The 56,244-nt window shown below is 69.4% G+C and carries 52 protein-coding genes (2 of these 52 running past the window's edge); 31 read left to right on the top strand and 21 right to left on the bottom strand.

Going from position 1 to position 56,244, the window contains the following annotated elements:
- A protein-coding gene (locus tag IE302_RS11410) for an ROK family protein (RefSeq protein ID WP_191254762.1) crosses the window boundary here: on the top strand, positions 1-383 show its 3' end. Its footprint begins 577 nt before the window's first position; only the last 383 of its 960 coding nucleotides appear in the window; its start codon lies beyond the left edge, outside the window; the stop codon is at positions 381-383.
- 4 nt (positions 384-387) lie between these two features.
- Positions 388-1,257 carry an NUDIX domain-containing protein gene (locus IE302_RS11405; RefSeq protein WP_191254437.1) on the top strand — a complete coding sequence of 290 codons (870 nt, stop codon included), beginning with the start codon at positions 388-390 and terminating at the stop codon, positions 1,255-1,257.
- A gap of 58 nt (positions 1,258-1,315) precedes the next feature.
- Here the strand turns inward: IE302_RS11405 and IE302_RS11400 are convergent, their stop codons facing one another.
- Genes IE302_RS11400 through IE302_RS11390 form a run of 3 tightly spaced genes read right to left on the bottom strand, consistent with a single transcriptional unit; the run spans position 1,316 to position 3,755 of the window.
- Positions 1,316-2,458 carry a glutamate--cysteine ligase gene (locus IE302_RS11400; RefSeq protein WP_191254436.1) on the bottom strand — a complete coding sequence of 381 codons (1,143 nt, stop codon included), beginning with the start codon at positions 2,456-2,458 and terminating at the stop codon, positions 1,316-1,318.
- Between the two features lie 20 nt (positions 2,459-2,478).
- On the bottom strand, positions 2,479-2,988 hold the full coding sequence (locus IE302_RS11395) for a hypothetical protein (protein WP_191254435.1): 510 nt from the start codon (positions 2,986-2,988) through the stop codon (positions 2,479-2,481).
- Entirely contained in the window at positions 2,985-3,755 is a 771-nt protein-coding gene (locus IE302_RS11390) for an alpha/beta hydrolase (protein WP_191254434.1), read from the bottom strand. Before IE302_RS11390 ends, IE302_RS11395 begins: the two co-directional genes overlap by 4 nt.
- A gap of 214 nt (positions 3,756-3,969) precedes the next feature.
- Between IE302_RS11390 and IE302_RS11385 the strand changes: the two genes are divergently transcribed.
- Complete coding sequence (locus tag IE302_RS11385) at positions 3,970-4,731, top strand: lysophospholipid acyltransferase family protein (protein WP_191254433.1); 762 nt, start codon at positions 3,970-3,972, stop codon at positions 4,729-4,731.
- 20 nt (positions 4,732-4,751) lie between these two features.
- Entirely contained in the window at positions 4,752-5,237 is a 486-nt protein-coding gene (locus tag IE302_RS11380) for a polyadenylate-specific 3'-exoribonuclease AS (protein WP_191254432.1), read from the top strand.
- Between the two features lie 81 nt (positions 5,238-5,318).
- Here the strand turns inward: IE302_RS11380 and IE302_RS11375 are convergent, their stop codons facing one another.
- Positions 5,319-6,395 (bottom strand): 3-deoxy-7-phosphoheptulonate synthase, encoded by a 1,077-nt coding sequence (locus IE302_RS11375; protein WP_191254431.1) that lies wholly within the window; start codon positions 6,393-6,395, stop codon positions 5,319-5,321.
- A 283-nt stretch (positions 6,396-6,678) separates the two neighbouring features.
- Between IE302_RS11375 and IE302_RS11370 the strand changes: the two genes are divergently transcribed.
- Both IE302_RS11370 and IE302_RS11365 read left to right on the top strand, forming a co-directional pair.
- On the top strand, positions 6,679-7,704 hold the full coding sequence (locus IE302_RS11370) for a 6-phosphofructokinase (RefSeq protein ID WP_191254430.1): 1,026 nt from the start codon (positions 6,679-6,681) through the stop codon (positions 7,702-7,704).
- Between the two features lie 135 nt (positions 7,705-7,839).
- Positions 7,840-9,348 (top strand): amidohydrolase family protein, encoded by a 1,509-nt coding sequence (locus tag IE302_RS11365; RefSeq protein WP_191254429.1) that lies wholly within the window; start codon positions 7,840-7,842, stop codon positions 9,346-9,348.
- On the opposite strand, the gene IE302_RS11360 is transcribed toward IE302_RS11365, so the two are convergent.
- From IE302_RS11360 to IE302_RS11345, 4 genes are all read right to left on the bottom strand, one after another.
- Complete coding sequence (locus tag IE302_RS11360) at positions 9,345-9,779, bottom strand: VOC family protein (protein WP_191254428.1); 435 nt, start codon at positions 9,777-9,779, stop codon at positions 9,345-9,347. The genes IE302_RS11365 and IE302_RS11360 overlap by 4 nt on opposite strands.
- A 184-nt stretch (positions 9,780-9,963) precedes the next feature.
- Positions 9,964-11,406, bottom strand: coding sequence for an aromatic amino acid ammonia-lyase (locus IE302_RS11355; RefSeq protein WP_191254427.1), 1,443 nt, complete (start codon positions 11,404-11,406; stop codon positions 9,964-9,966).
- Positions 11,407-11,444: 38 nt separating this feature from the next.
- Positions 11,445-11,915, bottom strand: a complete 471-nt coding sequence (locus IE302_RS11350) for a group II truncated hemoglobin (RefSeq protein ID WP_191254426.1) — start codon at positions 11,913-11,915, stop codon at positions 11,445-11,447.
- Between the two features lie 160 nt (positions 11,916-12,075).
- Entirely contained in the window at positions 12,076-12,384 is a 309-nt protein-coding gene (locus IE302_RS11345) for an ArsR/SmtB family transcription factor (protein WP_191254425.1), read from the bottom strand.
- Between the two features lie 164 nt (positions 12,385-12,548).
- On the opposite strand from IE302_RS11345, the gene IE302_RS11340 reads away from it, so the two are divergent.
- From IE302_RS11340 to IE302_RS11305, 8 genes are all read left to right on the top strand, one after another.
- Positions 12,549-13,769 carry a glycoside hydrolase family 18 protein gene (locus IE302_RS11340; protein WP_191254424.1) on the top strand — a complete coding sequence of 407 codons (1,221 nt, stop codon included), beginning with the start codon at positions 12,549-12,551 and terminating at the stop codon, positions 13,767-13,769.
- A 98-nt stretch (positions 13,770-13,867) separates the two neighbouring features.
- Positions 13,868-14,533 carry a DUF2461 domain-containing protein gene (locus IE302_RS11335; RefSeq protein WP_191254423.1) on the top strand — a complete coding sequence of 222 codons (666 nt, stop codon included), beginning with the start codon at positions 13,868-13,870 and terminating at the stop codon, positions 14,531-14,533.
- A gap of 110 nt (positions 14,534-14,643) precedes the next feature.
- Positions 14,644-16,068 carry a pyruvate kinase gene (gene pyk / locus IE302_RS11330; protein ID WP_007033718.1) on the top strand — a complete coding sequence of 475 codons (1,425 nt, stop codon included), beginning with the start codon at positions 14,644-14,646 and terminating at the stop codon, positions 16,066-16,068.
- A gap of 146 nt (positions 16,069-16,214) precedes the next feature.
- Complete coding sequence (locus IE302_RS11325) at positions 16,215-17,114, top strand: acyl-CoA thioesterase (RefSeq protein ID WP_191254422.1); 900 nt, start codon at positions 16,215-16,217, stop codon at positions 17,112-17,114.
- A 458-nt stretch (positions 17,115-17,572) separates the two neighbouring features.
- A complete protein-coding gene (locus tag IE302_RS11320) occupies positions 17,573-18,460 on the top strand; it encodes a helix-turn-helix domain-containing protein (RefSeq protein ID WP_191254421.1) in 888 nt (295 codons plus the stop codon).
- Between the two features lie 12 nt (positions 18,461-18,472).
- Positions 18,473-18,682, top strand: coding sequence for a DUF397 domain-containing protein (locus IE302_RS11315; protein WP_191254420.1), 210 nt, complete (start codon positions 18,473-18,475; stop codon positions 18,680-18,682).
- A 162-nt stretch (positions 18,683-18,844) separates the two neighbouring features.
- Positions 18,845-19,057, top strand: a complete 213-nt coding sequence (locus IE302_RS11310) for a hypothetical protein (protein ID WP_191254419.1) — start codon at positions 18,845-18,847, stop codon at positions 19,055-19,057.
- A 63-nt stretch (positions 19,058-19,120) separates the two neighbouring features.
- Positions 19,121-22,147 (top strand): helix-turn-helix transcriptional regulator, encoded by a 3,027-nt coding sequence (locus IE302_RS11305; protein WP_191254418.1) that lies wholly within the window; start codon positions 19,121-19,123, stop codon positions 22,145-22,147.
- A 73-nt stretch (positions 22,148-22,220) separates the two neighbouring features.
- Here the strand turns inward: IE302_RS11305 and IE302_RS11300 are convergent, their stop codons facing one another.
- The 4 genes from IE302_RS11300 to IE302_RS11285 all read right to left on the bottom strand — a co-directional run bounded on the left by IE302_RS11300 (position 22,221) and on the right by IE302_RS11285 (position 26,420).
- The gene (locus IE302_RS11300) at positions 22,221-23,831 is read right to left on the bottom strand and encodes a succinic semialdehyde dehydrogenase (protein WP_191254417.1); all 1,611 of its coding nucleotides are present in this window, start codon (positions 23,829-23,831) and stop codon (positions 22,221-22,223) included.
- A 116-nt stretch (positions 23,832-23,947) separates the two neighbouring features.
- Positions 23,948-24,772 carry a hypothetical protein gene (locus tag IE302_RS11295; protein WP_191254416.1) on the bottom strand — a complete coding sequence of 275 codons (825 nt, stop codon included), beginning with the start codon at positions 24,770-24,772 and terminating at the stop codon, positions 23,948-23,950.
- Between the two features lie 103 nt (positions 24,773-24,875).
- Positions 24,876-25,802, bottom strand: coding sequence for a hypothetical protein (locus IE302_RS11290; RefSeq protein WP_191254415.1), 927 nt, complete (start codon positions 25,800-25,802; stop codon positions 24,876-24,878).
- A 9-nt stretch (positions 25,803-25,811) separates the two neighbouring features.
- The gene (locus tag IE302_RS11285; RefSeq protein ID WP_373307965.1) at positions 25,812-26,420 is read right to left on the bottom strand and encodes a TetR/AcrR family transcriptional regulator; all 609 of its coding nucleotides are present in this window, start codon (positions 26,418-26,420) and stop codon (positions 25,812-25,814) included.
- 110 nt (positions 26,421-26,530) lie between these two features.
- Here IE302_RS11285 and IE302_RS11280 point away from each other — a divergent pair, with 110 nt between their 5' ends.
- Both IE302_RS11280 and IE302_RS11275 read left to right on the top strand, forming a co-directional pair.
- Positions 26,531-27,682 (top strand): acyl-CoA dehydrogenase family protein, encoded by a 1,152-nt coding sequence (locus IE302_RS11280; protein ID WP_191254413.1) that lies wholly within the window; start codon positions 26,531-26,533, stop codon positions 27,680-27,682.
- 31 nt (positions 27,683-27,713) lie between these two features.
- Positions 27,714-28,856 carry a CaiB/BaiF CoA transferase family protein gene (locus IE302_RS11275; RefSeq protein ID WP_191254412.1) on the top strand — a complete coding sequence of 381 codons (1,143 nt, stop codon included), beginning with the start codon at positions 27,714-27,716 and terminating at the stop codon, positions 28,854-28,856.
- Here the strand turns inward: IE302_RS11275 and IE302_RS11270 are convergent.
- Together IE302_RS11270 and IE302_RS11265 are read right to left on the bottom strand one after the other, a co-directional pair.
- The gene (locus tag IE302_RS11270) at positions 28,853-29,389 is read right to left on the bottom strand and encodes a GNAT family N-acetyltransferase (protein WP_191254411.1); all 537 of its coding nucleotides are present in this window, start codon (positions 29,387-29,389) and stop codon (positions 28,853-28,855) included. The genes IE302_RS11275 and IE302_RS11270 overlap by 4 nt on opposite strands.
- Positions 29,390-29,399: 10 nt before the next feature.
- Positions 29,400-30,185 carry a crotonase/enoyl-CoA hydratase family protein gene (locus IE302_RS11265; protein WP_191254410.1) on the bottom strand — a complete coding sequence of 262 codons (786 nt, stop codon included), beginning with the start codon at positions 30,183-30,185 and terminating at the stop codon, positions 29,400-29,402.
- Positions 30,186-30,317: 132 nt separating this feature from the next.
- Here IE302_RS11265 and IE302_RS11260 point away from each other — a divergent pair, with 132 nt between their 5' ends.
- The 5 genes from IE302_RS11260 (at position 30,318) to IE302_RS11240 (ending at position 33,287) form a co-directional block, all read left to right on the top strand.
- On the top strand, positions 30,318-30,473 hold the full coding sequence (locus IE302_RS11260; protein WP_191254788.1) for a hypothetical protein: 156 nt from the start codon (positions 30,318-30,320) through the stop codon (positions 30,471-30,473).
- A 351-nt stretch (positions 30,474-30,824) separates the two neighbouring features.
- A complete protein-coding gene (locus IE302_RS11255; protein ID WP_191254409.1) occupies positions 30,825-31,307 on the top strand; it encodes a helix-turn-helix transcriptional regulator in 483 nt (160 codons plus the stop codon).
- A 131-nt stretch (positions 31,308-31,438) separates the two neighbouring features.
- A complete protein-coding gene (locus IE302_RS11250) occupies positions 31,439-32,323 on the top strand; it encodes a lytic transglycosylase domain-containing protein (RefSeq protein WP_191254408.1) in 885 nt (294 codons plus the stop codon).
- 215 nt (positions 32,324-32,538) lie between these two features.
- Complete coding sequence (locus IE302_RS11245; protein WP_005166063.1) at positions 32,539-32,910, top strand: hypothetical protein; 372 nt, start codon at positions 32,539-32,541, stop codon at positions 32,908-32,910.
- 23 nt (positions 32,911-32,933) lie between these two features.
- The gene (locus tag IE302_RS11240; protein ID WP_191254407.1) at positions 32,934-33,287 is read left to right on the top strand and encodes a DUF3817 domain-containing protein; all 354 of its coding nucleotides are present in this window, start codon (positions 32,934-32,936) and stop codon (positions 33,285-33,287) included.
- On the opposite strand, the gene IE302_RS11235 is transcribed toward IE302_RS11240, so the two are convergent.
- Positions 33,284-34,702 carry an MFS transporter gene (locus tag IE302_RS11235; protein WP_229907708.1) on the bottom strand — a complete coding sequence of 473 codons (1,419 nt, stop codon included), beginning with the start codon at positions 34,700-34,702 and terminating at the stop codon, positions 33,284-33,286. The two genes, IE302_RS11240 and IE302_RS11235, sit on opposite strands and share 4 nt — an antisense overlap.
- 137 nt (positions 34,703-34,839) lie before the next feature.
- Here IE302_RS11235 and IE302_RS11230 point away from each other — a divergent pair, with 137 nt between their 5' ends.
- Positions 34,840-35,409, top strand: coding sequence for a TetR/AcrR family transcriptional regulator (locus tag IE302_RS11230; RefSeq protein WP_191254406.1), 570 nt, complete (start codon positions 34,840-34,842; stop codon positions 35,407-35,409).
- Between the two features lie 61 nt (positions 35,410-35,470).
- Here IE302_RS11230 and IE302_RS11225 read toward each other — a convergent pair whose 3' ends face one another.
- Positions 35,471-37,045: a monocarboxylic acid transporter gene (locus tag IE302_RS11225; protein WP_191254405.1), complete on the bottom strand. Its 1,575-nt coding sequence runs from the start codon at positions 37,043-37,045 to the stop codon at positions 35,471-35,473.
- The gene (locus IE302_RS11220; protein ID WP_191254404.1) at positions 37,042-37,464 is read right to left on the bottom strand and encodes a DUF485 domain-containing protein; all 423 of its coding nucleotides are present in this window, start codon (positions 37,462-37,464) and stop codon (positions 37,042-37,044) included. The genes IE302_RS11225 and IE302_RS11220 overlap by 4 nt, the downstream gene beginning before the upstream one ends.
- A gap of 972 nt (positions 37,465-38,436) precedes the next feature.
- Between IE302_RS11220 and IE302_RS11215 the strand changes: the two genes are divergently transcribed.
- From IE302_RS11215 to IE302_RS11200, 4 genes are read left to right on the top strand one after another with little or no spacing between them, the layout of a single operon-like run.
- Complete coding sequence (locus IE302_RS11215) at positions 38,437-41,874, top strand: sensor histidine kinase (RefSeq protein ID WP_191254760.1); 3,438 nt, start codon at positions 38,437-38,439, stop codon at positions 41,872-41,874.
- Positions 41,871-42,323: a roadblock/LC7 domain-containing protein gene (locus IE302_RS11210; RefSeq protein WP_005166055.1), complete on the top strand. Its 453-nt coding sequence runs from the start codon at positions 41,871-41,873 to the stop codon at positions 42,321-42,323. The genes IE302_RS11215 and IE302_RS11210 overlap by 4 nt, the downstream gene beginning before the upstream one ends.
- 7 nt (positions 42,324-42,330) lie before the next feature.
- Complete coding sequence (locus IE302_RS11205) at positions 42,331-43,086, top strand: DUF742 domain-containing protein (protein ID WP_191254403.1); 756 nt, start codon at positions 42,331-42,333, stop codon at positions 43,084-43,086.
- Between the two features lie 28 nt (positions 43,087-43,114).
- Entirely contained in the window at positions 43,115-43,678 is a 564-nt protein-coding gene (locus tag IE302_RS11200) for a GTP-binding protein (protein WP_020637517.1), read from the top strand.
- Positions 43,679-43,715: 37 nt separating this feature from the next.
- Here IE302_RS11200 and IE302_RS11195 read toward each other — a convergent pair whose 3' ends face one another.
- The 3 genes from IE302_RS11195 to IE302_RS11185 form a co-directional block, all read right to left on the bottom strand.
- Positions 43,716-44,273 (bottom strand): dihydrofolate reductase family protein, encoded by a 558-nt coding sequence (locus IE302_RS11195; protein ID WP_191254402.1) that lies wholly within the window; start codon positions 44,271-44,273, stop codon positions 43,716-43,718.
- Between the two features lie 116 nt (positions 44,274-44,389).
- A complete protein-coding gene (locus IE302_RS11190) occupies positions 44,390-45,043 on the bottom strand; it encodes a DUF899 domain-containing protein (protein ID WP_191254401.1) in 654 nt (217 codons plus the stop codon).
- Complete coding sequence (locus tag IE302_RS11185; protein WP_191254400.1) at positions 45,036-45,374, bottom strand: ArsR/SmtB family transcription factor; 339 nt, start codon at positions 45,372-45,374, stop codon at positions 45,036-45,038. The genes IE302_RS11190 and IE302_RS11185 overlap by 8 nt, the downstream gene beginning before the upstream one ends.
- 135 nt (positions 45,375-45,509) lie before the next feature.
- Between IE302_RS11185 and icmF the strand changes: the two genes are divergently transcribed.
- From icmF to IE302_RS11170, 3 genes are read left to right on the top strand one after another with little or no spacing between them, the layout of a single operon-like run.
- A complete protein-coding gene (gene icmF / locus IE302_RS11180; protein ID WP_191254399.1) occupies positions 45,510-48,746 on the top strand; it encodes a fused isobutyryl-CoA mutase/GTPase IcmF in 3,237 nt (1,078 codons plus the stop codon).
- 42 nt (positions 48,747-48,788) lie between these two features.
- Positions 48,789-49,634 carry an LLM class F420-dependent oxidoreductase gene (locus IE302_RS11175; protein ID WP_191254398.1) on the top strand — a complete coding sequence of 282 codons (846 nt, stop codon included), beginning with the start codon at positions 48,789-48,791 and terminating at the stop codon, positions 49,632-49,634.
- Complete coding sequence (locus tag IE302_RS11170) at positions 49,631-50,620, top strand: TIGR03557 family F420-dependent LLM class oxidoreductase (RefSeq protein WP_191254397.1); 990 nt, start codon at positions 49,631-49,633, stop codon at positions 50,618-50,620. The genes IE302_RS11175 and IE302_RS11170 overlap by 4 nt, the downstream gene beginning before the upstream one ends.
- An 82-nt stretch (positions 50,621-50,702) precedes the next feature.
- Here the strand turns inward: IE302_RS11170 and kstR are convergent, their stop codons facing one another.
- Positions 50,703-51,350: a cholesterol catabolism transcriptional regulator KstR gene (gene kstR, locus IE302_RS11165; RefSeq protein WP_093932706.1), complete on the bottom strand. Its 648-nt coding sequence runs from the start codon at positions 51,348-51,350 to the stop codon at positions 50,703-50,705.
- Between the two features lie 156 nt (positions 51,351-51,506).
- On the opposite strand from kstR, the gene IE302_RS11160 reads away from it, so the two are divergent.
- Entirely contained in the window at positions 51,507-53,582 is a 2,076-nt protein-coding gene (locus IE302_RS11160; RefSeq protein ID WP_191254396.1) for an acyl-CoA dehydrogenase family protein, read from the top strand.
- Between the two features lie 129 nt (positions 53,583-53,711).
- Positions 53,712-56,244: the 5' portion of an SCO1167/SCO6262 family helicase gene (locus IE302_RS11155; protein WP_191254395.1), read on the top strand. Its footprint extends 233 nt past the window's final position; 2,533 of the gene's 2,766 nt are visible here — the first part of the coding sequence; its start codon is at positions 53,712-53,714; its stop codon lies beyond the right edge, outside the window.

Here is a 56,244-nt window from a genome sequence, read left to right as displayed (position 1 = left end):
CGACCGTGCTGGCGCGCGAGACCAGGGGAGACCCGGGCTCGGTGACCGGACGCCGGGTGGCGGGCGCGGCCCGCGACGGCGACCCGATCGCCCAGCGCGCGATGACCGAACTCGCGAAATGGCTGGCCGAAGGCCTGGCGCTGGTCGCCGACGTCTTCGACCCCGAGATCATCGTGATCGGCGGCGGCGTGTCCGAATCGGCCCCGCTGTTCCTCGACGAGGCGCGTGAGCGCTACGCGGACAAGATCACCGGAGCCGGGCACCGTCCGCTCGCCCGGATCCGGGCCGCGCACCATGGCGACGATTCGACGATCGTGGGTGCCGCGGCACTCGCCGTCGACGCGGCGAAGGCTCCCGGGGCCGAGGTCGGTGTGACAGGCTGAAGGCGTGACCCGGGAGGACGGCAACGGCTTCGTGAGGTGCCACTTCGGGCATCTTCACTGGGGCTTGAACGGCGCCGCCGGGTTGCTGCTGTCCGATCCCGCGCGCGGTGTCCTGCTGCAGCGCCGGGCGTGGTGGGTCCACCATGGACGCACCTGGGCGTTGCCCGGGGGCGCCGTCGAGGCGGGGGAGAGCGCGCGCGAGGCCGCCACCCGCGAGGCGCACGAGGAAGCCGACATCCCGCCTGCCAGGGTCCGTCCGCTGTCGGCCGCGCACGTCGACCACGGGAACTGGCGCTACACCACGATCCTGGCCGCGCCGATCGGCACGCTCGCGGCCCGGGTGAAGAACGCCGAGAGCGCCGAACTGCGCTGGGTCCACGCGGGACAGGTCGCGGATTTCCGGTTGCACCGGGATTTCGCGGTGGCGTGGCCGGGATTGAGGGAACACTTGGATCGCAGGCTGGTACTGGTGGTCGACGGCGCGAACGTCGTCGGGTCGCGGCCGGACGGCTGGTGGCGCGACCGGCGCGGCGCCGCGGAACGGTTGCGGGACAAGCTCGCGGCCCTGGCGGCGACCGGGCTCGCCGATCCGGCGCTGCCCGGTGGCGACGGATGGTCGTGGTGGCCCGAGATCGTCTTGGTCGTCGAGGGCAAGGCGCGGGGAGTCGCCGCCGTACCCGGCGTCGAGGTCGTCGAGGCGGAGGGGGAAGGCGACGACAAGATCGTCGCCGTCGTCCGGTCCGCTCGTGAGGCCGGTCCGGAGGACCACGTCGTCGTGGTGACCGCCGACCGCGAACTCCGCTCCCGCGTCGAGGCCCTGGGCGCTACCGCTTTCGGCCCCGGCACCCTCCTGGGGCACCTCGACCGCACTTAGTCCTCTGGATGCGGTCCTTGCACGCGCAACTACCGCATTCAGAGGACGAAATGCGAAGTTAGGTGCGCGGGATCGTCCCTTCCCGCATCTCCGAGATGAGCGAAGCGACGACGGCGCGAAGGCTGCCGTTGTACTGCTTCGCCACCGCGCGCTGACGCAGGTAGCTGGGCCCGTGATGCAGGATCTTCTCCACCGACCGCAGTTCGTCGGCGCAGTCCAGGCGCCGGGCCACCGGTTCGAGCCGGTTCAGCAGGTCGTAGGTGTCCTCGGTGACGAGCCGCTCGTTGCCCGCCGCGTCGAGGATGATGATCGCGTCGACGCCGTAGCGCGCCGCCCGCCACTTGTTCTCCTGGACGTGCCACGGCGGCAGCGTCGGCAGGATCTCGCCGTCGTCGAGGCGGCCGCTGAAGTCGTCGACCAGGCATTGGGTCAGCGCGGAGATCGCGCCGACCTCCTCCAGCGTCGGCAGCCCGTCGCAGACGCGCATCTCGATCGTCCCGAAATGCGGGGCGGGCCGGATGTCCCAGCGGATCTCGGAGAAGTGGTCGATCACGCCCGTGGTGAACATGTCGTCGACGTAGCTCTCCAGTTCCTCCCACTTCCGGAACTGGAACGGCAGCCCGGCCGTGGGCAGCTGCTGGAACATCAGCGCGCGGTTCGACGCGTAGCCCGTGTCCTCCGCGCCCCAGTACGGCGACGACGCCGAAAGCGCTTGCAGATGCGGCGCGTAGTTGAGCAGCGCGTCCAGGATCGGCAGGGCCTTGTCGCGGTGGTCGAGGCCGACGTGCACGTGGACGCCGTAGATCAGCATCTGCCGTCCCCACCACTGGGTCCGGTCGATGAGCTTGGCGTACCGCTCCTTGTCGGTGACCTTCTGCTGGTACCACGTCGAGAACGGATGCGACCCGGCCGAGAACAGCTCCACGCCGAGCGGGTCGAGCACCGAATGCACGGCGTCGAGCGAGGTGTTCAGATCGGCCTTGACCTCGGCGATCGTGTCGCAGATCCCGCTGATCACCTCGATGGTGTTGAGCAGCAGCTCCTGTTTGATCTTCGGATGCTCCTCGTCGCCGTCGGGGCGGACGGCGTCGAGCACCTGTTCCGCGACGGACGCGAGTTCACCGGTCCGCCGGTCGACGAGGGCGAGCTCCCATTCCGCGCCGACCGTCGAACGGCGCGAAGGAGTGAAGTCGATCTTCATGGTCGGAATTGTCCGGTAGTTCAGACCTGCGCGCCGTTGTGCGGATCCGCACCGGGCGGCGGCCCCTGGCGCACCCGCAGCAGGAGCAGCGCTATCGCGGTCGCGAGGGCGAGGATGCCGAGCGGCGTGCCGAGCCGCGTGCCCATGCCGATCAGGGTGGGCGCGATCAGGAGCAGCAGGCCGAGCAGGAAGAACAACAGGACGACGAACGCGCCCTTGCGCGGCCGCGGCAGGGGAGGCGGCTCGGGCGGCACGAAGTGACCCTCGTCGTCCGGCCCGGCCGGGTCGTCCTCGAAGAGGGTCTTGTCCCAGCTGGTGCCGCCGCCGCGCCAGCCCGGTTCGGGTTCCGCGTCCGGGGTCTCGGGGCCGGGCGCCTTCTCCGAAGGCTTCTCGGCTTTCTCCGCGGATTTCCCGGCCGGTTTCTCCAGGTCCTCGTCGGGGAACAGCCCCACGCCCTCCGCACGGAGGTCGGCCACGATCTCGGCGAACGTCGCGTCGACGTCCTCCGGCCCGTCCTTGCCTCTGTTCATCCGGCGTCCACCTGTCCCGCCCGGTGCACGGACCGGGCGAAGTCCACCGTACGCGTGAAGATCAGGCCCGCGTCGTGGTCTTGGGTGGCGACGTGGAAACTGTTCTCCAGCACCACCTCGGTGACGTCTTCGCTGCCGACCCCGTCGAGGATCACCTGGGAGTTGACCGGTTCCACGATGTGGTCGACGGCCGAGTGCAGCAGGAGCACGGGCTGGGTCACCTTGGCCAGCTCCGCGCGGGTGACCTTCCACAGTTTCGCCAGGCTCGCCGCCGCGCGCACGGGCGTGCGCGAGTAGGCCACCTCCGTCTCGCCCGGTTTCGCGATGTCGTTGGCCACGCCCGGCACCGAGGGCAGGATCCTCGACAGGACGGGCAGCAGTTTGGCGTCCCACCGCAGCGTCAGGACCGACGGGTTCACCAGGACGATCCCGGCGATCCGGTCGCCGAACTCCTCGGCGAGCCGCAGCGTCAGCGTCCCGCCCATCGACATCCCGGCCACGAACACCGACTCGCAGGTCGAGAAGAGCGCCAGCAGCTCCTCGCGGACCGTGCCGTACCAGTCCTCCCAGCCTGTCCGGTTCATGTCCTGCCACCGGGTCCCGTGCCCGGGGAGCAGCGGGCAGCGCACCGTGTAACCGGCCTCGGCCAGATGGTCGCCCCAGGGCCGCATACTCGCGGGCGTGCCGGTGAACCCGTGGCACAGCAGGAAACCTGCTTCGGTCGAACCGGTGTGAGCGAACGGTTCCGCGCCGGCGAGGACGGCCATGCGATCGCCTTCCGTGAGAGCTGGGTAGGTCTACTATGTTCGCACGACCGGAGCGGCTTGTGGGCCCCCGGCCACCGCCGGAATCCGGCCGGATCGGGTGTGAGATCCGTCGCTGGGTGCGGGTAACCGGGTGGACTTCGTTGTGCCGGGGGTGCCCGGTTCGTAGTCTTGACCATCGGGCACAGGGGTTGAGCTGCTAGGAGGAGTTTTCGCAGTGCTGTACTGGCTCATGAAACACGTGTTTATCGGGCCACTGCTCAAGGCGCTGTGGCCCACCAAAGTCGTCGGCGCGGAGAACATCCCCGACGACGGTGGCGTGATCCTCGCGGGCAACCATCTCGCGGTCGCGGACTCCTTCTTCATGCCGCTGCGGGTCAAGCGCAAGGTGACCTTCCCGGCGAAATCGGAGTACTTCACCGAGAAGGGCCTCAAAGGCCTGCTGAAGAAGTGGTTCTTCACCGGCGTCGGCCAGTTCCCGATCGACCGCTCCGGCGGCAACGCGGCGCAGGCCGCGCTCGACACCGCGACCCGGCTGGTCCGCGAAGGGCACCTCCTCGGCATCTACCCCGAGGGAACCCGCTCCCCGGACGGCCGCCTGTACAAGGGCAAGACCGGCGTCGCGCGGATCGCGCTCGAGTCCGGCGGCCTCGTGGTCCCGGTCGCGATGATCGGCACCGACAAGGTCAACCCGATCGGCTCGAAGATGTGGTGGCCGCGCCGCCTCGAGATCCGCTTCGGCAAGCCGCTCGACTTCTCGCGCTACGAGGGCCTCGCCGGTGACCGCTTCATCGAGCGGTCCATCACCGACGAGATCATGTACGCGCTCATGGAGCTCTCCGGCCAGGAGTACGTCGACATCTACGCCGCCAAGGCGAAGGAACTGCTCGCCGCCGATGAGGCGGGACTCCGTCCGAAGGTGCCCGCGCAGCCGTCCGCCCAGGACGTCGCCCGTATCCCGGACACCAAGGTCGGCTGAGCCCCCACTAGGGTTCTGCGGTGCGCTTTTTCTACGACACCGAATTCATTGAGGACGGCGTGACCATCGATCTGGTGTCGATCGGTGTCGTGGACGAAAGAGGCCGCGAGTTCTACGCGGTCTCGACCGATTTCGATCCCGGCAAGGCAGGCCCCTGGGTCCGCGACAACGTGCTCCCGAAACTCCCGTCGCCCGCCGACCCGGCGTGGCGCAGCCGCGAGAAGATCCGCGCGGATCTGCTCGAATTCTTCGGCAAGCCGCCCGGCGGGATCGAACTGTGGGCCTGGTTCGCCGCCTACGACCACGTCGCGCTGGCGCAGCTGTGGGGGCCGATGCCCGCGCTGCCGCGCCAGCTGCCCCGCTTCACCCGTGACCTGCGGCAACGCTGGGAGGACGCGGGCAAGCCGAAGCTGCCGGCGGCCCCGGACGACCAGCACGACGCCCTGGCGGACGCGCGGCACAACTACCAGCGGTGGCAGATCATCGAGTCCTACTGGCAGCGTTAGTCCTCTCTCGCGTGCAATGAAGGGGCCTTTCATCGCAAATTTTGCGATGAAAGGCCCCTTCATTGCGCTCGCGCGGCTGAGTCAGCGGCGTGAGTCGACGGCTTCCGCGAGGGTGTCCAGCAGCTCCGCGGTCGTGTCCCATCCCAGGCAGGCGTCCGTGATCGACTGCCCGTAGGTCAGCGAAGCCGCCTCGCCGAGCGTCAGGTCCTGTCGCCCCGCGACCAGGAAACTCTCCAGCATCAGCCCCGCGATGCCCCGCTCACCGGCACTGATCCGCCCGGCCAGTTCCCGCACCACCGAAGCCTGCCGCACGTGGTCCTTCGCGCTGTTGCCGTGGCTCGCGTCGATGATCACGCGTTCCGGCAGCCCCGACTTCGCCAGCCGGGCCAGCGTGTCGGCCACCGTCGCGGGGTCGTGGTTCGGACCGGCCGAGCTGCCGCGCAGGATCACGTGGCAGTCCTCGTTCCCGGCCGTGGTGATCAGCGCGGCGAGCCCGTCGGGGTTGATGCCGGCGAACACGTGGCTCGCGCCGGCCGCGCGGGTGGCGTCGACGGCGACCTGGACGTCGCCCTCGGTCGAGTTCTTGATCCCCACCGGCATCGACAGTGCGCTGCACAGCTGCCGGTGCACCTGGCTCGCCGCGGTCCGCGCGCCGATGGATCCCCAGGTCACGGTGTCGGAGATGAACTGCGGGGTGATCGGGTCGAGGAATTCGCAGCCGACCGGAAGGCCGAGCGCGGAGATGTCGAGCAGCAGTTTGCGCGCCATCCGGAGGCCGTGGTTGACCTCGTAGGTGCCGTCGAGGCCCGGGTCGTTGATCAGGCCTTTCCAGCCGAGCGTGGTCCGCGGCTTCTCGAAGTAGACGCGCATGACGATGTGCAGGTCGCGGCGGTGTTCTTCGGCCTTGGCAGCGAGGCGGCGGGCGTAGTCGAGCGCGGCGTCCGCGTCGTGCACCGAGCAGGGCCCGACGACGACGAGGAGCCGGTCGTCCCGGCCGTCGAGGATGTCGACGGCCGAGGCCCGCCCGGCTAGGACGGTATCGGCGATTTCCGCCGTCATCGGATGTTCGTGCCGCAGCATCGCGGGCGACAGCAGCGGGTTGATGGCCGCCGTGCGGTGCCCGTCGAGGGCGATCAGGGTGTCAGCGGAGGGAGACATCGCGGGTCTGGTTCCTTTCGAAAGGGATACCGACCCGCGGGAACTCGCCGAGCCGGTGTGATTCCGGCTCGGGGTGGTTGGTCAGCGCAGGTTCACGCCGCCGTGCCCACCCGGGGCCGGCTTCGTAAACCAGAAATAGCGCTGCACGGCGCCAAGCTAGCACATCCGTCACGTGGACCGATTCCCGAGGTGGTCCGCCCTGCACCGATCCAGAGAACTCCCGCTACCCTGGCGTCGGGACATGTGACTGTCATCTCTACGGAACACAAGACGGAGGCTTCTGATGCGTGTCGGTGTGCTGACCGGCGGTGGGGACTGCCCGGGGCTCAACGCGGTGATCCGCGGTGTGGTGCGCAAGGGCATCGAGGTGCACGGCTGGGACATCGTCGGGTTCCGCAACGGCTGGAACGGTCCCCTCACCGGGGACAGCCGCCCGCTCGGCCTGAACGACGTCGAGGACATCCTGACCCGCGGCGGCACGATCCTGCGGTCGTCGCGGACGAACCCGTACAAGGTCGAAGGCGGTGTCGACAAGATCAAGGCCGTGCTCGCCGAGCAGCAGGTCGACGCGCTGATCGCGATCGGCGGCGAGGACACCCTCGGTGTCGCGAAGCGGCTCACCGACGACGGTGTCGGCGTCGTCGGGGTGCCCAAGACGATCGACAACGACCTCGGCGCCACCGACTACACCTTCGGCTTCGACACGGCCGTCTCGATCGCCACCGAGGCCATCGACCGGCTGCACACCACGGCCGAGTCGCACCACCGTGCCCTGGTCGTCGAGGTCATGGGACGGCACGCGGGCTGGATCGCGCTGCACTCCGGCCTTGCCGGCGGTGCGAGCGTGATCCTGGTGCCGGAGCGGCACTTCGACGTCGACCAGGTCGTCTCGTGGGTCGAGCGCCGCTTCGAGAAGGAGTTCGCGCCGATCATCGTGGTCGCCGAAGGCGCGCTGCCCGAGGGCGGCGAGGAGAAGCTGCTGACCGGTGAGAAGGACGCCTTCGGGCACGTCCGGCTCGGTGGCATCGGCACCTGGCTGGCCGACGAGATCGCCGCCCGCACCGGCAAGGAGTCCCGCGCGGTCGTGCTCGGGCACGTCCAGCGCGGCGGTACGCCGACCGCGTACGACCGCGTGCTCGCCACCCGGTTCGGCCTCCACGCGGTCGACGCCGTTGCCGACGGCGACTTCGGCGTGATGGTCGCGTTGCGCGGCACGGACATCGTCCGCGTCAAGCTCTCCGAGGCGACCGCCGAACTGAAGACCGTCCCGGTCGAGCGGTACGAAGAGGCCGAAGTCTTCTTCGGCTGAGCCGCGTTTCAGGAGAAGGCCCCTTACTTTGTGCTCAGCTCGGGTAAGGGGCCTTCCCTTTCCTTGCGGCCCCGCCCCGGCGGCGAGTTGAATCGGGCCACCCGGGGGATCTTGGGTGGAAGGGCGGGGGTTCTCATGGCGGCAGCGGGATCCAGCAGGCGCGAGTTCCTGAGATGGCTGGCCGCGAGCGGGACCGGCGTGGCGCTCGCCGGACTGGTGCCCGGCGTCGCCGCCGCCGCGGACGAGATCATCGTCATCTCCCATGTCACGCTGATCGACGGCACGGGTTCGGCGCCGCGGCGCGACATCTCGGTCGTGCTCGCCGGCGATCGGATCGCGTGGGTCGGCGCCGCCGGCCAGGTCCCGGAAACCGGTGGCGCGCGGGTGATCGACGGCCGCGGCAAGTACCTCGTCCCAGGACTGTGGGACATGCACACCCACGGCCTGGACCTCGAAGAGATCATCCCGCCGCTGCATTTGGCCCACGGCGTCACCGGCGCCCGCGAGATGTGGGGCTACGCGGAGACCCGCGCGGCCCGGGACAAGATCGAACGCGGTGAGCTGCTCGGCCCGCGCGTCGTGATGGGAAGCGGGATCGTCGACGGGCCGGTCACGCTCCTGAGCCCGCCGGTGCTCCAGGTGTCGAACGCGGCCGAGGCGCGCGCGGTCGTCCGCGCGGAGAAGGCCGCGGGCGCGGAGTTCGTCAAGACCTACTCCTACCTCGGCCCCGACGCCGTCCGCGCGGTCGCGGACGAGGTCCGCGCGCTGGGACTGCGGTTCTCGGGACACTGGCCGTACAAGCTGTCCCACAGCGAGGCGAGCGACCTCGGCCAGCACAGCTTCGAGCATTTCTTCGGGGTCTCGATCCACTGCTCGTCCCGGCGGGACGAGATCCTCGCCAGGTTGAAGGCGACGCCGTACGACCCGGCGGCGCCGCGCGCCTTTTTCAACCTGGCGCGGCGACTGGAGTTCGACTCGGTGTCCACGTACAACCCCGGCGCCGCGTGGTCCTACTTCGGCAGGCTGCGGCGCAACGGCACCTGGCATTCGCCGACGCTCACGATCAACCGGGTCGTCACGCAGCCCGCCGAGACCCACAAGCACGACCCGCGGCTGAAGTACCTGCCCGCCGACATCCGGCAGAGCTGGGTCGTGGGCATCGAGCAGTTCGCGCCGAAGACCCCGGCGGAAATCGTTCTGCAGGAACGGTATTACCAGGAGACGCTGCGGCTGGTCGGCGTCGCGCACGAAGCGGGCGTCGGGCTCATCGGCGGCACCGACTGTCTCAACCCGTACACCTTCCCCGGCAGCGGGCTGCACGAGGAACTCGCCTTCCTGGTCGAGGCCGGGCTCTCGCCGGTGCACGCGCTGAAGACCGTGACCGGCGACGCGGCGAAGTTCCTCGGCAGGGAAGCGACGTCGGGCACCGTCGCGGCGGGGAAGGAGGCGGACCTCGTGCTGCTGGACGCGAACCCGGCGACCGACATCCGCAACATCGCGAAGATCGACCTGGTGATCACCCGCGGCCGTGTCCTCGACAAGACCGCGCGGCACCGGATGCTGGACGCCGTCGAGGTCGCCGCGAACAGGCCCGTCACGAGCGCCCGGCTTCAGGCCCTGGCTCGCCGGGGTTGTTGCTGCTAGAGCTTTTCCGCCAGCTCGATGATGATCCCGTCGGGGCCGCGGAGGTAGCAGAGCAGGTAGCTGCCCTCGAAGTTCACGACCTCGCCGACGAGCGTCGCGCCGCGCGGCCGCACACGGTCGAGGGCGTCCTGGAGGTCGTCGACCTCGAAGGCGAGGTGGCGAAGGCCGCGGGTGTTGGCCGGCGCGCGGGAGTCGCCGGGGTGGGCCTCGGGCGTGAGGTACTGGATGAGTTCGAGCCGTCCGCCGCCGCCGGGGACGGACACCATCGCGATCTCCGACTTGGCCTTGTCGACCGCGGTGATGCGGTCCGCCAGGTCGTTCTCCATCGTCATCCGGCCTTCGAGTTCGAGGCCGAGCTCGACGAAGAACTCGATGGCGGCCGTGAGGTCGCTGACGATGACGCCGACGTGGTCCATCCGCTGGATGCTCATGCTGGTGGTCTCCCTCGCTGTGGTGCTTGCGCCCCAGGGACGACGCCGCTCCGCCGTTCTCGACATCCTCCCCGCATTTCGTCCTCTAAATGCGGTGGTTCGTGTCGCCAACCACCGCGTTTAGTCCTCTGGATGCGGTAATTCGGTGGCGAACTACCGCATCCAGAGGACGAAATGCGGGAGGTCAGACGAGCGCGAGGGTGTCCAGGAGCGACACGGCCCGCGCGATGTCCTCGGTGAGCGGCCGGTCCTCGACGCTCGGTTCGAGCACGGCCGCGGCGGTCTCGTACGCGTCCCGCGCGGGCAGCGCGACGAGCTCGGCCTTCCGCATCCGCAGCGCCCGGACGGCCGCGACCAGCTCGCACGCCAGCACCTGCTGGTACGCCGCCCCGGCCGCGGTCGCCGCCCGCGCGGCCTGCGTGGAGAAGCTCGCGTGGTCCTCGATCCCGCGTGAGACGACGGCGGTGCCGAGCGTCGCCGGGAGCGCGGCCTGCCGCAGTTCGGTGAGCGCGTCGTGGGCGACGTACTCCAGGATCATCACACCCGAACTGCCCGACGGCCCGGCCGCGAGGAACGGCCGCAGCCCGGTGAACTCCGGCTCCACCAGGTCGCCCAGCCGCGCCACCGACAGTTCGGCGACCTGATGGACGGTCGCGCGCACCTGGTCGAGCGCGGTCGAGACGTACGCCGTGTGGAAATGCGCGTGGTGGTAGGCGTCCTGATGCACCGTCGAGATCATCGGGTTCTCGGTGCTGGCGTTGATCTCCACCGCGAGGACGTCGCGCAGGTAGTGGATCGCGTCGAGCGCCGGACCCTGCACTTGCGGGAACGCGCGGAGCCCGAACGGGTCCTGGATGCGCCTGCCGGGTTTGGGCGTGCCCTCCATCCCGAGCAGCCGCCGCATCTCCGCCGCGCACGCGACCTGCCCGGCGTGCGGACGCGCCTCGTGCACCGGAGTCGCGTACGCCTCGGGGTTCCCGTCGAGCGCGATGTACGTCAGCGCCGCGACGACGTGACTCGCGCGCGTCAGGGTGTCGAGCCGCATCGCCGCGAGGGTCGCTTCGGCCAGCGTCGCGGCGTTGCTGCTCATGAACGCGAGCGCATCACCGGCCTGCACCGGCACCGGAGGCACACTGCCCGAAAGCCACGGCCGCTCGCCGGTGAGCGCGAGCGCGGTCTCGGCCAGCGGCGCGAGGTCACCGGTGCCGATCGCGCCGAGCCGGTGCACCAGCGGCAGCGCCCCGGTCCGCACCGCGGTGGCCAGCGCCCCGATCAGGTCGGGGCTGAGCCCGGCGCGTCCGGCCAGCAGCTGATTGAGCCGGATCAGCATCATCGCCCTGGTCTGGCCGGGGGACATGACGTCGCCGCTGCCGCCGGCGTGACTGCGCAGCAGCCGCAGCCCGTGATCCGGCGACTCGCCTTCGCCGACCGGATCCTCTTTGTTGGCGCCGACGCCGGTGGTGCGGCCGTAGACGATCCGGCGCGTGCTCAGTTCCTCGGCGAGTTTCCACGCGCTTTCCGCGCCGCGCAGCGCGGCGATCGACACGTCGATGCCCAGCGGTCCCTCGGTGCCCGCGGCGGTCACGACGTCCGCGCAGCGCAGGGTCCGGCCGTCCACCCGGATCACGGCGGCCTCCTTTCACGACCGCCCCACTATGAACGCCGTCAGTCCGACGGCGGCTGCCAGGGCGGCCGGTTGCCCCAGTCCCACTTCGGCATCGGCTCGGGCACGGTGACCTCGCGGCCGGGCTGCGAGAACATCACCGCGAGCCTGCTGCCCCATTCGACGTACGCGGCGAACGCGGAGCGGAACTCGGGATCGGCCGGGAGCCCAGCCTCGTCGGCGGCGTCGAAGAGCAGGTTCACCCAGCGGCGGCGCTGCTCCTCGGTGATGGCCCGGCCGAGATGTCGTCCGACCATGTGCCGGTGCCCGCCGTGGTCGCGGCTGTAGGACTCCGGGCCGCCGAACACCTCGGCGAGCCAGACCGCGACGTGCTCCGGGTGCCCGGGATCCATGTCGCGGAAGACCGGCTCCAGCAACGGGTCCTTGAGGACGTGGCCGTAGAAGACAGTGGTCAGCCGCCGCAGGGCGGCCAGCCCGCCCGCCCATTCGTACAACGTCGGCGTCTCGGTCACGTAGGGTCCTCCCAGCGGTGCTGTTCTCCACGTCCGGCAAGGCAACCACCTCGGATCGCGCGGGACAACCGCTTACTTTTCGGTGCGTGCCAACGGGAGTGGCGATGAAGCGGTATCACTGCGCGGCCGACCGCGGCATCACGTTCGAGCCGTTACCTATTCACTGACCGTCCTCGTCCAGATGCCGTTCGAGCGCGTCGATCCGGTCTTCCCAGAACCGGCGGTACGGCGCGAGCCAGGCGTCGACCTCCGCGAGCGGTTCCGGGCGCAGCCGATAGCAGCGGCGCTGGGCCGCGACGCGGACGGTGACCAGACCCGCCTCGCGTAGGACACGCAGGTGTTTCGATACGGCCGGTTGGCTCAATTCGAGGACCTCGACCAGCTCGTTGACCGACCGTTCGCCGTCGCGCAGGAGGTCGAGGATGGTCCTCCGCCGCGGCTCGGCGAGGATCTCGAAAGTCTGCATCATCCGGGAAATGTGCCTTGTGCGGCATATTTCCGTCAAGGAATGTTCGAAAATGTCCATCCGAAAGTCTTGGTCTGAACCATTGACGGAGTGGTCTAGTCCACTTAGCTTGTGCGTGTCCCGCCGCAGTCCTCTCGTCACCGCTGGTGACCGTGAAGGGAGAACGCATGTCCCGTTCGAGCAGGCTCACCGCGATCGTCGGTGCCGCGGCCGTCGCGCTGGGCGCGCTGGCCGTCGCCGCACCGGCGCAGCAGGCGACCGCCGCTCCCGAGGCGCCGGACGCCTCGGTCGGCAAGGTCCTCGGGTACTTCGCCGAATGGGGCGTCTACCAGCGGAACTATCACGTCAAGAACATCGACACGTCGGGTTCGGCGAGCAAGCTGACCCACATCAACTACTCGTTCGGCAACGTGACCGGCGGCGGCTGCGCCCTCGGTGACGCCGAAGCGGCGACCAGCAAGTTCTACGACGCCGCCGGCAGTGTCGACGGGGTCGCCGACAGCTGGGACAACGGCGCGCTGCGCGGGAACTTCAACCAGCTGAAGAAGCTCAAGGCCAAGTACCCGAACCTCAAGGTGCTGTGGTCCTTCGGTGGCTGGACCTGGTCCGGCGGCTTCGGCGAGGCGGCCAAGAACCCCGCCAAGTTCGCCGAGTCCTGCTACAACCTGGTCAACGACCCGCGCTGGGCTGGCGTCTTCGACGGCATCGACATCGACTGGGAGTACCCGAACGCCTGCGGTCTCTCCTGCGACACCAGTGGCGCGGCCGCGATCAAGAACCTCGCGCAGGCCCTGCGGGAGAAGTTCGGCTCGAAGCTGGTCACCGCCGCGATCACCGCGGACGGCACCGACGGCGGCAAGATCGACGCCGCGGACTACGGCGGCGCGGCGCAGTACTTCGACTGGTACAACGTCATGACCTACGACTACTTCGGCGCCTGGGCCGCGCAGGGCCCGACCGCCCCGCACTCGCCGCTGAACGACTACGCGGGCATCCCGACCGCCGGCTTCCACTCCGACGCGGCGATCCAGAAGCTGAAGAGCAAGGGCGTCCCGGCGAACAAGCTGCTGCTGGGCATCGGCTTCTACGGCCGCGGCTGGACCGGCGTCACCCAGGAGGCCCCGGGCGGCACCGCGACCGGTCCGGCGGCGGGCACCGAGCCGGGCATCCAGGACTACAAGGTCCTGAAGACCACCTGCCCGGCCACCGGGACCGTGGCGGGCACCGCCTACGCCAAGTGCGGCAGCGACTGGTGGAGCTACGACACCCCGGCGACCATCGGCGGGAAGGTCGCCTATGCCAAGAACCAGGGGCTCGGCGGCGCCTTCTTCTGGGAACTGTCCGGTGACACGGCCGACGGTGAGCTGATCACCGCTCTGGCCAAGTAAGCCCTTCCGGGCGCGCGTGAAGGCCCCCTTCCCTTCGCTCAGCCGAGGGAAGGGGGCCTTCACGCGCTTCTGTCGGTGGCGGGGATTACGGTCACCCCATGGGTTTCGAGGGTTTCGGCGAGTACGCCATCGACTTCTACGACGGTCTGGAGGCCGACAACTCCAAGTCCTACTGGGACGCGAACCTCGCCACCTACAAGGCCGACGTCCGCGCGCCGATGGAGGCGCTGCTCGCGGAACTGGTCCCGGAGTTCGGTGACGGCTTCGGCGAGGGAAAGGTCTTCCGCCCGTATCGCGACGTCCGGTTCGCCAAGGACAAGACGCCCTACAAGACCCACTGCGGCGCGGTGATCGAACAGGGGCGCGGCGGTGGCGCGTACTACGTCGAGGTCGGCCCGCCCGGGCTGCGCGTCGGCGGCGGCTGCTTCCACTTCGAGTCCGATCAGCTCGCCCGCTTCCGCAAGGCCGTCGACACCGAACTGCGGGGTGCCGAGCTGGCCAAGATCCTCGCGAAGCTGGAGAAAGCGGGCTGGGAGGTCAAAGGGGACAGGCTCAAGTCGAAGCCGCGCGGGTTCGCGGAGGACCACCCGCGCATCGACCTGCTGAAGTACCGCTCGGTGTACGCCGTCCGTGGCTGGGAGCCGGACGACGTCCTGCACGAACGCGGCGCGCTCGACAGGGTGCGCAAGGCGTGGCGGCAGGTCCGGACGTTCAACGAGTGGGCGCGGGACCGCGTCGGGCCGAGCGAGAAGCCGCGTCGATAACCGGCGAATCTTGTTCGACGGTTATGTCCTGCCCTGGTGAACTGACACTTTTCTTGAACTTTCGGTATCGGTAAAGACGTACGTCCGATGAGGGACTACGCTGTGCGAACGTGAGCCGACGCGCGAAGATCGTTTGTACCCTGGGCCCCGCGACCGCTACGCCGGAGAAGATGCGGCAACTCGTCGACGCCGGGATGGACGTCGCGAGGATGAACTTCAGCCACGGGACGCACAGCGACCACAAGCAGGTCTACGACCTCATCCGCACCGCCGCCGCCGAATCCGGCCGCGCGGTGGGCATCCTCGCCGACCTCCAGGGGCCGAAGATCCGTCTCGGCACCTTCGCGGGCGGCCCGGTCGAGTGGCACAACGGCGACATCGTGCGCATCACCGTCGAGGACGTCGCGGGTACGCACGACCGCGTCTCGACCACCTACAAGGGGCTCGCCGACGACGCGAAGCCCGGCGACCGTCTCCTGGTGGACGACGGCAAGGTCGGCCTCGTCGTCAAGCAGGTCGAGGGCCCGGACGTCGTCTGTGAGGTCACCGAAGGCGGCCCCGTCAGCAACAACAAGGGCGTCTCCCTGCCCGGCATGGACGTCTCGGTGCCGGCGCTGTCCGAAAAGGACATCGAAGACCTCGAGTTCGCGCTCGAACTCGGCGTGGACTTCATCGCGCTGTCGTTCGTCCGCTCGCCCGCCGACATCGACCTGGTCCACCAGGTGATGGACCGCGTCGGCAAGGGCCGCCTGCCGGTGGTCGCGAAGATCGAAAAGCCCGAAGCGGTCTACAACCTCGAAGCCATCGTGCTGGCCTTCGACGCGGTGATGATCGCGCGCGGTGACCTGGGCGTCGAACTCCCGCTGGAGCAGGTCCCGCTGGTGCAGAAGCGCACCATCCAGATCGCCCGCGAGAACGCGAAGCCGGTCATCGTCGCGACGCAGATGCTCGAGTCGATGATCAACAGCTCCCGCCCGACCCGCGCGGAGGCCTCGGACGTCGCCAACGCGGTGCTCGACGGCGCGGACGCCCTCATGCTCTCGGGTGAGACCAGCGTCGGCCGCTACGCCATCGACGTGGTCAAGACCATGGGCCGGATCATCGAGGCCGTCGAGACCGACTCGCCGGTCGTGCCGCCGCTGTCGCACGTCCCGCGCACCAAGCGCGGTGTCATCTCCTACGCGGCCCGGGACATCGGCGAGCGGCTGAACGCCAAGGCCCTGGTCGCCTTCACCCAGTCCGGTGACACCGTCCGGCGGCTCGCGCGGCTGCACACGCGGCTGCCGCTGCTGGCGTTCACCCCGGAGGAGAGCGTCCGCAGCCAGCTCGCGATGACCTGGGGCACCACGACGCGGATCGTGCCGAAGGTGGGCTCCACCGACCAGATGATCCAGCAGGTCGACCACGCGATGCTCGAAATGGGCAAGTACGCCAAGGGTGACCTGGTGGTCATCGTCGCCGGCTCCCCGCCCGGGACCGTCGGCTCGACCAACCTCATCCGGGTGCACCGCCTCGGCGAGGACGACCACGCCTGACGTTGTCTGAAGTACATGAAGGCCCCCTTCCTTGCGCCTAGGTACAGGAAGGGGGCCTTCATGTACTTCGTGCCGAAGGTGGCCTTCGCGACAAACGTCCCGCCTCACGGAGGCCCGAGGCACCCTTACGGCCTAAAGTTCAGGTCATGACTGAGACGGCCAGGGAAGCCGCGGCCGGTTTCGACAGCACCGGCGGCGTCGGCGGTCAGCCGGTGCTCGACAAGCTGGTCGCCCTGCTGGACTTGGAGAAGATCGAGGAGAACATCTTCCGCGGTGTCTCGCCGGCGCATTCGCCGGTGCGGGTGTTCGGCGGGCAGGTCGCGGGGCAGGCGCTGGTCGCCGCCGGCCGCACCGTGCCCGAGGAGCGGAAGGTCCACTCGCTGCACGCGTACTTCATCCGCGGCGGCGACCCCAGCGTCCCGATCGTCTACGAGGTCGACCGCATCCGCGACGGCCGCTCGTTCACCACCCGCCGCGTCGTGGGCATCCAGCACGGCAAGGCGATTTTCTCGCTGTCCGCGTCGTTCCAGAAGGACGAGGGCGGCATCGAGCATTCCGAGGGCATGCCGGACGTCCCGGAGCCCGAGTCGCTCCCGACGCTGCAGGAGCGGGCCGAGGGGTACTTCATCGGCCACCACGACCGGCCGCGCCCGATCGACCTGCGCTACGTCAACGACCCGCCATGGGTGACCAGGAAGTCCGGCGAGCTGCCCGCTCGCAACCAGGTCTGGATGCGGGCCGACGGCAAGCTCCCGGACCAGCAGCTGCTGCACGTCTGCGTCCTGACCTACGCCTCCGACATGACGCTCCTGGACTCGGTCCTCGCGCGCCACGGCGTCTACTGGGACCTCGACAAGGTGATCGGCGCGAGCCTCGACCACGCGCTCTGGTTCCACCGCCCGTTCCGGGCCGACGAGTGGTTCCTGTACGACAGCGCTTCGCCGACGGCGTCGGGTGCCCGCGGTCTGGCCACCGGACGGTTTTTCGCGGCGGATGGAACGCATATCGCCACCGTTGTGCAGGAAGGCCTTCTCCGGGTGGTGTGAACGGTGACGTTCCGCATCCGGGAAGCGTCTTGTCCACCCTTTAGAGGGAATGGCGAAAGGCAATAACATCTGGGATCAGAGTGTTGCTGAATGATCGGGAATAAAGGGAGGGCCGGAACCGATCGGGGGACGGCTCCGGCCCTGCACCGGGGGTGAATCCGGCTCGACAGGTATCCTCGCGGAAGCCTGTCGGTGCAGCTCGCGGCCCCGCGCCCGTGCCGCGAGCGGATCCGCTGCCGCCGACGAAGGCGGGCGTTCCGCGTTGCACAATGCTCAACCTACAACGGCAATCTGCAAATTGCAGGATGAAAGACCGGCCGCGTCGGAAAATGGTCGTGTGACCATCTCACCGAATGTGTCCCGGGCTGGTTAGATGTGCTTCGTGCGGGGTTACTGAACACTGTTCTCCTCGCCGCGTCGTGATCGGTGTTGCTCGGACAGCTTGTGGAGGTGCCGTGATGACGAGGGGTCAGGGACCCACCGTGCGCCGCCGTCGGCTGGCGAGCGAGCTGAGGCGATTGCGTGAGGCGGCCGACCTCACCATCGACGAGGTCAGCGAGAAGCTCGAATGCTCGGCGTCGAAGGTCAGCCGCATCGAGACCGGGCACGTCGGTGTCACCCCGCGCGACGCGCGCGACATGCTCGAGCTGTACGGCATCGCGGGCGACGAGCAGGAAGCACTCGTCCAGCTGGCCAGGGAAGCCCGCAAACGCGGCTGGTGGCACGCGTACAACGAGGTGTTCACCGGCACCTTCGTCGGCCTGGAGGCGGACGCGAGTTCGTTGCGGGCCTTCCAGGCACTGCTGGTGCCGGGCCTGTTGCAGACGGAGCGCTACGCCAAGGCCGTGATCAGGGCGATGCGGCCCGACGCCGAGGACGCCGAGATCCGGCGCCGGGTGGCGGCGCGGATGGCGCGGCAGGAGCTGCTGACCGACCCCTCGCCCCCGGAGTACTGGGCCGTGATGGACGAAGCGATCCTGCATCGCACGGTCGACGGCGCCGAGGTGATGGCGGAACAGCTGTACCGGATGGTCACGATGGCGGCGCAGCCGAACGTGACCGTCCAGATCGTGCCGTTCGGCGCGGGTGCCCATCCCGGGATGGAGGGTCCGTTCCTCATCATGGGCTTCCCCGAACTGGCCGACACCGACGTGGTCTACGTCGACAGCACCTCCAGCGGGCTCTACCTGGAGGAACCCCCGGACGTCCGGCGATACGCGTTGATGTTCGACCATCTCCGTGCCGCCGCGTTGAAGCCGGACGACTCGGTCGAGGTGATCGCCGAGGCCGCCGGCAGGTTCGCCGAAGAGGCCGCCCTGCCGAAGAAAGTCCCCGGAAACGAGTAAGGAGTGGGGAGCATGACGCCCAACGATGATCTTTCCCAGGCCCGGTGGTTCAAGAGCAGCCACAGTGGTGGCGGCAACGACTGTGTCGAGGTCGCCTTCACCGGTTCCGGTGCCGCCCTGAGGGACTCCAAGGACCCTGAGGGTGGTGCCTTCCGCCTGTCGCCACAGGCTTGGAGCGGGCTGCTCGGCGCGGTGCGCCCGAGTGGCCCGGCTCACGCCTAGAGACACTGAGACTCGACCCCTTACGCCCCCCGAGCAGGGGATGGGCCGGCGTAAGGGGTCGAATCACGTCCGGGTGTAGGTGATCACCCGATGCCTCAGGGCACCCCTCAGGACGAATCTGATCACTACCGAACAAGGCAGTGAGTTCCTAAGGGGAAAATGATGAACACGAACGACGCTCTGCTCACCGCGGTACTGGCCGAGGTCGACTACCGCCGCGAAGAGCTTCAGCGAGCGGGCCGCAGCGTGTGGGTCGATCGGGCCCGCCGGGCAGGCAAGCGGATCCGCGCCCAGCGCGCCGACGTCCGGGTGCCCGCCCAGCAGCGCCGCGAGGCCGGACAGGTGCCCGCCCGCAGCGGCGAGATCACCCGGTAGAGGTCGAGTGCGATGAAGCTCTCGGCGAAAACCCAGGCGAAGTTGTCGGTCCGGTAGGCAAGAATGCACCTCGTGCCCCGTCTTGGCTCCGGTATCCCGATCGTCGCCCGCACTCAGGAGATGCGGCAGCTCCGCGCCGCCTTCGCCCGTGCAGAACGGGCCGAGGCCGGCGCGGTGCTGCTCTCCGGTGACGCCGGGGTCGGCAAGACCCGTCTCCTGACCGCGCTCGGCGAGGTCACCGCCGGCGCGGGCGCCCTGGTGCTGACAGGGCGCTGTATCGACGTCCATGAGGGCGGTCTTCCTTATCTTCCGTTCGCCGAGGCCCTCGCGCCGTTGGCGACGACGTCCGATCCCGCGGTCACGGCCGCGGTCCGGGCCCGGCCGGCGCTGGGCAGGCTGCTCCCGCAGATGCAGCAGGCGGAGGAGTACCCCGCCATCGAAGACGGTCAGCTCACCGCGAGCGAACAGGTGTCGACGCAACGGCTCGGGCCCGAACAGGACCTCGGCCAGCTCCAGCTGTTCGACGCGGTACTGGGGGTGCTGACCGTCATCGCTCAGCGCCGGCCCGTGGTCATCCTGCTGGAGGATCTGCACTGGGCCGACGGCTCCACCCGGAACCTGCTGTCCTTCCTGCTGACGAGGCTGCGCACCCAGCGGCTGCTGGTGGTGGCGAGCTATCGCGAGGAGGACGTCCACCGGCGGCATCCGCTGCGGGCGCTGCTGTCGGAGGTGGTGCGCCTGGGCGCGGTCGAACGCGTCGAGGTCAAGCCGTTCGGCGCGGAGGACGCGCGCGCGTTCGTCGAGGCACTGGCCGACGAGCCGATCGGCCAGGACATGATCGCCGACATCGTCGCCCGGTCCGAGGGCAATCCGTTCTTCGTCGAGGAGCTGCTCGCGTCCGCGAAAGACTGCCGCGAGCTCCCGGCAGGGCTGGCCGAAGTACTCCTCGCGCGGGTGGAGCAGCTTTCCCCGATCACGCGCCGGATCCTGCGCGTGGTCTCGGTCGCCAAGGACTCGGTGGCGCACGCCGCCCTCGCCGAGATCTCCGGACTGGACGAACTCGAACTCGACGAGGCACTGCGCGAGGCGGTGCAGCATCACGTGCTGGTGATCGAGAACGGTTTCTACACCTTTCGCCACGCGTTGCTGCAGGAAGCGGTCTACGGGGATCTGCTGCCGGGGGAGCGGGTGCGCATGCACGCCGCCTACGCGACGCGGATCCGCACCCGGACGCAGGGCCGTGGCCAGGACGCGCGGCTCGCGCACCACAGCCTGGAGAGCAAGGATTTCGTCACCGCGCTGGCCGCGTTGCTGCGCGCGATGGACGAGGCGGAGAAGCTGGGCGCGCCCGGCGCCGCGCTGCGGCACGTCGAGCAGGCACTGTCCATCTGGGACGCCGTACCCGCGGCGGACCGGCCGTCGGACGTCGACGAGCTGCGGCTGCTGCACGAGGCGTCGTACTTCGCGAGCACGTCGGGGGAGCCGGAGCGGGCGGTCGCCTATTCGCGGTCCGCGACCGAGGCCCTCGGCCCGGACACCGGCAACGAGCGGTCCGCGAAGGTCTGGCGGCGGCACGCGGAGGCGCTGCTGTCGGTCGACGGCACCCTGGATGAGGTCCTCGAGGCGATCGACAAGGCCTGGGAGCTGGTCGAACACACCGAGGCGAGTTCCGCGCGGGCCTGGGTGCTCGCCACCAGGGCGGGGATCCTGCGGCTGATCGACAGGCACGAAGAGGCGCTGCAGTGCGCGCTGGCCGCGGTCGCCGACGCCAGGGCCGTCGGCGCGGGCGGGGCGGAAGCGGCCGCGCTGGTCTCGCTCGGGACGCTGGCCGATTCGGCGGGCGACGTCGAGGAGGCGCGGGAGCGGCTGCGCCAGGCCGAACGGAAGGCCAGGGATTCCGGCGCCCTCAACGGCGAGCTGCGGGCGCTGCACTTCCTCGGGCTGAGCTACGACGACAGGGCCGAGATCCACTCCGCGCTGAAGTACTACGCCAAGGGCATCAGCCGGGCCAAGGAAACCGGGCTGACCTGGAGTTCGTTCGGGATCGAGCTGCGGACCAAGCACCTCATGCTGCGGTACGTCAGCGGGGACTGGCCGGAAGACGACGACGCGGGCCGGGCCGCCCGGGGTGTCTCCAGTGTCGTGGCCGGGCGGTTCCTGGGGATCTGGGCGCAGTTCGTCGTCGGCTGGGGCCGGTTCGCGGACGCGGACAAGATCCTGCCCAGCCTGCGGCAGCACTGGAAAGCCGACTATTCGATCGCGCTCGCGTCGGGGGACGCCGCCATCCAGCTCGCGTCGTGGCGAGGGGACCACGCGGGCGCGGTGCGGGAGGCGATCGAGCTGATCGACTGGCTCGAAGAGATCGAACCCGCGGTCCTCGGCGGGATCAGGATCAGCGTGCACGGCCTCGCGGCCGCTGTCGCGCAGGCCGCCGCGGCCCGGGTGCGCGGGGACCTGGCGACCGTCGAGGCCGCCGTGGCGTCGGGCGAGAAGCTGCTCGCCCACGGACGCCACTGCGCCGAACACGGCATCCCGCGTTCGGTGTCGCTGGGGCCGGAGGCGGTGGCCTGGCTCGCCCGGCTGGAAGCGCTCGGCAGCTGCCTGGGCGGCGCGGGCGATCCGGCGTTGTGGGCCAAAGCGGTCGAGGCGTTCGGGTACGGCGCCGTGTACGAGCAGGCCATGTGCCGCTTACAGCACGCGAAGGCCCTGCTTGCTTCCGATGGCGACACCGAGCTCGCGGCGTCGGAGCTGCTGGCCGCGCACGCGGTGGCCGATCGGCTGAACGCGTGCCCGTTGCGCGATGCCGTCCGGGAACTCGGTCACCGGGCACGCGTCGAGCTGCCCGGGGAGCCGGCCGCGCCGCGTCGGGACGTCGTCGATCCGCTCACCGACCGCGAACGGGACGTGCTGGAGCGCGTCGCGCTCGGCCGGACCAACCGGCAGGTCGGCGAGGAGCTGTACATCAGCGAGAAGACGGTGAGCGTCCATCTTTCGCGCGTGATGGCGAAACTCGGCGCGAGCCGACGGGCCGAGGCCGTCGCGATCGCCTACGACCGGGGTCTGCTGGCCGCCCCGACCTCTTCCTCCTGACGCGTTTCGTCCTCTGAACGCGTTCCTTGCGTGTGCAAGTACCGCATTCAGAGGACGAAACGCATGGAGGGGATCAGCGGCGCGGGAGGCGGCGAAGCGCCTTGAGGCTCAAGCTCAGGCTCCGCGCCCACAGCTTCGGCGGGATTCCCTTGCCCGGGCGCAGCGGCATCCCGCGCTGCACCGCGATCGCCTGGGCCTCGGTGTACTTCAGCAGCCCTTCGGCGCCGTTGCGCCGTCCGACACCGGACTCCTTCATCCCGCCCATCGGCAGCCCCACGGTCCCGAAGGTCGCCGCGAAACCCTCGTTGACGTTGACGGTCCCCGCCTTCAGCCGTGCCGCGACCTCCCAGCCCGCCCGGCCGTTGCGCGACCACACGCTCGCGTTCAGCCCGAACTTCGTGTCGTTCGCGCGCTCGATCGCCTCGGTGACGTCGGTGTAGCCGTAGATCGACACGACCGGCCCGAAGGTCTCCTCGGCGAACAGCTTGACGTCCTCGGTGACGTCGGTGAGCACGGTCGGCTCGTAGAACAGCGGGCCGAGGTCGGGCCGGGCCTTGCCGCCGGTGAGCACCGTCGCGCCCTTGGACCGGGCGTCCTCGACATGCGCCGACACCGTCGCCAGCTGGTCTTCCGAGGTCAGGGAGCCCATCTGCGCCTGGTAATCCAGTGCGCCCCCGAGCCGCACCGCCGCCGTCTTCGCGACGAAGGCCCGCGTGAACTCCTCGCGGATCGACTCGTGGACGTAGATCCGCTCGACCGACACGCAGAGCTGGCCCGCGGAGGAGAAGCACGCGGTCACCGCGCCCGCGGCGGTCTTGGCGATGTCGGCGTCGGGCAGCACGATCATCGGGTTCTTGCCGCCGAGTTCCAGCGAGTAGCTCGTCAGCCGCTCCGCCACCCGCGCGGCCAGACCCTTGCCGGTGGGCGTGGATCCGGTGAAGCACAGGTAGTCCGACTCCTCGACCAGCGCGTCGCCGATCCGCGAACCCCGGCCGAGCACGATCTGCCAGACCCCGGCGGGCAGCCCGGCCTCCTCGGCGAGCTCCTGCAGCCACAGCGCCGAGAGCGCGGTCTGGTTGTCCGGCTTCTGCACGACGGCGTTGCCCGCCGCGAGCGCGGGCAGGACGTCCATCGCGGTCAGCGCGAGCGGGTAGTTCCACGGCGAGATGATCCCGACGACACCCTTGGGATGCCGGAGCTCGCCGACCTTCGTCAGCACCGGGATCAGCCCGGCGGCGCGACGCGGCGAAAGGATCTTCGCGCTGTGCTTGCCGTAATAGGAGGCCACGAGCGCGGTGGCGCTGACCTCGTCGAAGGCGTCCATCCGTGCCTTGCCCGCCTCTATCTGCACGAGGTCGAGCGCCTCTTCCTGCCGCTTCAGGACCAGGTCGTGCAGGCGGATCAGGATGCGCTGGCGGTCTTCGACCGGCCGGTCGGCCCACGAGCGCTGCGCTTCCCGGGCCTGGTCGAACACGGCTCGGACGTCGGCGTCGGTGGCCTGGGGGAGGGTCGCGATCGGCTGCCCGGTGAACGGGGCGCGCATCTGGACCGGCGCGGAATCCGCGCCGCCCACGACCCGCCGCACGAGCCGTTCCGCCCTCGTCATGGCCGGGGCGCCGGGGACGCCGCCGATGGTGGACGGTCCTTCGGTGTGGCTCGCGTTCGCCGGTGTCGTGCTCGTCATGCCGTCTCCGTTCCATGCCGCGCGGAGCCGGGAGGCGCCACGCAGAGCCCAGGTGTTACCGACGAGTACAGCATACCGCCGGTATGGAGACTGTCCACCGCTGATATGAATAACTTTCACATATTGCCGGGCGTGGGCGGATTGTCGGGAGACGGGCGCAGGATGTCCTGCTGCTGCAACGCGGATCCCGCGGGAGGCGTCGGCGGTGGCGGCGCCGGCTCGTAGGCCTGCGGTGATGGCGGCGGTTGCTGCTGCTGAGGGACGCCGGGCGCGTAAGGGACGAAGGCGGCCGGGTAAGGGGCCTGCTGGGGCACCGCCGGTTCACGCCGGTTGGCCAAGATCGCCAGTCCGACGGTGAGCAACGCCACGAGCCCGCCCGCGAGCAGGATCCAGAATCCGCTCCCGGTCCCGTAGCGCGAGACGAAGCGGCCGGTGTCCTGTCCGAAGCTCAGGCTCGCCGAGATGTCCATGCCGAGCATCCAGACGCCGATCGCGGTCCCCGCCCCGCCGGCGACCAGCAGGGTCCTCGACGCCGTCGCGGCGGGCGAGGTCGAACTGCGCCGGTACGAGGCGAAGCCCACCGCCGCCCCGGCGAACAGGACCAGCGCGGTGGCGGACAGCGGGATGCCGTAGCGGGCGACGTGGGTCTTGTCGTAGAACTCTTTCTCCTCCGCCGACGGCTCGATGTCGAAGCTTCGCGTCCAGCCGGTCTCGGCGAACTTCGACACCGTCTTGCCCTCGGAGAGCTGTTCGTACGTCGACTGCGGGAGGAAGGTCGCGATGAGTACCAGCAGTCCGGCGAAAACCCCCATCATCGCGGCGAACAGCCGGGGGAGCCGGGCGTCGGACGGCGGACGCGGTGCCGCGACGGGAGTGTGGACGGGCTGCATTGCGCCGAACGGGCCATTCGGCTGGTACGGCTGCTGCTGCGGCGCGCTCATGGTCGGCTCCTCCGCCGGTTTTGTTGTCCAGCAAGGAATTCCACCACGGATCGGCCGACGAGATAAGTGTCACCTGTGCTCTGGTCAACCGCTTACGCGCGTGCTACGCGGGGAGTTTCGGCCACGCGACGTTCGCCAATTCCCTGGCGACGTCGCACGCGTTCGGTGCCTGTACGGCGAGAAGAGCGTGCTCGACCTGGTTCCGGCTCGCGCCCGGACCTTCGATGTGGCTGGTCCGCACCGTGCAGCCACCGGAAATCTCTTGGACGAAGGACTTGCGCCCGCCCAGTGTCTCTTCTTGAACGCTCGCCGCCGCCTTCGGGCGCGGGCCGAGACCGAACTCCAGCCGGACGAGCCGGTCCGCCGCCTGCTCGCCCCAAAAGCACCGGTGCCGGGACAGATCGCCCTTCCCGGCCACCGCGGTGCCCAGCCGGGCGGAGACCTCGGCGTCGGACCACAAGGCGGAGCAGGCGTCCAGTCGCGCCAGGGAGTTTTCGCGGTAGCCGAGATGCGCCGCCTGCTTGCCCGCCACGAGCGAGCGGACGGCGCCTTCCAGGGTTTTCGTCGCCGCGGTGAGCGCCTCGGAAGCGCTTCCGGGCGAGGTGAAGAACGTGCCGACCCGGATCGAGGAGTCGTCGGCGAAAACGAGGTGCAGGAGGGGCTGGCCCTCGAGGTCCGTGCGGACCACCCGCAGGTCACGGCTCAGGTCCTGCCGGGCGACCGGGGTGGCGCCCGCCAGGCGTTCCTGTGCCCGGTCCTCGGGGAAACCGAAGCTGATCAGCGCGTTCTTGGTCCGGAACGAGCAAGAGCCCATGCTTGGTGACGGCCTGGATTCCAGCGGGAGCGCGTCGTCGAGATCGGGCAGGTCCAGCAGGCCGCAGAAGTCCACGGTCGTGGGATCGCCGAGCGCTTCGCGCAGCGTCAAAGGACTCGAAGGCGGAGGTGCCGGAGCGACGGGCGGTGCGGCCGCGCAGCCGGTCAGTACGAGCACGGCCGCGGTCAGTACGGCGAACGCCGTCGATCTCCCCATGGTCGAAGACTACGGGGACGCGTCCTCGTACAACATGACCGCGACCCGTTTCCATTCGTCGAGCAATTGCCGCCGCCGCTTCGGATCGCCGCCGAGCTCGGCGTCCAGCGCGAGCCCGCGGGTGAGGTTCACGGTCAGCCAGAACAGGATCTCCGCGCGTTCCTTCGGCAGATCGCCGGCGACCGCGGTGATGTGCTCCAGCGTCGAGCGGCCCAAGGCCTTGTCGACCGGGCGGATCGCCGCGCGGAGCTCGGGGTCGGTGCGCGCCGCGACCCACAGTTCCGTGGCGGCCGTGGACAGCGTGCCCGAGTAGCCCTCCCACAGCAGGTCGATCGCCGCCGCGACCCCCGAGGCGCCGCCGGGGAGTTCCGTGATCGACGTCGCGAGCCGTCCGCGCAGCTTCTCCGTCAGATGTTCGACGGCGGCCGCCATGAGTTCGGCCTTCGCGGAGAAGTGATGCTGCACGGCGCCTTTGGAGACCCCGGCGCGGGCGCAGATCTCCTGCACCGAGGTGCGCGCGTACCCGAGGTCGACCAGGCAGTCGATGGTCGCGTCGAGCAGGGCGGTGCGGGTCTGCGCACGCCGTTCGGCCTGGGTGCGGTGTGTCCTGCCGAGCACGCTCACCGGATCCGGCCCCCTTTACGTGCAGCTCGGTACGGATGTACATTCCGAATGGAACTTACATCCTAAGCGTCATGTTTTCCAGGTCCGATCAGGAGGCGTAGGCCGTGCCCTTGCAGATCCAGAAGAGTTCGTGGAGCACGACGGAGCTCGAAGACCTCCGGGACCTCGCCCGGACCTTCTGCCAGAAGGAACTCGCGCCGAACCAGGAGCGCTGGGCGGCGGAGAAGAAGGTCGACCGTGAGCTGTGGACGAAGGCGGGCGAGGTCGGCCTGCTAGCCCTGTCCATCCCTGAGGAGTACGGCGGTGGCGGCGGCACGTTCGCCCACGAGGCCGTGCTGTACGAAGAGCAGGCCCGGTCCGGCGACAGCGCCTGGGGCGTCACCGTCCACAACGGAATCGTCGCGCACTACATCCTCGAGTACGCCAACGAGGAACAGAAGAAGGCGTGGCTGCCGAAGTTCGCCTCCGGCGAGATGGTCGGCGCCGTCGCGATGACCGAGCCCGGCACGGGTTCGGACCTGCAGAACATCAAGACCCGCGCGGTGCGCGACGGCGACCACTACGTGATCAACGGCGCGAAGACGTTCATCACCAACGGTTTCCACGCCGACCTCGTCGTCGTCGCGGTGAAGACCGACCCCGACGCCGGTGCGCAGGGTGTCTCGCTGATCGCCGTCGAGACCGACACCCCGGGCTTCAGCCGCGGCCGCGTCCTCGACAAGATCGGGCTCAAGGGCCAGGACACCGCGGAGCTGAACTTCGACGACGTCCGCGTGCCCGCCGCCAACCTCCTCGGCGACCAGGAAGGCCTCGGCTTCATCCAGCTCATGCAGCAGCTGCCGCAGGAACGGCTGATCATCGCCGTCACCGCGGTCGCCGGGATGGAGGCCGCGATCGACCAGACCATCGCCTACACCAAGGACCGCCAGGCGTTCGGCCGTCCGATCTACAACTTCCAGAACACGAAGTTCAAACTCGCCGAGGCCGCTACCGAAGCCGCCGTTTCGCGCGCGTACCTCGACCAGTGCATCGAACGGCACCTGCGCAAGGAACTCGACGTGCAGGGCGCGGCCATGGCGAAGCTGTGGACCACCGAACGGGTCAACAAGGTGGTCGACGACTGCCTGCAGCTCTTCGGCGGCTACGGCTACATGACCGAGTACCCGATCGCGCGCGCGTGGGCCGACATCCGCATCTCCCGGATCTTCGGCGGCACCAGCGAGATCATGAAGGAAATCATCTCCCGCACGCTGTGAAACCGTTGCCGTATCAGGAAAGGACGTGGCGATGAAGGCTGGGCCGCTGAGCGGGCTCAAGGTCGTCGAACTGGCCGGGCTCGCCCCGGCGCCGTTCGCCTGCACGATCCTCGCCGATCTCGGCGCGGAGGTCGTCCGGATCGACCGGGCGACACCGGGCAACGACGTCATCGGCTTCCCGAACGATCCGCTCGCCAGGGGCAGGCGGTCGATCGGGATCAACACCAAGACCCCCGAGGGGGTCGAACTGGTGCTGAAACTCGCCGAGGGCGCCGACGTGCTCATCGAAGGGTTCCGTCCCGGCGTCGCCGAGCGGATGGGCATCGGGCCGGCACAGGTCCACGCCCGCAACCCGCGGCTGGTGTACGGCCGGATGACCGGCTACGGCCAGGACGGGCCGCTGGCGACCGTCGCCGGGCACGACATCAACTACATCGGCATCTCCGGCGCGCTCGAACCCATCGGGCACGCGGGGGAGCGGCCGGTGGTGCCGCTCAACCTCGTCGGCGACTTCGGCGGCGGTGGCCTCCTGCTCGCGATGGGCGTGCTGGCGGCGCTGTACGAACGCACGTCGTCGGGCAAGGGACAGGTGGTCGACGCGTCCATGGTGGACGGCGCGGCCCTGCTGACCACCAGCCTGCACGGGATGCTGGACTCCGGGCTCTGGCCCGGCGGGCGCGGCGAGAACATGCTCGACGGCGGCGCGCCGTTCTACGACACCTACGAGACCGCCGACGGCAAGTACGTCGCCATCGGCGCGATCGAGATGCGGTTCTGGGGCGACCTGGTGAAGGTGCTCGGTCTCGATCCCGAGGAGACGCCGGTCCACGTCGACAAGAACGAGTGGCCGAAGCTGCGCAAGATCGTCGCCGAGGCCGTCGCGAAGCACACTCGCGACGAACTGGTCGCGAAGGCCGAGGGCACCGACGCGTGCCTGACGCCGGTGCTCGCGCCCAGGGAGGCACCGTCGCATCCGCACAACGTCGCGCGCGGGACCTTCGTGGACGTCGGCGGCATGATGCAGCCGGCGCCCGCGCCGAGGTTCGACCGCACGCCGTCGGAGACGCCGGAACCGCCGCGGCCCAAGGGTGCCGACACCGCCGGTGTCCTCGCGGAACTCGGTGTGGACGCTGATGGGATCGAGCGGCTCAAGGCCGCGGGCGCCATCGTCTAAGGACGTTCCGGGCCGGGGTCCAGATCGGACCGCAGCATCGAATAGAGGACGTGGTCGCGCCAGGCCCCGTCCCGGAACCCGTAGCCGCGCAACACACCCTCCCTGGTGAAGCCCGCTTTCGCCAGGGAGCGCTGCTCGGCGGTGTTACCCGCTTCCGTCGACGCTTCGACGCGGTTCATCTGCGTGTGCGCGAAGAGGTAGCGGACCAGCAACCGCTGGGCCTCGGTGCCGTAGCCGTGCCCGCGGGCCTCGGGGATGAGCACGAGGCCGGCGTTCCAGCAGTACGACGTCGACCCGGTCCTGGTCTTGTGCCACGAGACGAAACCGAGCCGCCGCCCGTCGAGCTCGATCATCAGCATCCCGTTGTCGGCCGCGAGCATGCCGGTCTCGGCCCAGCGGCGGCGCAGGAAGTGCGGGTCGTGCCAGCCGTGCCACTCGAACTTGCCCGTGGCCTGGGGATCGTTCGTGAGCGCTTCGAGCATCGGCAGGTCTTCTTCGGACACCGGTCTGAGCGCGACTCCGGTTTCGTTCATCCGATAGAGATTAGGGCCGCGAGCCGCCGAAGCTGCCGTGACGCCCCGCGCCGTCACTGAACCGGCTGGCGCCTTCGACCGCTTCCGCGGCGAGTCCGCCGCCGGTCAGCGCGTGCGAGAACTCGGCCCGCATCGCCTCTTCCTCGGTGAGCCCGTACTGGCCGTACGCGGACGCGCGGTCCGCGCGCAGGCAGGCTTGCGGGAACGCGGCCAGTTCACGCGCCAGGGCTTGCGCGGCCGCCAGTGCCTCGCCGTCGGGGACGACCCGGTTCGCCAGCCCGATCGCGAGCGCCTCGACGGCGTCGACCGGACGGCCGGTGAGGATCAGGTCCATCGCCCGCGAATGCCCGATCAGCCGGGGGAGGCGCACCGTGCCGCCGTCGATCAGCGGGACACCCCAGCGGCGGCAGAACACGCCGAAGACGGCCGTGCTGTCGGCGACCCGCAGATCGCACCACAGCGCCAGTTCCAGGCCGCCCGCGACGGCGTGCCCGTGGACCGCGGCGATCACCGGCTTCGACAGCGTCATCCGCGTCGGCCCCATCGGACCGTCACCCGATGGACTGAGGGAGTTCGTGCGGTCGGTCCCGACGGCCTTCAGGTCGGCTCCGGCACAGAAGGCGTCACCCGAACCGGTGAGGACGGCGACCGCGGCGTCCTCGTCGGCGTCGAAGGCGCGGAACGCGTCCGCCAGCGCCGCCGCGGTCGGCCCGTCCACCGCGTTGCGGGCGCCGGGCCGGTTCAGCGTGATCGTCGTCACCGGTCCTTCTCGGTGGACGAGAACGCTTTCGCTCATCGATCGCTCCCTCGGTGAAACAGAGTGGGCAACCAGGCCCGGTTTTCCTTAAAGTGGTGACAAAGTCCGCAGTGCGCGCGGAGTCATCGTCTGGACACTACGGTGTGATGGGATGGAGCCATGTCGCCCGGCTTGAAGAAATTCGTTGTGATCGCTGTCGTCGCGCTCGTGCTCTTCTTTCTGATCAGCAAGCCGACCCAGTCCGCCGACGCCGTGCACACCGCGCTCGGCTGGCTCCGGTCCGGTGCCGAAGCCATCGTGACGTTCGTCCGGAGCCTCTTCTCCTGATCCGTCGCCACGCAAACCGGTGTCCTTTCGCGACGCCGGTGATCACTGTGCGCGTTCACCAGCGAATATCACTCAGCGTCACCTACCTCGGATTTCGGTCGGACGACTCGACCATCCGGGTGGATTGCCCCCGAAAACCCGCTGGTCGACGAATTCGTGCCCTGGAAGCTCTGGCGGAATAGACCTCCGCGCCCCTACGGTGCTCACATTGCGTGATCGGTTGGTCCTCCAGGCGCCGGAGCCGGCCTCCTGGGCGAACGTTTCCGCAGGTGCAAGCCCCAAAGCAGCGGAAACTTTCAGCCGGGCAAGTAAGTCAGGACTTGTCAGTCGGGGAATCATGAGGAGGCAGGGATGACCGGAGATCCCGGAGTCGATGCGTTGATCCGGCAGTGGGCGGCCGAGCGTGAGCAAACCCCCGAGGAGCGGGAGACGGACAGGATCGCGTCCGCGTGGCTCGCTGACGCACCCCGTCAGGCTCCCGGTATCCCGGGTCAGCGTCAGCAGTCCGGCCAGGCGCGCTGGGCGCCGGTCGAGGCCGCCGACCCCGGCTACGTCGACGCCATGAGCAGCCGTCTTCCCGATGTCCCGCGTGACCTGCTCGTCGCCGCCGCAGGCTGGTGGCAGATGGTCGGCGGGGTCGCCGAGGCCGAAGCCTGGTGGGACGCTGGCATCAGCCCGCTCGACCAGCGCGCCCTCGACTACCGCGCGGCCGGGCTCACGCCGTCCGACCTGGGTCGTCGTCTCGGCCCGATGACCGTCCTGCAGCACCTCCGCCGCGGCAGCGCCCCGGCCTGGTGCGTCGCGCGACTGGCGAGGCAGCAGAAGTCCGCCTGATGAGAACTTCGCGCACGCGCGGGTGAACCGGCGTGGCAAGGGCGATCTCGGCTACCGCGTAACGCTAACCTGCGCGGGCTCGTTGTTCGAGCATCGGTCGTGATCGCCGCCCACGCTGGAGGACCCGCTTCGTGCGCACCACCCCGGAAAACGACGAACTCGTCGCCGACCCGGCCACGCCCGCTCCGCCGCGTCGCGGAGTGGGCGCCGCCGTACTCGGCAGGCTGGTGATCGTGCTGGCCGTGCTCGGCCTCGCCGGGGGCGGGGTCTGGCTGGTGACCAAGGCGTCGGCCCCGGTCGCGAGTCCCACGACGATGGAGATCCCCGCGCTGCAGGTCAAGGCGGCGGACGTCAAACCCGGCTCGGTCGCCCCGGTCAACGCCACCGTCGCGGGCGGTGCCACCCAGCAGACCACGCCGCAGCAGGCGCAGCCGAAACCGGGCAAAGACCCCTTGGCCGCCTGGTCCGACCGGGCGGCGCAGGCCACCGGCATCCCGGCCAGGGCGCTGCTCGCCTACGGCAACGCCGAACTGGCGATGCGCCAGATGCAGCCGAACTGCAAGGTCTCGTGGGCGACCCTGGCGGGCATCGGCCGGATCGAGTCGAACCACGGCCAGTACGGCGGAGCCGTCCTCGGCCAGGACGGACGGCCGTCGAAGCCGATCATCGGCGTCCCGCTCGACGGGTCGCCCGGGGTCAAGGCCATCGGCGACACCGACGGCGGCCAGTTCGACGGGGACCCGGCCGTCGACCGCGCGGTCGGCCCGATGCAGTTCATCCCCAGCACCTGGCGCCGGTACGCCGCCGACGGCAACCGCGACGGCGTCGGCGACCCGCAGCAGATCGACGACGCGACGCTGGCCGCGGCGCGCTACCTGTGCGTGAACAACCGCGACATGTCGGCGGCGTCGGGGTGGTGGCAGGGGATCCTGTCGTACAACAACTCGACCGAGTACGCGCAGAAGGTCTTCGGGCTGGCGGACGACTACGCGAAGGCCGTCGCCGCGACCAAGTGACCCGCGCGTGCCGCGCTCGCGTGCTTGAAGACGGAACTCGCGTGCTTGAGCGCCGGACACCCGAGTGCGGGGTTCAAGCACGCGAGATCCGTCCACAAGCACGCGAGTCACGCCTTCGAGCCCAGCGAGTGGAACGCGGAGGAGCGGTCGGGACCAAGGTCCCGACCGGCCCGGTCGCCGAACTTTCGCCGCGCGCCCAGTGCTAGCGTCGATGCGTGCCCGCATCGTCCGTCACCCTGCGCCGTCTCGGCATCGCCGGCGTCTGCCTGGTGAGCCTGGCGCTGTGCTGCGGGCTCGCCTGGTGGCAGTGGGAGCGGTTCTCCTCGGCCAGCGGGACCTTCCAGAACCTCGGCTACGTCCTGCAGTGGCCGCTGTTCGGGCTGTTCCCCGCGTTCATGTTCTGGCGCATCCGCAAACTCCGTCGCCGCGCAGCCGAGGCCGACGCCCAGGAGACGGTGGCCGAGACCGCCGTCCCCGAGGTGCCCGCGCCCCGGCAGCGGCGCGCCCCGGCCCCGCAGCCGCCCGAGGACGACGAGCTCGCCGCCTACAACCGGTACCTGCGCGAACTCAACGCCCGCGACAAGTAGTCCCCAGAGAGGTTCGAGACCCTATGACCACCCGAACTGACGACGCCGCCCCGGCCCGCCCGGTCTCGCTGGGCGGACCGCTGATCCGGTTCCGCGTCGCGGCGTACGCCACCGGTGTGGCCCTGCTCGGGCTGGTCGTCGAGATGCTGCTGCAGTACGTCTTCCGCGTGGAGCTTCCCCAGTTCGTGAAGATGATCCCCATGGTCCACGGCGGGCTCTACCTGATCTACCTGCTGCTCGCGGTCGACCTCGCGATCAAGGCCCGCTGGTCGATGAAGGGCACTCTCCTCGTGCTGGTCGCCGGATGCATCCCATTCTTCTCCTTCGTGATGGAGCGCAAGGTCACGCACAAGGTCCAGGCGGGCGTGAAGCTCTAAGCCCGGCGCCGGAAACTCAACGCCACCAGGAACGACACCGCCGTCACCACGGCGGCGGCGGTGAAGGCCGAGGTCATCCCGTCGACCGTGGTCTCCGCCGGGCTTCCCGACGGGGTCCGCGTGACCGCGCCGAACACGGTGATCAGGATCGCCAGTCCCAGCGTCGCCCCGACCTGCTGCAACGTCTGGAGCGCGCCGCCCGCGGCTCCCGCGTCGTCGGTGGGCACCGTCGCCATGATGATCACGCTGAGCGGCGAGAACGCCAGCCCCGCGCCGACGCCCATCAGCAGCATCGGCCCGAGCAGATGCGAGAAGTACCCGCTGTCCGTGGTGAGCGTGGTCAGCCAGACGACCCCGCCGGTCATCAGCGCGGTCCCGGTCAGGGCGAGCGGTTTCGGCCCGAAGCGGGGGAGCAGCTTCGGGATCAGCCTGCTGAGCCCGAACATGCAGACCGCCATCGGCAGGAACGCGAAGCCGGTCTCCAGGGCGGCGAAACCCGCGATGTCCTGCAGGAACTGGGTCAGAAAGAAAAACATGGACATCATGGCCATCGGGCCGAGGAAGAAGTTGACGTAGGCCGCGGCGCGGTCGCGTTCGGCGAACAGGCGCAGCGGGATCAACGGTTCGCTCACCCTGCTCTCGATGGTGACGAACGCGGCCAGCAGGGCCAAGCCGGCGGCGAGGGTGCCGAGGGTGATCGTGTCGCCCCAGCCGTCGGAAGCGGCGTGGGTGAAGGCGAACACGAGCGAGCCGACGCCGAGGGTGCCGGTGAACGCGCCGGGCAGGTCCAGCCGGGCGCGCCTGCGCGGCGGATCGGCGACGTACCTTGGGGTGAGCAGGACGATCGCGAGCCCGAACGGGACGTTGATGTACAGCGCCGCGCGCCACGAGATCCATTCGGTCAGCAGCCCGCCGAGCAGCAGGCCGATCGCGAAACCGCCGCTCGACATCGCCGAGAACAGCGCCAGCGCGCGCACCCTGGCCTTGGCCTCGGTGAACGTGCTGGTGATCAGGGCCAAGGTGCTCGGCCCGGCGAGCGCGGCGCCGACGCCTTGCAGGACCCGGGCCGCGATCAGCAGCTCCGCCGAGCCGGCGAGGCCGCCGAGCAGGGAGGCGGCGGTGAACACGGCCGCGCCGACGACGAACATCCGCCGCCTGCCGAACAGGTCGCCCGCCCGGCCGCCGAGCAGCAGCAAGCCGCCGAAGACGAGGCTGTACGCCGTCATCACCCAGGACAGGCCGGTGTCGGTGAAGCCGAGTTCGGACTGGATGCGGGGGAGCGCGACGTTCATCACCGTCGCGTCGAGGATGAGCATGAGCTGGCAGGTCAGGACGATCGGGAGGACCAGCCGGTGCGGAGGTGGGGCCTGGGCCGTCTCCGGCCTAGGCTCGATACGCAGGGTTCGTTCGGTCAAGGAATACTCCAAAGACGTAACGAGATGAAGCGGAGAGACTCTCCACTTGAGGTCGTGAGCGATGATATGGAGAGTGTCTCCGCTTACGCAAGTGAATTCGGAGAACGTCTCCGTTTTTGTCGCCCGAGGAGGTGCAGATGGTCACGGCCGATCCGGCCCGCCCCATGCGCGCGGACGCGCGGCGCAACTACGAGCGCATCGTGGCTGTGGCCAAGGAGGCGTTCACCGCCGACGGCGTGGACGTGCCCGCCGACGACATCGCCAAACGCGCCGGGGTCGGCGCGGGCACGTTGTACCGGCACTTCCCGACGCGCGACAAACTGATCGAGGCCGTCTACCGCGACGAGATCGACGGGCTGGCGCAGCAGGCCTACGACCTGCTCGAAGAGCTGCCGCCCGGGAAGGCGCTGGAGACGTGGCTGGCCACGCACGTCGTCTACGTGGTCGAGAAGCACGGGCTCGCGATGACGCTGAAGGCGTCCGTCGACGCCGGGTCCGAAGTCTTCGGCTGGTGCCGGGCGCGGCTGCACGCCGCGGCCGACACGATCGTGAAGGCGGCTCAGGACGAGGGCACGATCCGGGCCGACGTCACCGGCCCCGACATCCTGCGGCTCGGGCACGGGCTGGGCTCTGCGGCGAGCAAGGCGTCGGGGGAGGACACGACGCGGCTCCTGACGATCGTGCTGGACGGCCTCCGAGTGTCATGAAAGGGCCGTTCCTGACGAAAAACGTCAGGAACGGCCCTTTCATGACATTTGAGCGCGGCAGTCAGGAACCGATCCCGGTGAGGGACCGCACCTCCATCTCCGCGTGCTTGACCGGATCGGCCTTCGACCGGCCGACGAAGGTGCCCACGAACCCGCACAGGAACGAGAACGGGATCGACACCAGGCCCGGGTTCTTCAGCGGGAACCAGTGGAAGTCGACGCTCTTGATGATCGAGTCCGCGGCCCCGGACATCACCGGCGAGAAGAACACGAGCACCAGGCTCGCGATCAGTCCGCCGTAGATGCCCCACAGCGTGCCGGTGGTGTTGAAGCGTTTCCAGAACAGCGAGTACAGCAGCGTCGAGAGGTTCGCCGACGCCGCGACGGCGAACGCCAGCGCCACCAGGAACGCGATGTTCTGTCCGTTCGCGAGGATGCCGCCCACGATCGCGAGCGCCCCGACGGCGACCGCGGTCAGCCGGGCGACCCGGACCTCCGCGGCCGGTTCCGCCTTGCCGCGTTTGAAGATGTTGGCGTACACGTCGTGCGCGAACGAGGCCGACGCGGTGATCGTCAGCCCGGCGACGACGGCGAGGATGGTCGCGAAGGCCACCGCCGAGACGATGCCGAGCAGCAGGGTGCCGCCGATGTTCAGCGCGAGCAGCGGTGCCGCCGAGTTCTCCCCGCCCGGCGCGTTCTTGATCGCCTCCGGGCCGACCAGCGCGGCCGCGCCGAAGCCGATGACCAGGGTGCAGAGGTAGAAGATCGTCATGCACGCCGTCGCCCACACCACCGAACGCCGCGCCTCGCGCGAGTTCGGCACCGTGTAGAACCGCATCAGCACATGCGGGAGCGCGGCGGCGCCGAGGACCAGCGCGAGCGCCAGCGAGACGAAGTCGAGTTTCGTGACCTCGCTCTTGCCGTACGAGCCGCCCGGCTCCAGCAGCTCGTCGCCGAGCGGGCTGTTGTCGGCGGCGGCCGCGAGCAGGTTCGAGAAGCTGAAGCCGAACTTGCCGAACAGGAACACGGTGATCAGCGCACCGGTCAGCAGCAGGATGGTCGCCTTGATGATCTGCACCCACGTGGTGCCCTTCATCCCGCCGACCAGCACGTAGAGCACCATGACGACACCGACGACGCCGATCACCAGCGCCTGGCCGATGCCGCCGTGGATGTCCAGCAGCAGGGCCACCAGCCCGCCGGCGCCCGCCATCTGCGCGAGCATGTAGAAGAAGGAGATCACCAGGGTCGACGTCGCGGCCGCGGCGCGGACCGGGCGCTGCTTCATCCGGAAGCTCAGCACGTCGCCCATGGTGAACCGGCCGGTGTTGCGCAGCAGTTCGGCGATCAGCAGCAGGTCGACCATCCAGGCGACGAGGAACCCGATCGAGTACAGGAAGCCGTCGTAGCCGTGGATCGCGATCGCCCCGGCGATGCCGAGGAACGAGGCCGCCGAGAGGAAGTCGCCCGAAAGTGCGATGCCGTTCTGTCGCCCGGTGAAGGCGCTACCCGCCGCGTAGTAGTCCGAAGTGGACGAATTGCGCGTACTGGCGCGATACACCACGTACAGGGTGATCGCGACGAACAAGGCGAAAACCGCGATGTTCAGGACCGGGTCGTTGTCGGGGATGCTCATCGCTCACCCGCCTCGACCGAGGCCCGCAACCGTTCGACCTTGGGGTCGAGCCGCTTGTTGGCGAACTTGAGGTAGGCGATCGTGATCAGGATCGTGCTGGCGAACTGGCCGAGCCCGAGCACGATGCCGACGTTGATCTCGCCCCACACCTTCCGGCTCATGAAGTCGTGGGCGTAGGCCGCCAGCAGCACGAACGTCATGTACCAGGTGAAGAACAGCAGGCTCATCGGGAACACGAACCGCCGGAAGGTCTTGCGCAGCGAGACGAACTCCTTGCCGTGCTGGATCCGGTCGAAGTCCGGACCGGTGCTGCGCGGCTGCGGGGGAGCGGGCTGGCGCTCACGGGCGAACAGCGCGGGCATCTGCCCGGTGTCCTCCAGGGCGTTGCTCGCCGCGTAAGGACGCGCGACGTCGGGCATGGGTTCCTCCGGGGCTTGCTTGCATCCGTGGCGCGGTACGGGAGCGCACATACTAACTACGGCTTCACGCGCTCTGAATAGGCGACCCCGCTTCCACGACAGTGGGGGCCGGTATTCGCTTTCGCCTCGGAATAGTGTTCCCGGAATTCGTTTCGGCCGAAATGATCCGGCTTTCTCACTCGTAATAGTGAGGCGGATTGTCACGCGCGGTCGTCGCCCGAACGGCCCACTGCGGCAAACGATGGACCATGACCACGCTCTGTCCCTCATTTCGGTGACAGATCGTAGTTTCGCTTCCCGGCCGCGCCGGGCTCCGATACCGTGCCCGCCATCCCGGACCGGGGAAGATCCCCCGCTTCACCGGGCGTCTCGAAAGAAATCACCGTGTCGGGCGACATCATGCCCACCCGGACGGCAAGGCCACAACATCGGGCACATATTTGGGCTTGACCCACCCGTTGGGGGCACGGAAAGTAGTTCGACCGGGCGACTTGGCTACCGTACGTAGGCTGATCGGGTGAAGAGGGCACCCTGTGTATCGGCGCAACTTGTAACCGGAATTCCCTCGTTTGTGACACGAAGACGGATTTCGGGCCTTGTCCATCGTTCAAGCGCACACTTTTCCCAGGTCAGCACCCGTAAGCCGAACAGAATTGACGGCACCCGCATTGGTGTACGATTCTTTGGCCCGGCTGACCCGCAGTGATCGATTGGCAAAGAAAAGTTGATCTCGACGACCTTGCACTTCGCAGGTTGCGACCTGCACGTGCAGGTGCAAGACCTCCCGAAGCGGACCGGTGTTCCTGGGGACACCTGGATCGCCGGACAGGGCCTCTCTCGTCGTGATGGATCACGTGGTCAGACCGGGGCCGAGTTCCCCGCAGGCAGGTACCTCGCGGGAACGGACGCCTCAGACCGTGCCAGGACGCCGGACAGGGAGTCACCTACGTGACCGTTGCAGGAGAAGGCCAAGTGCCGGTCGGGGAGCTGCTGGGACGCACTCCCCGGCCATCTCGGTGGGCCACCGGCTGGCGTGCGCTCGTGCGCTGGCGGGACTGGAGCCTGCCGGTGAAGCTGTCGGCGGTGACGCTGGTGCCGATCCTCATCGCGCTCGCGCTGGGCATCGCCACCATCGCCGGACAGGTCGGCCGTTCCGACGGCTACCAGCGGCTGGACCGCCTCGTCGCGCTGAGCGGGCAGATCCGCACCCTCGCCGACGGGCTCGGCCGCGAACGCACCCAGTCCGCCGCCGGGCTGACCGCCGGCACCGTCGGCGGGACCCTCGAACTCGGTTCGGCCCGCGCCGACGTCGACACCGCCATCCCGCTGTACACGGCCGCCGCGTCCAGGGCCGTCGAGAACGAGCCTTCGCTCCGCCAGGCGCGGGACGCCGCGGCGGACCAGCTGGACAAGCTGGCCGACATCCGCCAGCGGGCCTCCGCCGGGCAGCTCGACCCGGTCCAGGCGATCGGCGAGTACACCGACATCACCACCGCGCTGCTCGCCGTCGACACCGCGTTGTCCGCCGGTGCCAGTGAAAACGTCCTCGGCGGAACTCCCGCCGCGCTGCACGACCTCGCCGTGATGAAGGAACAGCTGTCGCTGAGCCAGGCGCTGGTCTCCTTCGGCATCGCCCGGTCGAGCCTCGCGCCGAGCGAACTCGACCAGCTGCGCACCGCCGAACTGCGGCTGGCCGACCGTTTCACCGACTTCAAGGCCGCCGCTTCGGAACAGCAGCGCCAGGAGTTCAGCGCCGCCGTCACCGACGACGCGATGGAAAACCGCGACAGGCTCGCGAAAACCGCGCTCGGTGAACAGGGCACCCCCTCCGCGCAGGCCTTCCGCACGATGTCCGCGCAGGGCTGGACCGACGCCTCGGCCGCCGTGATCACCAAGGTCGGCGAGGTCGCGAACAAGTTCGGCGGCGAGACGAGCGCGGTGTCGGCCGAACTGGTCGACGACGCCAGCAGCGGCGCCGGCCTGCTCGCGGTCCTGCTGTTCGGCGCGATGGTGCTCGCCGTCGCCGTCGTCTTCCTCATCACCCGCCAGTTGCTGCGCTCGCTGAAGGTGCTGCGCGCCAGCGCCCTCGACGTCGCCGAGAAACAACTGCCCGACGCCGTCCGCAACATCCAGGAGGGCCGCTCGCAGGGCACCGACGTCCAGCCGGTCCCGGTCGGCAGCGACGACGAGATCGGCGAGGTCGCCAGGGCCTTCGACAAGGTGCACCACCAGGCGCTGCGCCTGGCCACCGAGCAGGCCTCGATGCGCACCGGCTACAGCAACGTGTTCGTCAACCTCTCGCGGCGCAGCCAGAGTCTCGTGCAGCGGCAGCTGCAGCTGATCGAGCGGCTGGAGCGCGACGAAGAGGACGCCGACCAGCTCGCCACGCTGTTCCAGCTCGACCACCTCGCCACCCGCATGCGCCGCAACAACGAGAACCTGATGGTCCTCTCCGGCGCCGAGCCGGGCAGGCGGTCCGGCCAGCCGGTCACCGCCACCGACGTGGTGCGCGCGGCGGTGTCCGAGATCGAGCAGTACCAGCGGGTCACCGTGCAGAACCCGCCGCCGGTGCGGCTGGTCGGATACGCCGCCAACGACCTGATGCGCCTGATCGCCGAACTGCTGGACAACGCGACCGCGTTCTCCGCCCCGGAAACCCAGGTGACCGTCGCGACCCGGCTCGTCGAGGACGGCTCGTTCGGCATCGACATCCTCGACAAGGGCATCGGGATGAACGAGGCCGAGGTCGCCGAGGCCAACGCCCGGCTCACCGAGGCGCCCAACGTCGACCTGACCACCTCGCGCCGGATGGGCCTGTTCGTGGTCGGACGGCTCGCGAGCAGGCACCGGATCGGTGTCTCGCTGCACGGCGGCAAGGACATCGTCGGTGTCCGCGCCACCGTCTCGGTCCCGGCGGACCTCGTGATGATCCCGGCCGGGGGCGACCCCGGCCCCGCCACCGGCCCGATCACCCAGCGCCTCGCGCCGGTGCCGCCGCAGCAGCCGGGCGGCCTGCCCCGCCGCCAGCGCCCCGCGACGAACGGCTCGCGACCGGCGGTGCCGAGTGTCCCGCCGCAGGGTGGCGAGCGGTGGCCGTCGGCCAACGATCTGGCGGGCCACACCAAACCCGGGCTGAACGGGCACAGCCAGACCCAGGAGCCGCGGCCGCCGTCGCAGGTGGAGATCTCGGGAACGGCGCTGTTCAGCCCGATCCCCAGGGACGACACGGCGCAGCCTCCCGCGCAGCCGCCTGCCCCGCAGCCGCGTCAGCCCGAACCGGAGCCCGCCGCCGAGCCCGAGCCGGTCGCCGAGGAGACGGCGAAGCCCGCGTCGGCTCAGTCGGAAGACGAGCTGCCCAGCGGCAAGGAACTGTTCGAGGCCAAGAACTCCACCACGCTGAGCGAGTGGTGGAACCAGGCGACCACGCCGCCTCCGGCCGCCCCGGAGCCGCCCACCGCGTCGGAGACGACGCCGATCTTCGACGAGATGCTCTCGGCGTGGTTCCGTTCGCCCGCGCCCGCTCCGGAAAAGCCCGCGGCCAAACCCGCGGTCAAGAAGGAGAAGCCGGGGAAGAAGGAGCCCGAGGAGACGAAGGCGGCCGAACCCGCCGCCGAAACCGGCTCCGCCGCCGAGCAGGAAGCCCGCAACTGGGACTTCGCCAGTGACAAGGCTTTCCGCACGGTCCAGGAGGTCTCCCAGCACGCCCCGTCGACGTTCACCCAGGCCGGGTTGCCGCGCCGTCGCAAGGGGGAACAGCTGCTGCCGGGCAGCGCGGCCTCGTCGGTCCCGGCCGCCGAGCCCGCCGCCAAGTCGGACCTGCCGGTCCGCGACCCGGCGAACGTGCGCGGCAGGCTGAGCAGCTTCCAGCAGGGGGTCAGGCGAGGCCGGAAGGAAGCGGCGGACAAGGCGGCTCCGGCCGTCACCGCCACTCAGCCGGACACGACCCCGGAGCCCGCTCCGGCGCCCGAGCCCGCGAAGGCAGTGAAGGCTCCGGAGTCTTCGACGTCGTCGGAGACGGCCGCGCGGCCGGCGGCACCGCCCGCCGCGTTGCCGAGCCGGAAAACCGAGAAGAAACCGCAGGCAGCGCCCCCGGAACCGGAACCGGTCTCCGCTGTCGAGGAGACCGATGCCTGGAACTTCGGCTCCGACGAAGGCTGGAAAGCCGCCCAAGCGGTGTCCCAGTCTGTGCCCTCGAGGATGACTTCGGCAGGATTACCCCGGCGCCGTCGCGGGGAGCAACTGCTCCCGGGCAGCGCGGGACCCCCCGCCGGGGCGGTCACCCCCCGACCACAGCGAGACGCGCACGACGTGCGCGGTCGCCTGAGCAGCTTCCAGCAGGGCATCCAGCGCGGACGGCACCACACAGCCCAGGCGACCGAAGCCAACCACGAAACCCTGGAGGGTGAATGACCTCGCCGAACCCGGCCCAGCCCCAGCAGAACCAGTTCGGGTGGCTGGTCAATGACTTCGCCGAGCGGGTACCCGGAGTGGCGCACGCCGTGGTCGTGTCGGCGGACGGCCTCCTGCTCACCGCGTCCAGCAGGCTCCCGCTGGACCGCGCCGACCAGCTGGCCGCGGTCGCGTCCGGCCTGGTGAGCCTGACCCAGGGCGCCGCGCGCTGCTTCGAAGCGGGCGCGGTCAACGAGACCGTCGTCGAGATGGAACTCGGCATCATGGTGCTGATGTCCATCAGCGACGGCTCCTGCCTGGCCATCCTCGCCGCGCCGAACTGCGACATCGGGCAGGTCGCCTACGAGATGACGATGCTCGTCGACCGCGTCGGTCAGATCCTCACGCCGGAACTCCGCGCACAATTGCAGGGCGCCGGTGGGTCGCTGATCGGCGAACCGGTGGGATGATGTCCCGATGAGCACCGGATCCGGATCCTTCGGCGAACCGCCGGGGACGGGTGAACACCAGCCTCCGTACGCGGGGGCTGCCCATGCTGCCGGTTCACGGGACGACGGCACCTTCGCCGACGTCTTGAACGGCTTCACCCTGGATTCGGGCCGTGGTCGTCGGAAGCGCAAGAAGAACAAGCAGTCCGAAGATGCGTCTGTTCCCCAGGCCGGCGGTGCACACGCCGCGGGGGAATCGGCAGTCCCGCAGCCGACCGATCAAGGAGACCGCGTGACCTCACTTGCCTCTCCACCCGACAGCGGCGCAGGTGCCGTCGGGCCGAGACCAGGTGGTCTTTTCGACCCGGGTCCACCCAGTGGCGAGTTCATCATGCCCGCCGTCTTCGAGCAGGCGCCGTCGCCGCTCGAAGAGACGGCTATCGTCCGTCCCTATGCCCTCACCGGCGGCCGGACCAAGGCGAACTACGCTCTCGAGCTGGAGACCCTCATCTCCACCAAGGACCACGTCGCCGCGGGTAGCCTTCCCGCGATGGCCGCGGACCAGATCGAATGCGTTTCGATCATCGAGGAGTGCCGTACCCCGCGTTCGGTCGCCGAGATCGCGGCTACCCTGCGCGTACCACTGGGTGTGGCACGCGTGCTGATCAGCGACGCGGCGGACGCGGGGCTGGTCAGCGTGCACAAGACGATTTCGGGCAATGACGGCGCCGAGGCACATCTGGTGTTGATGGAAAGGGTTTTGAGTGGACTCCGTCGGCTTTAAGGCACCGCGGGACACCGCGCCCCCGACCATGACCTCCGCGAAGATCGTCGTGGCGGGTGGCTTCGGTGCGGGCAAGACGACCTTCGTCGGTTCGGTGTCGGAGATCGTCCCCCTCACCACCGAGGCGATGATGACGGACGCGAGTCGGGGGATCGACAACCTCGACCAGACGCCCAACAAGTCGACCACCACGGTCGCGATGGACTTCGGCCGGGTGTCCCTGGACGCGGACCTGATCCTCTACCTGTTCGGCACGCCCGGGCAGCAGCGGTTCTGGTTCATGTGGGACGACCTCGTCCGCGGCGCGATCGGCGCCGTGGTGCTGGCCGACACGCGACGGCTGGCCGATTCGTTCGCGCCGATCGACTTCTTCGAGGACCGGGGCCTGCCCTACATCGTCGGGGTCAACACCTTCGACGGCATCCTCGAACACGACATCAACGACGTGCGTGAAGCGCTGTCGATCGACCCCAACATCCCGATCGTCCGGTGTGACGCCCGGGAGCGGGAGTCGACCAAGCAGACGCTGATCACGCTGGTCGAGTACGCGATGCGGCAGTGGATCGCGTTGCGCGCGAGCAACTCGAGGTGACCCCGACGGCGGCAGCGTAGGGGCTGCCGCCCCGGTTTCACGCCGTTTCGTAGGTCAGCAGGACCGCGCGCCCGTCGAACGTGCGGGTGCCGGTCAACCGCAGGTTCGCCCGGGCACCGCCCGCGAGCACCTGCTTCCCACCGCCGAGCACCACCGGGTGCACGACGACGTGGAACTCGTCGACCAGGCCATGGCGGGCGCACGCTGTCGCCAGTTCGGTCCCGCCCGTGAGCAGGAGATCCTTGCCCGGCCTCGCCTTGAGTTCGGCCATGCGCCCGGCGAGGTCGTCGTCGATGACCTCGGTGTCCCAATCCGCCTTTTCCAGGGTCCGGGAGAAGACGATCTTCTTCGTCTCCCGCCAGATCGGCGCGAAAGCCAGGACGTGCGGGTGGGTCGAGTGCTTCTCGGCCTCCGGCCAGAACGACGCCATCATCTCCCAGACGCGCCGCCCGTAGACGAAGGTGTCCGAGCGGTCGGCCAGTTCCTTGGAGTGGCCGGACAGTTCGGGGCCCATCTCGGGCCAGTCGAACTCGCCGTTCGGGCCCTCGATGTGGCCGTCGATCGAGGTGTGGACGAAGTAGACGAGCTTGCGCACGGGGTGCTCCCTCTCGGTGTGGCGCCCGCCTTCCGGGCGCCGGACACCGAGGGGTCGGAGCGGCCGCGGGCTTCTCGACATCCCCTCACGCGTTTAGTCCTCTGAATGCGTGAGTGTCAGTACTCGTCGTGCCGCTTCCACCAGTGACCGGGACCGTCGGTTCCCCGGCTCGACTCCTCCCAGGCCTCCTGCCGCCCGAGCGGGGTCAGGTCCAGGTAGCGCAGCGTCCCCACCAGCTGATCTCCGCCGCGAGCGGTGGTGAAGTACGTCCGGAACACGTCGTCGCCCTCGCGCAGGAAGACACTGACACCGAAGCCGCCGTCGATCCCGCAGTCCGGGTTGAAGCCGTCGCTGGTCGAGACCCACGGGACGGTCCAGCCCATCCGCTCCTTGTACCGCTCGATTTCGGGCAAGGACGCCGGCGCGACCACGTACAGCGTGGTGTCGCGGGCGTGCAGGTGGGCGAGGTGGCCCATGTTGTCCACGAGCAGCGAGCAGCCGGGGCAGCCCGCTTTCTGCCCGGGGGCGAGCATGAAGTGGTAGACGATCAGCTGGCGTCGTCCCTCGAACAGGTCCAGCAGGGTGACCCGGCCCTGGGGACCTTCGAACTCGTACGTGCCGTCGAAGCGGACCATCGGCAGCCGTCGCCGTTCGGCGGCGACCGCGTCCGCGGCCCGGGTGAGTTCCTTTTCCTTGGCCAGCAGCGCGTCTCGCGCGATCTGCCAGTCGTCCCGCGAGACGACCTCCGGCAGGGTCATGGTCTCAGTCATCCTTCTCGCCTTTCCGCAGCTCGGCCAGGTGCTGCTCCATGCGGTCGAAACCGCCTTCCCAGAACCGCCGGTAGCGCTCGACCCAGTCGGAGACCTCGCCGAGCGGGGCCGCCTCCAGTCGGCAGGGCCGCCATTGCGCCGTCCGGCTCCGGCTGATCAGGCCCGCGCGTTCGAGGACTTTCAGGTGTTTGGAGACGGCCTGGAGGCTGACCGGAAAGGGCTCGGCCAGCTCGTTGACGCTGGCCTCGCCCGTGGATAGCCGGGCGAGGATCGCCCGCCGGGTGGGGTCCGCCAAGGCGGCGAACGTGGCGCTCAGCTGATCAGTGGTCATCGCTGCTCAATCGATCGGTTGTTTAACTCTAAGGTTGAATATACTGGTGCGAGTTGATCTGTCAAGGACGAGTGAGAGCGCCGTCACGCGAGTGGATGGGTTTAAAACAGTAGGAAGTCCAAGTATTTTGGAGAGATGAGCAGCGACCTGCACCGGCCCGTGAACCCCGTTCGCTTCGTGACGGCGTCGAGCCTCTTCGACGGGCACGACGCGTCCATCAACATCATGCGGCGCATCCTGCAGTCGCAGGGCGCGGAGGTGGTGCACCTCGGGCACAACCGGTCGGTCGACGAAGTCGCCACCGCGGCCATCGCCGAGGACGTCCAGGGTGTGGCCATCAGCGCCTACCAGGGCGGGCATGTCGAGTACTTCAGCTACCTGGTCGAGCTGCTCAACGAGCGCGGCGCGGGGCACATCAAGGTGTTCGGTGGCGGCGGTGGCGTCATCGTCCGGGAGGAGATCGACCTGCTGCACTCGCGGGGTGTCGCCCGGATCTTCTCGCCCGAGGACGGCTACGAGATGGGCCTCCCGGGCATGATCAACATGATGATCAAGGCCTGCGACACGGACCTGACGACGCAGCCGCCGGATTCGGTCGACAAACTGCTGTCGGGTGACATTCCCGCGCTGTCCCGGGTCATCACCCAGCTGCAGCGTGAGGTGCTGCCGCAGGACTGGCTCGACAAGATCACCGAAACCGCCAAATCGCGCACGGTGCCTGTTCTCGGCATCACCGGTACGGGTGGTTCGGGCAAGTCGTCGCTCACCGACGAGCTGATCCGCCGGTTCCGGCTGGACCAGGAGGACAAGCTCCGCATCGCCGTGCTCGCCGTCGACCCGTCACGCCGCAAGGGCGGGGGAGCGCTGCTCGGCGACCGCATCCGGATGAACTGCCTCGACGGCAGCCCGGTCTACTTCCGCTCACTGGCCACACGGACCACCAGCGGCGAGATTCCCACCGGGCTCTCTGAGTCGATCCTCGCCTGCAAGGCGGCGGGCTTCGACCTCGTGATCGTCGAGACGCCGGGTATCGGCCAGGGCGACGCCGGGATCGTCGACTACGTGGACCAGTCGCTGTACGTCATGACGCCGGAGTTCGGCGCCGCGTCGCAGCTGGAGAAGATCGACATGCTCGACTTCGCCGACGCCGTCGCGATCAACAAGTTCGAGCGCCGCGGCGCCGAAGACGCCCGCCGTGACGTCGCGCGCCAGCTCGTCCGCAACCGTGAGGCGTTCAGCTCCTCGCCCGAGGACATGCCGGTCTACGGCACCAGCGCCGCGAAGTTCAACGACGACGGCGTCACCGCGCTCTACCAGCACCTGCGCGACACCCTCGCCGAGCGCGGATTGACCGTTTCGGCAGGCGTGCTCCCGAAGGTCGAGGGCAAGGTGTCGACCGACGCCAGCACGATCATCCCGGCCAACCGGACGCGCTATCTCGCGGAGATCTCCGAGACCGTCCGCGGTTACCACGCCAAGACCGAGCAGCAGGTCGCCGCGCTCCGCAAGCGCGAACACCTCGCCGTTGCCAAGGAGGCGCTGGCCGCCGTCGACGCGAGCACCGACGCGCTCGACGGGCTCCTCGCCGCCGCCGAGTCCGATGTGGACGGTGAGTCGACAAATCTCCTGGCCCGTTTCCAGGAACTCGCCGAGTCCTACCGGGCCGACGAGCTGGTCGTGAAGATCCGCGACAAGGAACTGCACACCCAGCTCTGGCGCGACACGCTGTCCGGCAACCGGATCCCGCGGGTGGCGCTGCCGCGCTACACCGAGTCCGGCGAGCTGCTGTCCTTCCTGCGCCGCGAGCACCTGCCCGGATACTTCCCTTACACCGCGGGCGTTTTCCCGTTCAAGCGCGAGGGCGAGGACCCGGCGCGCATGTTCGCCGGCGAGGGTGACCCCTTCCGGACCAACAAGCGGTTCAAGCTCCTGTCGGCCGACTCCGCGGCGAAGCGCCTCTCGACCGCGTTCGACTCCGTGACCCTCTACGGGCACGACCCGCACACCCGCCCCGACATCTACGGCAAGGTCGGCACCTCCGGCGTCTCCATCGCGACGCTGGAGGACATGGAGGTGCTCTACGACGGCTTCGACCTGACGTCGCCGAGCACCTCGGTGTCGATGACGATCAACGGCCCCGCGCCGACGATCCTCGCGTTCTTCCTCAACACCGCGATCGACCAGCGCGTCGAGGCGTTCAAGGCCGAGCACGGCCGCGAGCCGTCCGAAGCCGAGGCCGCCGAGCTGCGCGAGTGGGCGCTCCGCAACGTCCGCGGCACCGTGCAGGCGGACATCCTCAAGGAGGACCAGGGGCAGAACACCTGCATCTTCTCCACCGAGTTCAGCCTGCGGATGATGGCCGACATCCAGGAATGGTTCATCGACCACGGCGTCCGGAACTTCTACTCGGTGTCGATCTCCGGCTATCACATCGCCGAGGCCGGGGCGAACCCGATCTCGCAGCTGGCCTTCACCCTGTCGAACGGGTTCACCTACGTCGAGAGCTACCTCGCGCGCGGGATGAACATCGACGACTTCGCGCCGAACCTGTCGTTCTTCTTCTCCAACGGCATGGACGCCGAGTACTCGGTGCTGGGCCGGGTCGCGCGCCGGATCTGGGCGGTCGCGATGCGGGAGCGCTACGGCGCCAACGACCGCTCGCAGAAGCTCAAGTACCACGTGCAGACCTCCGGCCGTTCGCTGCACGCGCAGGAGATGAGCTTCAACGACATCCGCACCACACTGCAGGCGCTGTGCGCGCTGTACGACAACGCGAACTCCTTGCACACCAACGCTTTCGACGAGGCGATCACGACGCCGTCGGAGAGCTCGGTGCGCCGGGCGATGGCCATCCAGATGATCATCAACAAGGAATGGGGCCTGTCGAAGAACGAGAACCCGCTGCAGGGTTCGTTCATCATCGACGAGCTGACCGACCTGGTCGAAGAGGCCGTCCTGCTGGAGTTCGACCGGATCTCCGAACGCGGCGGCGTCCTGGGCGCGATGGAGACCGGCTACCAGCGAGGCAAGATCCAGGACGAGTCGATCCTGTACGAACGCCAGAAGCACGACGGCACGCTGCCGATCATCGGTGTCAACACCTTCCGCAACCCGCACGGCGGCGAGAACGACGTCGAGGTCGAACTCGCGCGGGCGACCGAGGACGAGAAGGTGTCGCAGCTGAACCGGCTGGAGGACTTCCAGCACCGGCACCACGCCGAGGCGCAGGTCGCGCTCAAGACGCTGCGCGAGGCGGCGACCCGCGGCGGCAACCTGTTCGGCGTGCTGATGGACGCGGCGCGCGTGTGCTCGCTCGGCCAGATCACCGAGGCGTTCTTCGAGGTGGGTGGGCAGTACCGCCGCAACGTGTAGCGACCGGGAATATGGCGAGGCGTGTCCGGGTAGTTACCGAACATGGAGATCGGAATCGCCACCTTCATCACCGATGAAGGCATCAGGCCGGACGTCCTCGGCGCAGCCATCGAAGAGCGCGGGTTCAGCTCACTGCACATCGCGGAGCATTCGCACATCCCGGTCAGCCGGGAATCGCCGTACCCGGGCGGTGGCGACCTGCCGCGCGTGTACTACCGGACGCTGGACCCGTTCGTCGCGCTGACCGCGGCGGCCGGGGCCACGTCGAACCTGAAACTGGGCACGGGCGTCGCGTTGCTGCAGCAGCGCGACGTCATCCACACGGCGAAGGAAGTCGCTTCGCTGGACCTGGTCTCCCGTGGCCGGTTCGTCTTCGGCGTCGGCGTCGGATGGAACCGGGAGGAAATGCGCAATCACGGCACGGATCCACGCACCCGGGGCGCGCTCGTCGACGAGCAGCTCGCCGCGCTGAAGGAGATCTGGACCAAGGACGAGGCCGAGTTCCACGGCGAGCTCGTCGACTTCGACCCGATCTTCGCCTGGCCCAAGCCGGTGCAGAAGCCGCATCCGCCGATCTACATCGGCGGTGCGGGGGAGAAGGCGATGCAGCGGATCGCCAAGTACGGCGACGGCTGGCTGCCGCACGCCCACACCCCGCCGGAAGAGCTTCGCCGGGCGCGCCAGTGGCTGGCCGACCAGGGCCGGAGCGACATCAAGTTCTCGGCTTTCGGTGCCACGCCTGAAGAGGACGCGCTCGGCAAGCTGGCCGACGGCGGCGTCGACGAGGCCACGCTCTTCCTGCCGACCGAGCCCGAAGCGGCGACACTGGAACGACTCGACCAGTTCGCGAAGGTCGCCGAGAGCTTTCGAAAGGGGCAGCAGGCGTGACTGAGGTGCAAATCGGCTTGGCCGCGGCGCTGGAGCAGTTCTCGCCGCGCGAGTCGATCCGGCTGGCCGCGCTGGCCGAACAACACGGGTTCTCCGGCCAGATGGCCGCCGACCACTTCCAGCCGTGGGTCCCTCAACAGGGTGAAGCTTCCTTCGTGTGGAGCGTGCTCGCCTCGTTGGCGGAGAACACCACCGGCGACCTCGGACCGGGCGTGACCTGCCCGTCGTTCCGGCTGCATCCGTCGATGGTCGCGCAGGCCGCGGCGACCCTGGAGGCGACGTATCCCGGCCGGACCTGGCTCGGCATCGGCTCCGGCGAGGCGCTCAACGAGCACATCATCGGCGGCTACTGGCCCGAAGCGCCCGAGCGGGTCCGGCGGATGTTCGAGGCACTCGAGGTCATCCGGAAGCTGTTCACCGGCAAGGACGTCAAGCACAGCGGCGAGTTCTTCAAGCTGCACACCACGCGGCTGTGGACGCTGCCGGACGAACCGCCGCCGATCTACATCGCTTCGGCGGGCCCGTACACCTCGCGCAAGACCGGTGAGCTCGCGGACGGGCTGATCACGCCCGGCGCGTCGATCGAGAAGCTGGCGGGGATCCTCGACAACTTCGGCACCGGCGCGCGCAAGGCGGGCAAGGATCCGGACTCGATGCCGAAGCTGCTGCAGGTGCACCTGTCGTGGGCCGAGGACGACGAGACGGCGTGGGCCAACGCGATGGACCAGTGGCCCAACGGCGGCATGAAGTTCCCGAAGGCCGACATCCGCTCGCCGTTCGACTTCGCGCAGATGGCGAAACTGGTGCGGCGCGAGGACTTCGAGGGCCGCATGGTCGTCTCGTCCGACCCGGACGTGCACCGCGCGGCGCTGCAGAAGTACGTCGACGCCGGCTTCAACCGGATCTACATCCACAACGTGGGCCGGAACCAGGACGAGTTCATCGAGACCTTCGGCCGGGACGTGCTGCCGAAGCTGACCGCGTAACGCGCGCCAGCGCTGCAATGAAGGGGCCTTTCATAGCAAAATTTGCTATGAAAGGCCCCTTCATTGCACGAGCGCAGGGACTTCAGGCGTTCTTGTCCAGCAGCAGGTGCACCGAGAGTTCCAGCCGGTTCGCGACGTCGGCCGCCGAAGCGCGCCGCGTCACCCACGCGACCAGGTTCGCCATCCAGACGTCCGCGATGACGTGGAAGATGTCGCGGTCGGCCTCGGTCGGGTCCTCGATGCCCATGGCCTTGGCGAACATGTTCTCCATCAGCCGCCCGACCTGCTCGACCTCGGCGGCCGCGGTGGTGTCGGCGAACATGAACGCGCGGACCATGGCCTCGGTGAGATGCGGGTCCCGCTGCATCATCCGGGTGTTGCGGCCGAGGACGAACATGAGCCGCTCGCTCGGGGTCTCGCCGGGGATGGCCGCGCGGTCGAGTTTCTCCTGCGCGCGTTCGAATTCCCTGGCCAGTCCGGAGACCAGCAGGTGGATCTTCGAGGGGAAGTAGCGGTACAGCGTGCCGAGCGCGACGTCCGCCTTCTCGGCGACCGCCCGCATCTGGACCGCGTCGTACCCGCCCTTCGCGGCGAGGGTGAGGGTCGCGTCGATGATGCGGCGCCGCCGGTCGCGTTGTGCCGCGGAGCCGAGTTCCTCGCCGCCCAGCGCGGAGAGACCGTTGCCGCTTCGTGCCTTCGCGCTCGTGGGTGCCTTGGCCTTCCCTGGCATCGCCACGTCCCCCTTCATCGAACGATCTTCGTAACTTGTTCCACTTTCCTCGCGTAGCGTACCCAAGCGGACGAACTGTTCAAGACGTGACCCACTGGGCAAGAAACTGTAACACGTTCTACACTCGCGGGTAGGTCACCGCGAGGAGGTCCATCCGTGTCGATCGCGCTCACCGAGGAACAGGCGGCGCTGGCCGCGTCGATCAGGGCCTGGGCGGCGTCCGCCCGCCCGGTCGACGCCGTCCGGAGTGGCCGGATCGCCGAGCCGCCGCCAGGACTGGCGGAACTCGGCTTGTTCGGCGTGGCGATTCCCGAAGACGTCGGCGGCGCGGGAGGCACACTCGCCGATCTGGCCGCCGGGCTCGCCGAAGCGGCCGAAGCGCTCGTGCCCGGTCCTGTCCTCGGGACGGCGTTGGGCGGCGCGTTGCTCGCGACGGTTCCCCAAGCGGCCAAAGAGATCCTGCCCGGTCTCGCGGACGGGACCGAACGGCTGGCGGTGGTGCTCGGCCGGGGCTTCCGCATCGCGGATTCGGTCGTCGACGGCGAGTCGGGACCGGCTCTCGACGTTCACCCGTCGGCGTGGTCGCTGGTCTCCGACGGTGACGTCTCCGCGCTCATTCCACCTGGGACGTCCGGAGTGGACATCGAGCCGGGCGACCCCTTCGACGTCTCCCGGCCGGTCGGCCGCGTCCGCTGTACGAAGGTGCGGCCCGAGGCGGTTTTCGACGACCTGCCGGTGGAAACCTACGCCGCCACGCTCGGCGCGGCCGAAGCCGCGGGGATCGCGCGATGGTGTCTTCGGACCGCCGTCGAGTACGCCAAGGTGCGAGAGCAGTTCGGTCGTCCCATCGGGTCGTTCCAGGCGATCAAGCATCTGTGCGCGGAAATGCTCTGCCGGGCCGAGGCCACCGACGCGCTCGCGTGGGACGCGGCGAGGGCTGCCGACGATCCCGCGCAGCACGACCTCGCGGCGGCGACCGCGGCTGCCTACGCCCTCGACGCGGCCGTGGCCAACGCGAAGGACTGCATTCAGGTCCTCGGCGGCATCGGCTTCACCTGGGAGCACGACGCGCACTTCTATCTGCGCCGCGCCGTGGCCCTGCGGCACTGGCTCGGCGGGGCCGCCCGCTGGCGCCGCCGCGCCGCCGAACTCGCGCTGCGCGGTGACCGCCGGACGTTGCGCGTCGAGGTCGGCGAAGACGCCGGACTCCGTGACCTGGTCGGCGAAATCGCCGCCCTGCCCGAAGCGGGACGGCGTGTCGCGCTGGCCGATTCGGGGCTGCTGGCCCCGCACTGGCCCGCGCCGTACGGCCGGGGCGCCACGGCGGCCGAGCAACTGCGGATCGACGCCGCGCTCTCCGAAGCCGGCGTCCGGCGCCCGGATCTGGTCATCGGCGCCTGGGCGGTGCCGACACTGCTGGAACACGGCTCCGAGGCCCAGCGCGAACGATTCGCCGCGCCCACGCTGCGCGGCGAGATCACCTGGTGCCAGCTGTTCAGCGAGCCCGAGGCGGGCTCCGATCTCGCGTCGCTCCGCACGACGGCCCGGCGTGCCGACGGCGGGTGGCTGCTGAACGGCCAGAAGGTGTGGACCTCGCTCGCGCGCGAAGCCGATTGGGCGATCTGCCTGGCGCGCACCGACCCGGACGTCCCGAAACACAAGGGGATCACCTACTTCCTCGTCGACATGACCGCCGACGGGATCAGCACGCGTCCCCTGCGAGAGATCACCGGTGACGCCGTCTTCAACGAGGTGTTCCTCGACGACGTCTTCGTCCCGGACGACATGGTCGTCGGGGAGGTCGACGGCGGCTGGCGACTCGCGCGGACCACGCTGGCGAACGAGCGCGTGGCCCTCGGCAGCGGGTCCGCGGTGGGGGAGGGTGTCGAGAACCTGCTCGCCACCCTGGGCGACGAGGCGGACCTGGAGAAACTCGGTGAGCTGATCGCCGACGGGAGCGCGTGCTCGGTCCTGGACCTGCGGGCGACGCTGCGGCGGCTCGACGGCCAGGACCCGGGCGCCGAGTCGAGCGTGCGCAAGCTGCTGGGCGTCCGGCACCGGCAGGCGGTGGCGGAATTCGCGCTGGAGGCGCTCGGTGAGGACGCTCTCGTGGCCGGGGATCCCGCGCAGCACGAGTTCCTGCTGACGCGGTGCCTCAGTATCGCCGGCGGCACTACGCAGGTGCTGCTCTCGCTGACCGCGGAGCGGTTGCTGGGGCTTCCACGCTCCTGACGGCCGTGTCGCGAAAGTCCCTGTCACGGCCGTTTCGAGTGTCATGAAAGGGCCGTTCAAGACGTTTTATGTCCTGAACGGCCCTTTCACGACACCGCCGCCCGACGGCTGTCGGTCCCGTGCTCTAGCGTGCGGGTCGTGGAGTTCGGCACAGGAACCCAAGCCACCTTCGTCCCCTCGGATCCCCCGCGGGACGGCGTGCTGGCGCTCTGGGGAGACGGCGTAGCGGGTGACACCGCGATCGAACTCGTGCTGCCGGTGGGGAAGGTCTTCCGGCGCACGAAGGTCGACGCGGCGCTCGTCCCGTTGTCACGCGTGATTCCCCGGCTGCTGACCGCGGACGGCGACCTGAGCCCGGCCATCGCCGCGTGGTCGGCCGTCGCCGAGGCCGGGGTGAACCTCATCGCCCGTGGCAGGCTGCTGCCCGCCGCCTCACCCGGCGGGGTGGATTCGTGGCGGGTCGGCCCGCTCGACGTCACCGACGAGGAGATGTTGCGCGGTCTCGCCGCCGCGTTGCCGCCCGAGGCGCACGCGCTGCCGTTGTCCGGGCTGAAACGGATCAGGCTGCACTCGCCGGAGTCGTTGATCCGCGCGTTCTGGGACGCGACGGCGGACGTGCTGGTCCGTACGCCCGCCGCGAGCGTCGCGGCGGGCGGTCCGGCGTTCGCCGCGGCTGAGCCAACGCTGGTCGGGCCGGACGGTGCCGCGTGGCTCGCGGAACTGAGCTCCCGGCAGGCGCAGGGCGCGCATCTCGTGCTGCGCATGGAAGTGCATGAGCCCGAGGTTCCTGAAGACGAGCCGACGTTCTCCGCCGTCGTCGCCGTGCGGAGCGCCGCGGATCCGAGCCTGATCGTCGAGGCGGCGACGCTGTGGGACGCACCCGAAGCCGTCCTGGAGCGGATGGGCGAGCAGGTCGAGACCCAGATGCTGCTCGGTCTGCGCCGGGGCGCCAGGGCGTGGGCGCCGCTGGGGCGCATCCTCCGGTCGGCCGCGCCGACCGAGCTGGCGCTGGAGTACGACGAGGTCGTCGACCTGCTGACCCACGGGGACGCGGCGCTCGGCGGCGCCGGTATCGAGGTGCAGTGGCCGAAGGATCTCTTCTCGGGCGAGCTCAAGGCCAAGGCGAGCGCGACGCAGGCCCCGGGCAGTGTCACCGGGCCCGAGTTCACGCTCAAGAGCCTGTTGCAGTTCCGCTGGCGGCTGAGCCTCGGGGACGAGGAGCTCACCGACGCCGAGGTCACCGCGCTCGCGGAGGCCAAACGGCCGCTGGTCCGGCTGCGCGGCAAATGGGTCAAGGTCGACGCACGCTTGATCGCCAAGGTGCGCGCTCATCGCACGAAGAAGCTCTCCGGTGCCGAGGCGCTGGCCGCGGCGCTCACCGGCGAACTGGAACTGGACGGCGAGAAGGTCGAGTTCACCGTCCCGTCGGCGATGACGGGGCTGCTCCAGCGCATCCGGGAAAGCGCCGGGGAACCGATCGAGCAGCCCGCGGAACTGAAGGCCACCCTGCGGCCGTATCAGAAGGCGGGTCTCGCCTGGCTGGCGACGATGACCGGCCTCGGTCTCGGCGCCTGCCTCGCCGACGACATGGGGCTGGGCAAGACGATCCAGCTCATCTCCCTGCATCTGCACCGCCGCCCGCGCAGGGAGGGCCCCACGCTCGTCCTGTGCCCGACGTCGTTGCTGGGCAACTGGGAACGTGAGTTCGCCCGGTTCGCGCCGGACATCCCGGTGCGCCGGTTCCACGGCGGCGGACGGCATCTCGACGAGGTCGCGCCGGACGAGGTCGTGCTCGCCACGTACGGTGTCCTCCGCCGGGATCGCGAAGCACTGTCCGAAGTGGACTGGGGGATGATCGCCGCCGACGAGGCCCAGCATGTCAAGAACCCGCTTTCGGTCACCGCCAAGGAACTGCGGAAGATCCCGGCCGCCGCGAAGGTCGCCTTGACCGGGACGCCGATGGAGAACCGGCTCACCGAGCTGTGGTCCATAGTGGACTGGACGACGCCGGGCCTGCTCGGCTCCCTCGACGGGTTCCGCCGCAAGGTCGCCCGCCCGATCGAACGCAACCGGGACGTCGCGGTCACCGAGCGGCTGGCCACGACCGTGCGGCCGTTCCTGTTGCGCCGCAAGAAGACCGACCCGGACATCGCCCCCGAACTCCCGCGCAAGACCGAGACCGACCGGTTCGTCCCGCTCACCGCCGAGCAGACCACGCTGTACGAGGCCGTGGTCCGGGAGAACCTCGCGATGATCCGCGAGCTGGACGGGGCGGCCCGGCGCGGGCAGGTGCTCAAACTGCTCACCGAGCTCAAGCAGATCTGCAACCATCCGGCGCAGTACCTCAAGGAACCCGGGGTGCTGCACGGCCGGTCCGGCAAGCTCGCCGCGTTCGAAGAACTGCTCGACGTCATCCTCGACGAGGGCGACAGCGTGCTCGTGTTCAGCCAGTACGTCCAGCTGTGCCGCCTGCTGGAGAAACGCCTCGCCGAACGAGGGCTGCCGACGATGCTGCTGTCCGGGTCGAGCACGCCCAAGGACCGCGAAGACATGGTCGCCCGGTTCCAGGCCGGTGAGGTGCCGGTGTTCCTGCTCTCGCTGAAGGCGGGCGGCGTCGGGCTCAACCTGACCAAGGCCACCCACGTGATCCACTACGACCGCT

It is taken from the genome of Amycolatopsis oliviviridis (genome assembly GCF_014654365.1).
GTDB classification, from domain to species: Bacteria; Actinomycetota; Actinomycetes; order Mycobacteriales; family Pseudonocardiaceae; genus Amycolatopsis; species Amycolatopsis oliviviridis.
This window is presented reverse-complemented; position numbering and strand designations above follow the sequence as displayed.

Bases quoted from the DNA above. Each gene is read 5' to 3' on its own strand.
- IE302_RS11365 (WP_191254429.1), top strand. From the start codon at position 7,840: ATGGCGGCAGCGGGATCCAGCAGGCGCGAGTTCCTGAGATGGCTGGCC.
- IE302_RS11205 (WP_191254403.1), top strand. From the start codon at position 42,331: ATGAGCACCGGATCCGGATCCTTCGGCGAACCGCCGGGGACGGGTGAA.
- IE302_RS11335 (WP_191254423.1), top strand. From the start codon at position 13,868: ATGGGTTTCGAGGGTTTCGGCGAGTACGCCATCGACTTCTACGACGGT.
- IE302_RS11290 (WP_191254415.1), bottom strand. From the start codon at position 25,802: ATGGGGAGATCGACGGCGTTCGCCGTACTGACCGCGGCCGTGCTCGTA.
- IE302_RS11255 (WP_191254409.1), top strand. From the start codon at position 30,825: ATGACCGGAGATCCCGGAGTCGATGCGTTGATCCGGCAGTGGGCGGCC.
- IE302_RS11190 (WP_191254401.1), bottom strand. From the start codon at position 45,043: ATGACTGAGACCATGACCCTGCCGGAGGTCGTCTCGCGGGACGACTGG.
- IE302_RS11225 (WP_191254405.1), bottom strand. From the start codon at position 37,045: ATGAGCATCCCCGACAACGACCCGGTCCTGAACATCGCGGTTTTCGCC.
- IE302_RS11395 (WP_191254435.1), bottom strand. From the start codon at position 2,988: ATGAACAGAGGCAAGGACGGGCCGGAGGACGTCGACGCGACGTTCGCC.
- IE302_RS11295 (WP_191254416.1), bottom strand. From the start codon at position 24,772: ATGAGCGCGCCGCAGCAGCAGCCGTACCAGCCGAATGGCCCGTTCGGC.
- IE302_RS11375 (WP_191254431.1), bottom strand. From the start codon at position 6,395: ATGTCTCCCTCCGCTGACACCCTGATCGCCCTCGACGGGCACCGCACG.
- IE302_RS11265 (WP_191254410.1), bottom strand. From the start codon at position 30,185: ATGAGCGAAAGCGTTCTCGTCCACCGAGAAGGACCGGTGACGACGATC.
- IE302_RS11240 (WP_191254407.1), top strand. From the start codon at position 32,934: ATGACCACCCGAACTGACGACGCCGCCCCGGCCCGCCCGGTCTCGCTG.
- IE302_RS11300 (WP_191254417.1), bottom strand. From the start codon at position 23,831: ATGACGAGCACGACACCGGCGAACGCGAGCCACACCGAAGGACCGTCC.
- IE302_RS11185 (WP_191254400.1), bottom strand. From the start codon at position 45,374: ATGACCACTGATCAGCTGAGCGCCACGTTCGCCGCCTTGGCGGACCCC.
- IE302_RS11340 (WP_191254424.1), top strand. From the start codon at position 12,549: ATGTCCCGTTCGAGCAGGCTCACCGCGATCGTCGGTGCCGCGGCCGTC.
- kstR (WP_093932706.1), bottom strand. From the start codon at position 51,350: ATGCCAGGGAAGGCCAAGGCACCCACGAGCGCGAAGGCACGAAGCGGC.
- IE302_RS11210 (WP_005166055.1), top strand. From the start codon at position 41,871: ATGACCTCGCCGAACCCGGCCCAGCCCCAGCAGAACCAGTTCGGGTGG.
- IE302_RS11315 (WP_191254420.1), top strand. From the start codon at position 18,473: ATGACGCCCAACGATGATCTTTCCCAGGCCCGGTGGTTCAAGAGCAGC.
- IE302_RS11370 (WP_191254430.1), top strand. From the start codon at position 6,679: ATGCGTGTCGGTGTGCTGACCGGCGGTGGGGACTGCCCGGGGCTCAAC.
- IE302_RS11275 (WP_191254412.1), top strand. From the start codon at position 27,714: ATGAAGGCTGGGCCGCTGAGCGGGCTCAAGGTCGTCGAACTGGCCGGG.
- IE302_RS11270 (WP_191254411.1), bottom strand. From the start codon at position 29,389: ATGAACGAAACCGGAGTCGCGCTCAGACCGGTGTCCGAAGAAGACCTG.
- IE302_RS11200 (WP_020637517.1), top strand. From the start codon at position 43,115: ATGACCTCCGCGAAGATCGTCGTGGCGGGTGGCTTCGGTGCGGGCAAG.
- IE302_RS11325 (WP_191254422.1), top strand. From the start codon at position 16,215: ATGACTGAGACGGCCAGGGAAGCCGCGGCCGGTTTCGACAGCACCGGC.
- IE302_RS11175 (WP_191254398.1), top strand. From the start codon at position 48,789: ATGGAGATCGGAATCGCCACCTTCATCACCGATGAAGGCATCAGGCCG.
- IE302_RS11230 (WP_191254406.1), top strand. From the start codon at position 34,840: ATGGTCACGGCCGATCCGGCCCGCCCCATGCGCGCGGACGCGCGGCGC.
- IE302_RS11390 (WP_191254434.1), bottom strand. From the start codon at position 3,755: ATGGCCGTCCTCGCCGGCGCGGAACCGTTCGCTCACACCGGTTCGACC.
- IE302_RS11305 (WP_191254418.1), top strand. From the start codon at position 19,121: ATGCACCTCGTGCCCCGTCTTGGCTCCGGTATCCCGATCGTCGCCCGC.
- IE302_RS11360 (WP_191254428.1), bottom strand. From the start codon at position 9,779: ATGAGCATCCAGCGGATGGACCACGTCGGCGTCATCGTCAGCGACCTC.
- IE302_RS11310 (WP_191254419.1), top strand. From the start codon at position 18,845: ATGAACACGAACGACGCTCTGCTCACCGCGGTACTGGCCGAGGTCGAC.
- IE302_RS11400 (WP_191254436.1), bottom strand. From the start codon at position 2,458: ATGAAGATCGACTTCACTCCTTCGCGCCGTTCGACGGTCGGCGCGGAA.
- IE302_RS11320 (WP_191254421.1), top strand. From the start codon at position 17,573: ATGACGAGGGGTCAGGGACCCACCGTGCGCCGCCGTCGGCTGGCGAGC.
- IE302_RS11220 (WP_191254404.1), bottom strand. From the start codon at position 37,464: ATGCCCGACGTCGCGCGTCCTTACGCGGCGAGCAACGCCCTGGAGGAC.
- icmF (WP_191254399.1), top strand. From the start codon at position 45,510: ATGAGCAGCGACCTGCACCGGCCCGTGAACCCCGTTCGCTTCGTGACG.
- IE302_RS11345 (WP_191254425.1), bottom strand. From the start codon at position 12,384: ATGATGCAGACTTTCGAGATCCTCGCCGAGCCGCGGCGGAGGACCATC.